General features: G+C 74.8%; 53 protein-coding genes and 1 riboswitch (1 of these 54 cut by a window edge). Of the genes, 26 read left to right on the forward strand and 27 right to left on the reverse strand.

Going from position 1 to position 55852, the window contains the following annotated elements; genetic code table 11:
• Positions 1-154: 154 nt before the first annotated feature.
• The 3 genes from pucL to uraD form a co-directional block, all read right to left on the reverse strand.
• The gene (gene pucL, locus ACPYN7_RS13985) at positions 155-1066 is read right to left on the reverse strand and encodes a factor-independent urate hydroxylase (protein ID WP_133411003.1); all 912 of its coding nucleotides are present in this window, start codon (positions 1064-1066) and stop codon (positions 155-157) included.
• A 73-nt stretch (positions 1067-1139) separates the two neighbouring features.
• Complete coding sequence (uraH, locus tag ACPYN7_RS13990; RefSeq protein WP_424348049.1) at positions 1140-1466, reverse strand: hydroxyisourate hydrolase; 327 nt, start codon at positions 1464-1466, stop codon at positions 1140-1142.
• Positions 1463-1960 (reverse strand): 2-oxo-4-hydroxy-4-carboxy-5-ureidoimidazoline decarboxylase, encoded by a 498-nt coding sequence (uraD, locus tag ACPYN7_RS13995; protein WP_424348050.1) that lies wholly within the window; start codon positions 1958-1960, stop codon positions 1463-1465. The genes uraH and uraD overlap by 4 nt, the downstream gene beginning before the upstream one ends.
• A gap of 203 nt (positions 1961-2163) precedes the next feature.
• Between uraD and ACPYN7_RS14000 the strand changes: the two genes are divergently transcribed.
• The 3 genes from ACPYN7_RS14000 to bcp all read left to right on the forward strand — a co-directional run bounded on the left by ACPYN7_RS14000 (position 2164) and on the right by bcp (position 3822).
• A complete protein-coding gene (locus ACPYN7_RS14000; protein ID WP_424348051.1) occupies positions 2164-2946 on the forward strand; it encodes an SDR family oxidoreductase in 783 nt (260 codons plus the stop codon).
• A 150-nt stretch (positions 2947-3096) separates the two neighbouring features.
• On the forward strand, positions 3097-3282 hold the full coding sequence (locus ACPYN7_RS14005; RefSeq protein ID WP_368797222.1) for a hypothetical protein: 186 nt from the start codon (positions 3097-3099) through the stop codon (positions 3280-3282).
• Between the two features lie 72 nt (positions 3283-3354).
• Positions 3355-3822, forward strand: coding sequence for a thioredoxin-dependent thiol peroxidase (gene bcp / locus ACPYN7_RS14010; RefSeq protein WP_298585530.1), 468 nt, complete (start codon positions 3355-3357; stop codon positions 3820-3822).
• A gap of 157 nt (positions 3823-3979) precedes the next feature.
• Here bcp and ACPYN7_RS14015 read toward each other — a convergent pair whose 3' ends face one another.
• Both ACPYN7_RS14015 and ACPYN7_RS14020 read right to left on the reverse strand, forming a co-directional pair.
• On the reverse strand, positions 3980-4810 hold the full coding sequence (locus ACPYN7_RS14015) for a RibD family protein (RefSeq protein WP_058873147.1): 831 nt from the start codon (positions 4808-4810) through the stop codon (positions 3980-3982).
• 4 nt (positions 4811-4814) lie between these two features.
• Positions 4815-5351, reverse strand: coding sequence for a hypothetical protein (locus tag ACPYN7_RS14020; protein WP_424348052.1), 537 nt, complete (start codon positions 5349-5351; stop codon positions 4815-4817).
• 246 nt (positions 5352-5597) lie between these two features.
• On the opposite strand from ACPYN7_RS14020, the gene ACPYN7_RS14025 reads away from it, so the two are divergent.
• Positions 5598-5861 carry a DUF3072 domain-containing protein gene (locus ACPYN7_RS14025; protein WP_424348053.1) on the forward strand — a complete coding sequence of 88 codons (264 nt, stop codon included), beginning with the start codon at positions 5598-5600 and terminating at the stop codon, positions 5859-5861.
• Positions 5862-5888: 27 nt separating this feature from the next.
• Entirely contained in the window at positions 5889-6920 is a 1032-nt protein-coding gene (locus tag ACPYN7_RS14030; RefSeq protein WP_058873150.1) for an NAD-dependent epimerase/dehydratase family protein, read from the forward strand.
• A 45-nt stretch (positions 6921-6965) separates the two neighbouring features.
• Here the strand turns inward: ACPYN7_RS14030 and ACPYN7_RS14035 are convergent, their stop codons facing one another.
• From ACPYN7_RS14035 to ACPYN7_RS14080, 10 genes are all read right to left on the reverse strand, one after another.
• Positions 6966-8285, reverse strand: coding sequence for an MFS transporter (locus tag ACPYN7_RS14035; protein ID WP_424348054.1), 1320 nt, complete (start codon positions 8283-8285; stop codon positions 6966-6968).
• 69 nt (positions 8286-8354) lie between these two features.
• Positions 8355-9290, reverse strand: coding sequence for a hypothetical protein (locus ACPYN7_RS14040; RefSeq protein ID WP_424348055.1), 936 nt, complete (start codon positions 9288-9290; stop codon positions 8355-8357).
• Positions 9287-9991 (reverse strand): LuxR C-terminal-related transcriptional regulator, encoded by a 705-nt coding sequence (locus ACPYN7_RS14045; RefSeq protein WP_424348056.1) that lies wholly within the window; start codon positions 9989-9991, stop codon positions 9287-9289. Before ACPYN7_RS14045 ends, ACPYN7_RS14040 begins: the two co-directional genes overlap by 4 nt.
• Positions 9991-11451: a histidine kinase gene (locus tag ACPYN7_RS14050; protein ID WP_424348057.1), complete on the reverse strand. Its 1461-nt coding sequence runs from the start codon at positions 11449-11451 to the stop codon at positions 9991-9993. Before ACPYN7_RS14050 ends, ACPYN7_RS14045 begins: the two co-directional genes overlap by 1 nt.
• Before the next feature lie 242 nt (positions 11452-11693).
• Positions 11694-12236: a hypothetical protein gene (locus tag ACPYN7_RS14055; RefSeq protein ID WP_424348058.1), complete on the reverse strand. Its 543-nt coding sequence runs from the start codon at positions 12234-12236 to the stop codon at positions 11694-11696.
• A gap of 202 nt (positions 12237-12438) precedes the next feature.
• Positions 12439-14022 (reverse strand): thiamine pyrophosphate-binding protein, encoded by a 1584-nt coding sequence (locus tag ACPYN7_RS14060; protein WP_424348059.1) that lies wholly within the window; start codon positions 14020-14022, stop codon positions 12439-12441.
• Positions 14023-14075: 53 nt separating this feature from the next.
• Positions 14076-15479, reverse strand: a complete 1404-nt coding sequence (locus ACPYN7_RS14065) for an aldehyde dehydrogenase family protein (RefSeq protein ID WP_424348060.1) — start codon at positions 15477-15479, stop codon at positions 14076-14078.
• Positions 15480-15617: 138 nt separating this feature from the next.
• Entirely contained in the window at positions 15618-16274 is a 657-nt protein-coding gene (locus tag ACPYN7_RS14070; protein ID WP_058873157.1) for a cyclase family protein, read from the reverse strand.
• Positions 16261-17775, reverse strand: coding sequence for a purine-cytosine permease family protein (locus tag ACPYN7_RS14075; RefSeq protein ID WP_424348061.1), 1515 nt, complete (start codon positions 17773-17775; stop codon positions 16261-16263). The genes ACPYN7_RS14070 and ACPYN7_RS14075 overlap by 14 nt, the downstream gene beginning before the upstream one ends.
• The gene (locus ACPYN7_RS14080; RefSeq protein WP_058873159.1) at positions 17772-19241 is read right to left on the reverse strand and encodes a sodium:solute symporter; all 1470 of its coding nucleotides are present in this window, start codon (positions 19239-19241) and stop codon (positions 17772-17774) included. The genes ACPYN7_RS14075 and ACPYN7_RS14080 overlap by 4 nt, the downstream gene beginning before the upstream one ends.
• A 179-nt stretch (positions 19242-19420) precedes the next feature.
• Here ACPYN7_RS14080 and ACPYN7_RS14085 point away from each other — a divergent pair, with 179 nt between their 5' ends.
• The 6 genes from ACPYN7_RS14085 (at position 19421) to ACPYN7_RS14110 (ending at position 25489) form a co-directional block, all read left to right on the forward strand.
• Positions 19421-19987, forward strand: a complete 567-nt coding sequence (locus ACPYN7_RS14085) for a helix-turn-helix domain-containing protein (RefSeq protein ID WP_058873160.1) — start codon at positions 19421-19423, stop codon at positions 19985-19987.
• 58 nt (positions 19988-20045) lie between these two features.
• The gene (speB, locus tag ACPYN7_RS14090; RefSeq protein WP_058873161.1) at positions 20046-21131 is read left to right on the forward strand and encodes an agmatinase; all 1086 of its coding nucleotides are present in this window, start codon (positions 20046-20048) and stop codon (positions 21129-21131) included.
• 14 nt (positions 21132-21145) lie between these two features.
• Positions 21146-22351, forward strand: coding sequence for a PLP-dependent aminotransferase family protein (locus ACPYN7_RS14095; RefSeq protein ID WP_424348062.1), 1206 nt, complete (start codon positions 21146-21148; stop codon positions 22349-22351).
• 149 nt (positions 22352-22500) lie between these two features.
• Entirely contained in the window at positions 22501-23268 is a 768-nt protein-coding gene (locus ACPYN7_RS14100; protein ID WP_424348063.1) for an alpha/beta fold hydrolase, read from the forward strand.
• Positions 23269-23362: 94 nt separating this feature from the next.
• Positions 23363-24241 (forward strand): 4,5-DOPA dioxygenase extradiol, encoded by an 879-nt coding sequence (gene ygiD / locus ACPYN7_RS14105; RefSeq protein ID WP_424348064.1) that lies wholly within the window; start codon positions 23363-23365, stop codon positions 24239-24241.
• 171 nt (positions 24242-24412) lie between these two features.
• Positions 24413-25489 (forward strand): hypothetical protein, encoded by a 1077-nt coding sequence (locus ACPYN7_RS14110; RefSeq protein ID WP_157571288.1) that lies wholly within the window; start codon positions 24413-24415, stop codon positions 25487-25489.
• 46 nt (positions 25490-25535) lie between these two features.
• Here the strand turns inward: ACPYN7_RS14110 and ACPYN7_RS14115 are convergent, their stop codons facing one another.
• The 3 genes from ACPYN7_RS14115 to ACPYN7_RS14125 form a co-directional block, all read right to left on the reverse strand.
• The gene (locus tag ACPYN7_RS14115) at positions 25536-26762 is read right to left on the reverse strand and encodes an FAD-dependent oxidoreductase (protein ID WP_424348065.1); all 1227 of its coding nucleotides are present in this window, start codon (positions 26760-26762) and stop codon (positions 25536-25538) included.
• A 9-nt stretch (positions 26763-26771) separates the two neighbouring features.
• Positions 26772-27944, reverse strand: a complete 1173-nt coding sequence (locus tag ACPYN7_RS14120) for a type III polyketide synthase (protein WP_058873166.1) — start codon at positions 27942-27944, stop codon at positions 26772-26774.
• A gap of 113 nt (positions 27945-28057) precedes the next feature.
• Positions 28058-28669, reverse strand: coding sequence for a malonic semialdehyde reductase (locus ACPYN7_RS14125; RefSeq protein WP_058873167.1), 612 nt, complete (start codon positions 28667-28669; stop codon positions 28058-28060).
• Positions 28670-28784: 115 nt separating this feature from the next.
• Between ACPYN7_RS14125 and ACPYN7_RS14130 the strand changes: the two genes are divergently transcribed.
• The 3 genes from ACPYN7_RS14130 to ACPYN7_RS14140 all read left to right on the forward strand — a co-directional run bounded on the left by ACPYN7_RS14130 (position 28785) and on the right by ACPYN7_RS14140 (position 33514).
• Complete coding sequence (locus ACPYN7_RS14130; RefSeq protein WP_331457101.1) at positions 28785-29222, forward strand: DoxX family protein; 438 nt, start codon at positions 28785-28787, stop codon at positions 29220-29222.
• Between the two features lie 219 nt (positions 29223-29441).
• Positions 29442-31100: a S8 family serine peptidase gene (locus ACPYN7_RS14135; RefSeq protein WP_424348066.1), complete on the forward strand. Its 1659-nt coding sequence runs from the start codon at positions 29442-29444 to the stop codon at positions 31098-31100.
• Between the two features lie 236 nt (positions 31101-31336).
• On the forward strand, positions 31337-33514 hold the full coding sequence (locus ACPYN7_RS14140; RefSeq protein ID WP_424348067.1) for a S8 family serine peptidase: 2178 nt from the start codon (positions 31337-31339) through the stop codon (positions 33512-33514).
• 32 nt (positions 33515-33546) lie between these two features.
• On the opposite strand, the gene ACPYN7_RS14145 is transcribed toward ACPYN7_RS14140, so the two are convergent.
• The 3 genes from ACPYN7_RS14145 to ACPYN7_RS14155 are packed head-to-tail and all read right to left on the reverse strand — an operon-like array spanning position 33547 to position 35546.
• Positions 33547-34095: a TspO/MBR family protein gene (locus ACPYN7_RS14145; protein WP_424348068.1), complete on the reverse strand. Its 549-nt coding sequence runs from the start codon at positions 34093-34095 to the stop codon at positions 33547-33549.
• A 3-nt stretch (positions 34096-34098) separates the two neighbouring features.
• A complete protein-coding gene (locus ACPYN7_RS14150) occupies positions 34099-34746 on the reverse strand; it encodes a hypothetical protein (protein ID WP_424348069.1) in 648 nt (215 codons plus the stop codon).
• The gene (locus ACPYN7_RS14155; RefSeq protein WP_424348070.1) at positions 34743-35546 is read right to left on the reverse strand and encodes a glycosyltransferase family A protein; all 804 of its coding nucleotides are present in this window, start codon (positions 35544-35546) and stop codon (positions 34743-34745) included. Before ACPYN7_RS14155 ends, ACPYN7_RS14150 begins: the two co-directional genes overlap by 4 nt.
• A 38-nt stretch (positions 35547-35584) precedes the next feature.
• Between ACPYN7_RS14155 and ACPYN7_RS14160 the strand changes: the two genes are divergently transcribed.
• From ACPYN7_RS14160 to ACPYN7_RS14180, 5 genes are read left to right on the forward strand one after another with little or no spacing between them, the layout of a single operon-like run.
• Positions 35585-36208: a MarR family winged helix-turn-helix transcriptional regulator gene (locus tag ACPYN7_RS14160; protein ID WP_424348071.1), complete on the forward strand. Its 624-nt coding sequence runs from the start codon at positions 35585-35587 to the stop codon at positions 36206-36208.
• A 47-nt stretch (positions 36209-36255) separates the two neighbouring features.
• Positions 36256-37374, forward strand: a complete 1119-nt coding sequence (locus ACPYN7_RS14165; protein ID WP_424348072.1) for a polyprenyl synthetase family protein — start codon at positions 36256-36258, stop codon at positions 37372-37374.
• On the forward strand, positions 37371-39857 hold the full coding sequence (gene crtI, locus ACPYN7_RS14170; protein ID WP_424348073.1) for a phytoene desaturase family protein: 2487 nt from the start codon (positions 37371-37373) through the stop codon (positions 39855-39857). The genes ACPYN7_RS14165 and crtI overlap by 4 nt, the downstream gene beginning before the upstream one ends.
• On the forward strand, positions 39854-40201 hold the full coding sequence (locus ACPYN7_RS14175) for a lycopene cyclase domain-containing protein (protein ID WP_424348074.1): 348 nt from the start codon (positions 39854-39856) through the stop codon (positions 40199-40201). The genes crtI and ACPYN7_RS14175 overlap by 4 nt, the downstream gene beginning before the upstream one ends.
• Entirely contained in the window at positions 40198-41379 is a 1182-nt protein-coding gene (locus ACPYN7_RS14180) for a prenyltransferase (RefSeq protein ID WP_424348075.1), read from the forward strand. Before ACPYN7_RS14175 ends, ACPYN7_RS14180 begins: the two co-directional genes overlap by 4 nt.
• Here ACPYN7_RS14180 and ACPYN7_RS14185 read toward each other — a convergent pair.
• Together ACPYN7_RS14185 and ACPYN7_RS14190 are read right to left on the reverse strand one after the other, a co-directional pair.
• The gene (locus tag ACPYN7_RS14185; protein WP_424348076.1) at positions 41369-42862 is read right to left on the reverse strand and encodes a phytoene desaturase family protein; all 1494 of its coding nucleotides are present in this window, start codon (positions 42860-42862) and stop codon (positions 41369-41371) included. The genes ACPYN7_RS14180 and ACPYN7_RS14185 overlap by 11 nt on opposite strands.
• The gene (locus ACPYN7_RS14190) at positions 42859-43725 is read right to left on the reverse strand and encodes a UbiA family prenyltransferase (RefSeq protein WP_424348077.1); all 867 of its coding nucleotides are present in this window, start codon (positions 43723-43725) and stop codon (positions 42859-42861) included. The genes ACPYN7_RS14185 and ACPYN7_RS14190 overlap by 4 nt, the downstream gene beginning before the upstream one ends.
• Before the next feature lie 172 nt (positions 43726-43897).
• On the opposite strand from ACPYN7_RS14190, the gene ACPYN7_RS14195 reads away from it, so the two are divergent.
• The 3 genes from ACPYN7_RS14195 (at position 43898) to ACPYN7_RS14205 (ending at position 46812) form a co-directional block, all read left to right on the forward strand.
• A complete protein-coding gene (locus ACPYN7_RS14195) occupies positions 43898-45091 on the forward strand; it encodes a glycosyltransferase (RefSeq protein ID WP_424348078.1) in 1194 nt (397 codons plus the stop codon).
• Between the two features lie 221 nt (positions 45092-45312).
• The gene (locus tag ACPYN7_RS14200; protein ID WP_424348079.1) at positions 45313-45474 is read left to right on the forward strand and encodes a hypothetical protein; all 162 of its coding nucleotides are present in this window, start codon (positions 45313-45315) and stop codon (positions 45472-45474) included.
• 84 nt (positions 45475-45558) lie between these two features.
• Positions 45559-46812, forward strand: coding sequence for an alpha-hydroxy acid oxidase (locus tag ACPYN7_RS14205; RefSeq protein WP_424348080.1), 1254 nt, complete (start codon positions 45559-45561; stop codon positions 46810-46812).
• Between the two features lie 90 nt (positions 46813-46902).
• Here the strand turns inward: ACPYN7_RS14205 and ACPYN7_RS14210 are convergent, their stop codons facing one another.
• Genes ACPYN7_RS14210 through ACPYN7_RS14220 form a run of 3 tightly spaced genes read right to left on the reverse strand, consistent with a single transcriptional unit; the run spans position 46903 to position 50629 of the window.
• Entirely contained in the window at positions 46903-48405 is a 1503-nt protein-coding gene (locus ACPYN7_RS14210) for a dihydrolipoamide acetyltransferase family protein (protein WP_424348081.1), read from the reverse strand.
• Positions 48406-48407: 2 nt separating this feature from the next.
• A complete protein-coding gene (locus ACPYN7_RS14215) occupies positions 48408-49457 on the reverse strand; it encodes an alpha-ketoacid dehydrogenase subunit beta (RefSeq protein WP_424348082.1) in 1050 nt (349 codons plus the stop codon).
• The gene (locus tag ACPYN7_RS14220; protein ID WP_368827725.1) at positions 49454-50629 is read right to left on the reverse strand and encodes a thiamine pyrophosphate-dependent dehydrogenase E1 component subunit alpha; all 1176 of its coding nucleotides are present in this window, start codon (positions 50627-50629) and stop codon (positions 49454-49456) included. Before ACPYN7_RS14220 ends, ACPYN7_RS14215 begins: the two co-directional genes overlap by 4 nt.
• Before the next feature lie 243 nt (positions 50630-50872).
• Here ACPYN7_RS14220 and ACPYN7_RS14225 point away from each other — a divergent pair, with 243 nt between their 5' ends.
• The 3 genes from ACPYN7_RS14225 (at position 50873) to ACPYN7_RS14235 (ending at position 54107) form a co-directional block, all read left to right on the forward strand.
• Positions 50873-51325, forward strand: coding sequence for an Lrp/AsnC family transcriptional regulator (locus ACPYN7_RS14225; RefSeq protein ID WP_058873184.1), 453 nt, complete (start codon positions 50873-50875; stop codon positions 51323-51325).
• A gap of 101 nt (positions 51326-51426) precedes the next feature.
• A riboswitch (SAM riboswitch) is annotated at positions 51427-51568 on the forward strand.
• A gap of 14 nt (positions 51569-51582) precedes the next feature.
• Positions 51583-52911 (forward strand): O-acetylhomoserine aminocarboxypropyltransferase/cysteine synthase family protein, encoded by a 1329-nt coding sequence (locus tag ACPYN7_RS14230; protein WP_424348083.1) that lies wholly within the window; start codon positions 51583-51585, stop codon positions 52909-52911.
• A gap of 8 nt (positions 52912-52919) precedes the next feature.
• Entirely contained in the window at positions 52920-54107 is a 1188-nt protein-coding gene (locus tag ACPYN7_RS14235) for a cystathionine gamma-synthase (protein WP_424348084.1), read from the forward strand.
• A gap of 36 nt (positions 54108-54143) precedes the next feature.
• On the opposite strand, the gene ACPYN7_RS14240 is transcribed toward ACPYN7_RS14235, so the two are convergent.
• The gene (locus ACPYN7_RS14240) at positions 54144-55361 is read right to left on the reverse strand and encodes a tellurite resistance/C4-dicarboxylate transporter family protein (RefSeq protein ID WP_424348085.1); all 1218 of its coding nucleotides are present in this window, start codon (positions 55359-55361) and stop codon (positions 54144-54146) included.
• 79 nt (positions 55362-55440) lie between these two features.
• Here ACPYN7_RS14240 and ACPYN7_RS14245 point away from each other — a divergent pair, with 79 nt between their 5' ends.
• Positions 55441-55852, forward strand: partial view of a sulfurtransferase gene (locus ACPYN7_RS14245; protein WP_424348086.1) — the 5' end (the start) only. The gene runs 476 nt beyond the window's last position; the window shows 412 of its 888 coding nt (coding positions 1-412); its start codon is at positions 55441-55443; the stop codon falls past the right edge of the window.

The raw sequence follows: 55852 nt of genomic DNA on the forward strand, positions 1-55852 counted from the left end.
GGGGCGGGGGGGGGGGGGGGGCGGGGGGGGCGGGGGGGGGGGGGGGGGGGGGCGGGGGGGGGGGGGGGGGGGGGGGCGCCCCGCGCGGCCCCCGCCCGCCCCCCCCCCCCCCCCCGGCCGGTGCCGCCGTGGGCGGCACCGGGGAGTGCGGTGCTCAGCAGAAGCCGGCGATGCCCATCCAGGCGGACTCGTTCTCCGCGGCCCCCTTGCGCTGGATCGTGGCCTCGATGAGCCCGTAGGGGCGGTCGGCCGCCCAGTGGGTCTCCTTGTCGTTCTCGAGGCCGCAGAAGCCGAGGTCGTAGACGAAGTGGTGCTTGTTCGGGCACGAGAACTTGATCTCGTCGATCTCCGGGTGGGCCTCGATGACGGCCTTGCCCATCAGGTAGAGGGTCTCCTGCAGGGCCTTGGAGTAGTGGTCGGTGAACTTGGCCAGGATGATCTTCTTGACGTTCTCGTAGACGGCGTCGTAGTCCACGTCGGTGGTGTTGTAGCGCCACCGGGTCGCCACGTCCGTGGACATGATCCGGTCCTCGGTCTCGGGCAGGACCGTGTACTTGTCCTTCGGGTAGCCCGTGAAGCCGGACTGCGTGGACTTCAGGACGGTGAGGTCCTTGAACCCGGAGATCACCGTCCGCTCCTCGCCGTCGGCGACGACCACCGCGGTGCGCACTTCGTCCTTGTGCTGCACGAAGCAGTGGTCGTGGTCGTTGATGCGGTTCCACGCGTACTCCTGGGCCGCCCAGCGACCACCGGTGATCCAGTCGAACTCGCCGGTGAAGTGGTCGGCGAGCTTGAGCAGGAACTGCTCGGGGGACTCGATCCCGTACTGCTGGGCGAAGGCGAACACGGTCTGCTTCTGCGTGTCCGTGGGCACGCAGTGGGCGTTGTCGCCGAGGGTGTGCACCTCCTCCAGGTCGCCGCGCAGCTGCGAGGTGACCACGAGGTCGCGGATCTCGTGGCGGTCGGTGTCGCGGTTGATGCGCACCACGTGGTTCTCGGCCTTGCCGTACTGGTTCTTGCCCAGGACGACGGTGTCCGTGGTCTTCTCGGTGATGACGTCGGTCATGACGTTTCTCCTTGCACTCGAGGTTTCTGCTGATCGGGGCGGTCGAAGACGGGCTGACCCGTCGACTCCTGGGTCAACTGCCCCGGTAGGTGGAAAAGGCGAACGGGCTCAGCAGGAGCGGCACGTGGTAGTGCCTCTCCGTGGCCTGCACCGTGAAGTTCACCGTCACGAAGGGATAGAACGTCGGCTGGTTCCGGCCGGCGAAGTACTGTCCCGTGGCGAAGGTGATCCGGTAGTCGCCGGATTCCAGGGTCTCTGGGCCCAGTTCGGGCACGCGTCCGTCGGCGTTGGTCTCGGCGGTCGCGATGGAGGTGCCGTCGGCGGACTCGAGGGTCACGGTGATCCCCTGGGCGGGGGTGCCGGTGACGGAGTCGAGGACGTGGGCGGTGACATAGCTCATGGGGTGACGAGTCCTTCGAGTCGGAGGAGGGCGATCTGGCGCAGCTGGTCGGCGACCACGGCCCGTTCCGTCCCGGGGTCGTTGTCCATGCGGGCGGAGAGCTGCTCGAGGATCTCCTCGGGGGTGCGCCCCGCGGCGCGGATGAGGAAGACCTGGCCGAACCGCTCCTCGTAGGCGAGGTTGCCCTCGCGCAGGCGCTGCTGGACGTCGGTGTCCGTGGGGTCGACCGCGGACTGCTCCGCTCGCGACAGCCCGGCCTCCGCGTGGTCGCCCTCGGCCCGCTCGCCGATGCGAGGGTGGTGGGACAGGGCTCTTTCGATCTCCTCGGGGCTGAACGGTTTCGCGGCCGTCCGGGCCGTGCTGAGCAGGGCATCATGGTGGGCATAGGGCCGGGCGTCGACCACGGCCTGCACCCAGCGCGGGATGTCGAGCGCCGGCCGGACGACCTCGGCCGCCTGGGTCCTGCTGAGGGAGTTGAACGCGGTGAGCTTCATGGAGTGTGCCTGTCACCTCTCTGTATTCCATAATGTGGAAGAAAATTTTCACTATGTATAGTGAACTGGCTCACAAACCGAAAGTCAATGGTTTCATCCTCAGTGTTACTGATTTTTTGCAGAGAGGTGCCGCGCCTGAAACGTCAGTTTCACTGCGGGGCAGGAGGATTGCGGCCATGCCGAGGGAACACGGAAGGAATGTCATGGATGGAGCAGGTGATCGGCACGGCGGTCCGGGGGTGGAGGAGAAGGTGCTCGTGGTGACGGGCGCCGGTTCGGGGATCGGCCGCGCGGTGGCGCGCGCCTTCCTGGCGGCCGGGTGGGTGGTGGTGCTGGCCGGCCGGCGGCGTGCAGCCCTGGAGGAGACCGCCGAGGGCGCAGCTGGTGCCCGGATAGTCCCGGTGGATGTTGCCGACGCCGAGGGCGTGGCCTCGGCCTTCCGGGAGATCGAGGGGCTGACCGGGCGGATCGACGTGCTGTTCAACAACGCGGGCACCTTTGGGCCCCGCGGCGGGGCGGACGAGATTGATCCCGACGAATGGCAGCGCACCCTGCAGGTCAACCTGACCGGGACGTTCCTGTGCTCGGCACAGGCCGTCCGGATCATGAAGCGGCAGCAGCCCCGGGGTGGGCGGATCATCAACAACGGCTCGATCTCCGCGCACGCGCCCCGGCCCCTGTCTGCGGCCTACACCGCGAGTAAGCACGCCGTCACCGGCCTCACCCGGTCCCTGGACCTGGACGGGCGCCCCTACGGCATCACCTGCGGGCAGATCGACATCGGCAACGCGGCTACGGAGCTGCTGGCGGGCCTGGGTACGGACGGTGGCGCCCTGCAGGCGGACGGCACGCTGCGACCGGAGCCGAGCTTCCCCGTCGAGGAGGTGGGGCGGGCGGTGCTGATGATGGCCGAGCTGCCCGCCTCCGCCACGGTGAACTCGCTCGTGCTGACCGCCTCGGGGATGCCGTTCGCCGGCCGCGGCTGACGGATCGGCGCCGCACTCCGCGCCGGGGGCCGCTGCGACGCTGCCTCCGAGGGGCATCCGTTCTCGCGACCCCTCTTGACGAGCGCCCGAGAAGGTATTAATTTCATATTGTGGAAACTTAATTCCATAGTATGAATCCTGGAGGAACCCGTGAACCACACCGCGCCGTCGCCCGCACCAGCGATCTTCTTCGACTACACCGCCATCGACTGCGACCCGGACCTCAGCCGCCCGCTGCACCGCCACCGGCGGACCGCACCGCTGTGGGCGCTCGCGGTGTCCTCGGCCTGCGTGGGCGCGATGGTGGGCCGCGTGGCCGCTCGACGCCTCCCGTAACCACGTCCTCCAGGAGCCGGAGCAGACCAGCGCGCCGGCTCGCTTCACCGATCCACCCCTTGAGGAGAACCCATGACCCAGCAGATCCGGACCGGCCGGCAGGCCCCCGACCTCGCACTGACCGACCACGAAGGGCAGCAGGTTCGGCTCTCCGAGCTGCGCGACCACAAGGTGATCGTCTACTTCTATCCCAAGGCCTTCACTCCAGGCTGCACCTCCGAGGCGTGCGACTTCCGGGACAACCTCGCCTCGCTCCAGCACCTGGGCTACACCGTGCTCGGGGTCTCCGGCGACGACCCCGAGACCCTGTCCCGATTCGCCGAGGAGTACCACCTTCCCTACCGGCTGCTCTCCGACCCCGACGGGCAGGCCGCCCGGGCATGGGGCGCCTGGGGGGAGAAGACGGTCAACGGGGAGACCCGGACCGGCCCGCTCCGCTCGACCTTCGTCATCGAGCAGGACGGCACCGTGAGCTCCGCGGAGTACAACGTCCAGGCCGAGGGCCACGTCAAGAGTCTGCGGGACCGCCTGGGCGCCTGAGCCGCACCCGCCCGGAAGGAGCTTTGCGACGACGAGCGCGCCGAGCTGGGTACTGCGCCGGGGAATCGACGTCATCGCCCTGTCCTTCGCCCGCGACGCCTCCGACGACGCCCAGGGCGTGGGTGGGGTCCGGGGGTGGGCCCCGGCGGATCGGAGCTCAGGCCCGGAAGGTCAGCTCGGTGCAGAGGTCGTCGCCGAGCACGAAGCGGCGCACCGGGGCGCGCAGGGCCCCGGACAGGTGGTCCGCGCCGCGGAACCGGATGCCCGGCACGCCGTCCCCGATCAGCAGGGGTGCGGTGGTGAGGTAGAGCCGGTCCAGCGTCCCGGCCGCGAGGAACCTCGAGACGGTGCGTCCGCCGCCCTCGACCAGCACCCGGTGCAGGCCTCGCCCAGCCAGGGCCTCGAGCACGGCCCGGGGTGCCAGCCCGTGCTCGTCCGCGGGCACGGGCAGCACCGCGACGTGCGGGCTCGGGGGCGCGGGCACGTCCGCGTGCTCCCCGACGACCCACACGGTGGGCGCGGCGCCGTCCGTGAGCACCGCCGCGGTCAGCGGGGCCCGCGCCGAGGGGTCCAGGACCACCCGGGTGGGGTGGGGGCCGGGCACGGCGCGGACGGTCAGCCGGCAGTCGTCGGCGACGACCGTGCCGACCCCCACGACCACGGCGTCCACGAGCGCGCGCAGCCGGTGCAGGTGCTCCCGGTCCTGGGGGCCGGTCACGAACTCGGCGTGCCCGGTGCGGGAGGCGATGAACCCGTCCAGGCTCTGTCCCAGCTGGGCGAGCACGAGGGGCCCGCGGTGCGCCACGAGCGGCCCGTAGCGCTCGACGAGCTCCGCCCCCGGGGGCGGCACGGGACGGGCCCGGCCGGCCAGCAGGGCCTCCCAGGCGGCATCGGAGGCGGTGTCGCCGCCCGCGGGCGGAGCGGGGGCGGCATCGTCCGCGGGCGGTGGAGAACCGCCGGGGGCACGGGGCGCGGTGCTGTCGGTCACGGCGTCAGCTCCGGGCGAGGAACCGGTCCCGTGCCGTCTCCTCGGCGATGGCCCGCAGACGGTCGTACTGGTCGGCGGCGTCGGCCTCGAGCTTCGTCAGCTCCCCGGCGTCCAGGCGCGGCTCGGCGGGGGCGAGCTCCAGGAGCGTGACCCACATGCTGCGCTTGGCGACCACGAGGGATTGCAGCATCTCGAGCTCCCCGTGCGCGGCGATGCCGGCCCGCTCCCGGATCCGGCTCAGCGGATTGAGCCGGGAGGCGATGCCGGTGACGGTCCCGAGCCCCTTGGCCACCCGGCGCCGGCCGGAGCCCAGGCGGTCGAGCATCGCCTCGAGGTGGCCGATGTCGTTCTTGATCTCGCCGACGAACGCGGCGAACCGCTCCTCGTACGGCGTGCCGGCCCACGTGGTGGCCGCCTCGTCGAAGAGCCGCACCCCCGACAGGGCGCCCATGTAGTGCCCGAGCATGTAGGCCTCGAGCTTGTCGGGCCGGACCTCGGCACCCGCGGCGCCGTCCGGGCCGGTGTGCGGCTGCTCGCTCATCTGCTTCTCCTCGTTCGTGGGGCGGCTCGTGGGACCGCGCGTGGGCGGGCGCTGCCGGGGCGCCCGCCCGGGGCCTGCCGGTGGTCGTCCCGCGGGGATGTCCTCGGCCTCCCAGCCTACTGACTTCGTCCTCCGCGCGGCAGGAGACAAGCGGCGGGAGACAGGCGGCGGGAGACAGGCGGCGGCGGACGTGCGGCAGGAGGGGCCCCGGACGCGAACCATAAGGGACATGACTATCATGGGCGCATGACTGAGAACGCGAACGGAGCCCCCGACCCCGACGAGCAGGAGACCCTCGGCGCCTCCAGCCCCGAGCCGGGCAGCGGGCTCGACCGCGACCCGGACGAGTGGGCCACCGGCGAGGAGCCGATGACCAGCGCGCAGCGCAGCTACCTCGACACCCTGGCCCGCGAGGCCGGGGAGGAGCTGCCGGCGGACCTGACCAAGGCCGAGGCGTCCAAGCACATCCACCGTCTGCAGGGCGAGAGCGGCCGGGTCCAGGACCAGTAGGTCCTGCACCGGCGGAGGGGGAGCACCGTGAAGATCGTCGTCCTGGGAGCCACGGGCAACGTGGGCACCGCAGTGCTCCGGCGGCTGCACGCCGCGCCGGAGGTCACGCAGATCGTCGGGGTCTCCCGCGAGGGGCCCGAGCGGGACGGTGAGCCCTACGACGGCGTGGAGTGGCACACCGTCGACGTCGCCGCGAAGGAGTCCACCGCGGCGCTGGCGGAGATCCTGGCCGGCGCGGACGCCGTGATCCACCTCGTGTGGCTCATCCGCCCGAACCGGGACCTCGCCCTGATGCACGCGACGAACGTGGACGGCCTCGTCCACGTGCTCGACGCCGTGGTGCTCGCCGGCGTGCCCCAGGTCGTCTACCCCTCCTCGCTCGGGGCCTACAGCCCCGGGCCCAAGGACCGGACCGTGGACGAGTCCTGGCCCGTCGGCGGGGTCGAGACCTCGCACTACAACGTGCAGAAGGCGGAGACGGAGGCGGTGCTCAACCGGTTCGAGGAGTCCCACCCCGACGTGGTGGTGACCAGGCTGCGGCCCGGCTTCCTGTTCCAGGCCGGCGCCGCCCCCGAGATCGGGGACTACTTCCTCGGTGCCCTCGTGCCCAAGCGGCTGATCGCCCGGCTGCGCCTGCCCGTGCTGCCGTTCCCCGAGCAGTTCCGCTTCCAGACGCTGCACACCGACGACGTCGCGGACGCGTTCTGGCGGGTCATCCAGCACCGGGCCGGCGGGGCGTTCAACATCGCGGCCGAGCCGGTGCTCGGCGCCGACGGCGTGGCGCAGGTGCTCGGCGCCAAGCGGATCCTGCCGGTTCCTCCGGCCCTGGTCAGGGCCCTCGTGGCGATCACCTACCGGCTGCGGCTGCAGCCCACCGACCCGGGCTGGATCGACCTCGCCGGGGCCGTGCCCATCATGGACACCACGCGGATCCGCGAGGTCACGGGCTGGTCGGAGACCGTCAGCTCGCTCGAGGCGCTCCGCCAGATCGTGGACCACCTCGACGGCCGCGAGGGTCTCGGCAACCGGGAGCACCGGCCCAGCTCACCCCTGGTGTAGCCGTTCCGGCGCCCCGGGCGGCCGCGTCCCCGGGGGTCCTCCGGGTCAGCGGCGCCGGAGCAGGGCCAGCACCGCGCTGACCAGGACCATGGCGCAGGCCGCGCCGACCGCGGCGGCGAACGCGCCGCGGTGGCCGGCGGTCTCGGCCAGGAGACCGGCCAGCGCCGCGCCCACGGCGGACCCGAGGACCACGCCGCTCGCGAGCATCGTCATGACCGTGCCCAGCCGCTCCGGGCGGGCGACGTCCCCGCCGATGGTGTAGATCGTGACCATGGCGGGCCCCAGGGGCAGTCCCGCGAGCAGCAGCACCACGAGCATCGTCCCGATGCCGCTCGGCAGGAGGAACAGCAGGCTCAGGGCGGCCATGGCGGCGGAGCTGACCACCCAGCGGGCGGCGGGCCGGAAGCGCTCCGGCCACCACGCGACGGACAGCGCGGCGGCCGCCGAACTGATGCCGAGCACGGCGTAGAGCAGCCCGGTGGCGCTCTGCACGCCGAGCTCGCCGCCGAAGGCGTTGAGGCCGTTCTGCACGGCGCCGAAGAACGCGCCCATGGCCACCATGCCCAGCACGGGGAGCAGCACGAGGAGCCGCTCACGGCCGGGAACGGGACGGGCAGCCGCCAGCCGGCGGTCCTCGCGGGAGAGGGCCGGGACCGCCAGGCGCGTGGGGTGCACGGCGAAGGACGTGACCATCGTGAGCGTCAGGACCGCCGCGAGGACGAAGGGGGACCAGGGGGCGACCAGGGAGGCGAGCAGGCCCACCAGGGCCGGGCCGAGCACGAAGGTCAGCTCGTCGGCGGTGGACTCGTAGGACAGCGCGGTGTCCAGCTCCCGCCGGTTCCCGCCGACCAGCCCGCGCCACCGCACCCGGGCCAGCGGACCCACCTGGGGGCACGTGGCGCCCACGAGCAGGGACGCGCCCACGAGCAGCGGCACGGGCGGTGCGGCCGGCCCCGCGGGGGCGTGGGCGGTGACCAGCAGCAGCCCGATGGCCACGGCGTGGGCGAGGGCGGAGACCAGCAGGACGATCCGCTGGCCCAGCCGGTCGGCGAGGTGGCCCATCAGGGGCCCGCCCAGTGCCGAGCCGATGCCCACGGCGCCGGAGGCCAGGCCCCCGACGACGTAGGAGCCGCTGACGGCGGTGGCGAGCGTGAGCGCCCCGACGGTGAGCATCGCCAGGGGCAGGCGGGCCACGAAGGCGACCGGCAGGAAGTCGCGTCCCGCGAGGTGCACGAGCCGCGCGTACCGGCCGCCGGACGAGGGCGTCGTCCGGCGGCCGGTGGAGTGCTGCGCGGCCGCGGGCCGCTCCGCGGCGGGGATCCGGGCGGCGCGCTCAGCGGGGGCAGAGGTGGTCGGGGGGTTCACAGGGCTCCTCGGAGGAAGTGCGCACCGTCCCCCCTCCCGGTGCGCCCGACCCGGACAACAGGGGCCAGTCTATCGCTCGCGCGCCCCGCTGCCGGGGGTGGAGGACCGGTCTCCGTAGGTGATCTCCGCCGCACCCACGGCCGAGGAGACGTACAGGCAGGGCCGGTCACCGGGTGCGGCGGCGCAGACCGTGGCCGCCGTCAGGTCCTGGGGCTCGCGCTCGTCCGCCCCGGGCACCACGGGGACCCACCAGTCGGACTCCGGGAGCGAGGCCTCGACGGCCCCCGCGCGGGTCGTGACGGACACGCGCCGCGGGGCCTCGCCCAGGAGCCGGACCTCGGTGGCCCCGACCTCGGTGTGCACGTCCAGGTCCTCGCGCACCCGGACCCCGTCGAGGTCGACGGCGCCGACCTCCGAGGCCGCCCACAGGGTGCGGGCGCTGCCGCTCATCTCGATCACGCCGGCCTCGGTGTCGAGCCGGACGTCGCCGAAGTCGCCCTCGACGTCGAGCGCGCCGGCGTCCCCGGAGAGCCGCAGGTCCACGGGCTCGTCCTCGGCCGGGACGGTGACCCGCACGTGCATCCCGCTGCCGGCGCCGGGCCAGGAGCCCGAGGGGAGGGAGTCGATGCTCAGCCGGCCGTCCTCCACCCGCGGCTCGGGGGCGTTCTCGAGGTGGAAGCCGGCGTACACGGACTCCACCCGCAGCTGCGGGACGTCGGCCGTCACGACCTCGATGACAGCCGACCGCCCGTCGACCACGACCGTGTCCACGGACTCGGTCACCGTGGTGTCCACCCGGTGCTCCTGGACGGACAGGGACGCGGCCGCGGTGGCGCCGCCGGCGCCCAGCAGGAGGAGGGCGCCGAGACCGCCGAGCACGGCGGTGGGCACGAGCCACGCGGTGCGCTCGTTCTCGCTGACGACGTCCTGGACGGCGACGTCGCCGGGGACGGCGCCGGGGGACGTGACGTCGCGGGAGGCGGGGTGCTCGGGGTGGGTGCTCATGGCCGGAACTCCTGGTTCGACTGGTGGGCTGGTGCGGAGTGGCCGGGCCCGGGGTCCGGGTAGCCGAGGTAGCGCAGGACCGCGCGGACGCGGCGGTTGCCGCCGTCCTCGTGGGCGAGGCCCAGCTTGGTGAACACGGAGCGGATGTGCTTCTCCACCGAGGACTCGGTGAGGAACAGGTTCGCGGCGACCGAGGCGTTCGAGAGCCCCTGGGCCATGAGCCCGAGCACCTCGTGCTCGCGCGGGGAGAGCAGGTCCAGGTCCTGCCGGTGCCGGGAACGCACGAGCAGCTGGGAGACGACCTCCGGGTCCAGGACGGTGCCTCCCGCACCCACGGTCTCCACGGACTCGAGGAACTGGTCGACGTCCGCGACCCGGTCCTTGAGCAGGTACCCCAGCCCGTCCCGGCGGGACGCGATGAGCTCCGAGGCGTAGCGCTCCTCGACGTACTGCGAGAGCACGAGCACCGCGATCCGCGGGTGCTGGGAGCGGACCAGGACGGCGGCGCGGATGCCCTCGTCCGTGAACGTCGGCGGGAGCCGCACGTCCACGAGGGCGAAGTCCGGCTCGTGCTGCTCGACGGCCTTCAGCAGGTCCTCGGCGGTGTCGACGTCGGCGACCACGTCGTGCCCCGCCTCGGTCAGCAGGCGGACGAGGCCCGCGCGCAGGAGGACGGCGTCCTCGGCGATGACGATGCGCATCAGGAACCCGCCCCCAGGGCGACCGGCAGCTCGACGGTCAGCTCGGTCGGCCCGCCCGCGGGCGAGTCGAGGAAGAAGTGCCCGCCCGCGGAGCGGATCCGGTCGGCGATCCCGGACAGGCCGCCGCCGGGGACCACCACGGCGCCGCCGCGGCCGTCGTCGGCGATCCGGGCGACCACGCGGGTGCCTCCCGCGGGGTCGTCCTCGAGGCCCACCCGCACCGACGCGGCGCCGGCCTGGGCGTGCTTGACCAGGTTGGCGATGCCCTCGGAGACCGCGAAGTACACGGCGGCCTCGGTCTCCGGCGCCAGCCGCGGCACCCGGACGTCCACGGCGACCGGGACGGGGGACTGGGCGGCCACGGCGGAGAGAGCGGCGTCGAGGCCCCGGTCCTCCAGGACCGCCGGGTGGAAGCCGCGGGCGAGGCGGCGCAGCTCGGCGATCGCGGCCTTCGTGGTGGCGTGCGCCTCCCCGATGAGGTCCTTGGCCCCGGCGGGGTCGTGGTCGATCCGCCGCTGGGCCATCGACAGGTTCATGGCCACGGACACGAGCTGGGGCTGCACGCCGTCGTGCAGGTCGCGCTCGATCCGGGAGCGCTCGGTGCGGGCGCCGCGGACCGCGGTCTCGCGGGCGGCCGCGGCCTCGGCGGCCCGGCGGCGCAGCTCCGCCGCCTCGTCCACCCGCAGCAGCAGCCGGGACAGGCCCCGGTGCGCGGCCACGGCGAGGAGCACGACGAGCAGCCCGAGGAGCGCCAGGGTGATCCCGGTCAGGACCACGGCCCAGTCCGGCCACGTCCCGACCACGTCGGAGGGCCACAGCGGGTTGTTCGGCGCCGCGTACAGCGGCGCGAAGGCCAGGGCCACGGCGGCGCCGGTGCCGGCCAGGGCGGCCACGGCCACCCAGCCCAGGGCCGTGGTGAGGAGCAGGTGCAGCAGGCCCGTCCAGAACGCGGCGTCGGAGACGTCCAGCCACCACTGGTGGACGATCCGCCAGCCGTCGGTGCGGGACGAGCGGCGCCGGCGCGGGGCGGGCAGGTGCAGCCCGAACGCGGCTTGCGTGCGGCGGCGCTCGACCCACTCGACCCCGCGGACGGCGTAGATCGCGGCCACGAGCAGGACCACGCCCACCAGGGCGGCGAGCGAGGCGAAGCCGGCGGAGACCAGGGACACGAGGGCGGTCAGCCACAGCGTGCCGAGCGCGGCGTCCACCACGAGGTCGGTGGTGCCGAAGAAGAGGGTCCTGGGGGACCACGGTCCCCACTCCCGGAAGCGGGGGCCGGGGCCCGCGGCGCGGGAGCCGGCGGCCGGGCCGTGGGCGGCGGCCGGGCCGTGGGCGGCGGCCGGGGCCCCGGGACCGGTGCCGGGGGCGTCGGCGGGGCGCCCGGGACCGGTGTCGGGACCGGTGCCGGGGTTGCCCCACGGCACGGGTGGAAGGGGTCGGGTCTCGTGCGGTGTGCTCATGCCCTCACGCTACGGTCGCGGGGGCTCCCGGCACTGCGACGTTCTCCACCTGTTCCTCCTGCGGTTTTCCGCACCCCGTCCCGCACCCCGTCCCGCGCCGCACCCCGTCCCGCACCCCGTCCCGCGCCGCGGCCCGGGCCGTCCGTCGTGCGCCCGTTCCGGGCGGGCCGGCAGAGCAGTGCCCCGCCGCGGTGCGCTGAGCACTCCGGCGGGGCACGGCCCTCGGCGCAGGGGACGCGGCCTCACCCCTCCTGCTGGGTCACGGTGACCTCGGTGGCCCGGACGTAGGACTCGCCCTCCATGTCGGTGAGCTCGTCGCCGAGGTCCACCCCGAGGTCCTCCTCGGCGGCGGCCACGTCCAGGGACGCCTGGAGCGTGCCGGTGAGCTCGACCACGGCACCGTCCTCGAGCTCCGGCAGGTCGGCGTCGTGCAGCACGAGCAGCGAGCCCAGCTCGACGTCGTCCGGGTCCGTGAGCTGCAGCGCGTTCGGCGAGACGACGTCCTCGACCTCACCGGTGAGGGTCACCTCCTGGCCCTCGTAGAGGGCCCGGTCGTCGCTGAACTCCCGGTTGTACGCGCCGTTGTAGGGGGCGACGACGTCCGCGGGCCCTGTCGTGCCCTCCTGCGGCGCCGGCGAGGACTCCAGGACCTCGCTCTCCTGCACGTCCTCGACGTCGGTGCCGGTCTCCTCCTCACCGCCACCGCATCCGGCCAGGGCAAGTCCGGCGGCGGCGAGCAGACTGGCCGCGGCCTTGCGGGTGCTGTGGGTCTCACGCGTGCTCATGATGTGCCTCCTGGTGTTGGCCATGGTCACCGGTCCGGCGCCTCGGCGGTGGGGCACCGGATCCGGCTGCGTGCTCCTTCACCGTAAGCAGGCTTTTCCTCGGCTCACAAGGGATGACGTCCGACTCTGCGGGGGCTCCACGGGTCTTCCGAGGACACTCTGCGCGAGCCGTGACCGCCGCGTGACGCGCCGGCCGGCCGGCTCAGATCCGCAGGTGGACGAGGCTCGGCCCCTTCACCGCGAGCGCCTCGACGACCTTCTCGGCGAGGTCCTCCGGGGTGGCCTCGAAGCCGACCGCGCCGAAGGCCTCAGCGAGGGCGGGCCAATCCGGCTGCCGCAGGTCCACGGCGAGCGGGTCGATGTCCCGGTCGGCCATGTTCTGCCGGATCTCGCCGTAGCCGCCGTTGTCCACGCACACGATCGGGAGGTCCACGCCGAGCTCCACGGCGGTCATCAGCTCCTGGATCGAGAACATCAGGGCGCCGTCGCCCACGAGGCACAGCACGGGACGGTGCGGGGCGGCGAGCTTCGCCCCGATCGAGGCCGGCAGGCCGTAGCCGAGGGTCGCGTAGGTCCCCATGTAGAGCAGGGAGTGCGGGAGCTGGGCGCGGAAGAACGTGGTGGAGCCCAGATAGGTGACCTGGGAGGAGTCGCCGCCGATGATCGTGTCCTCCGGCACCACGGCCATGATCGTCTCGTTGAGCGCCGCGAGCTCCGGCGCGGTGCGGCGGCCCTCGTCGTCGAGCCGGGCGAAGACCTCGGTGAGGTCGCGCGGGGGGCGCGGCGCGATCGGGCCGATCGCCTCGAGCAGCTGCGGGACCACGGCCGCGGAGTGGCCGGGCAGCTCGATGTCCGGGTCGAGGTTGCACAGCATCTGGTCGCGCATGATGTCCACGCGCACGATCGGCCCCCGGGGCGTGATGTCCCCGCCCCACAGCTCGGCCTCGCCGACCTTCGAGCCGATGACCAGCAGGGCGTCGGCGGAGCGCAGGAACTCGTGCGCGGTGGACAGGCGCAGGTCGGCGCCCAGTGCGAGGCGGTGCCGCTCGGGGATCGCTCCCTTGCCGTTGGTCGTGGTGATCACGGGCGCCTCGAGCAGCTCGGCGAGCTCGAGCAGCCGCCTGCCGGCGGCCAGCGAGCCGCCGCCGGCCAGGATCACGGGGCGCTCGGCGCCGCGGAGCGCCTCGGCGGCGCGGCGCACGTCGTCGGCCGGGGCCGGCTGCGGCGCGCCGAGCGGGCGGGGCGCCAGCTGCCGGTCGGTGCAGTGGAGCTCCGCCTCCAGCACGTCCAGGGGGATCTCGATGTGCACCGGGCGGGGGCGGGAGTGGGCGAAGTCCCGGAAGGCGTCGTGGACCATGGTCACGGCCTCGGAGCCGCTCGTCACCCGGCGGCTGCGGCCCACGATCGCGTCCACGGCCGCGGACGGGTTCTTCGTCTCGTGCAGCGAGCCGATGTCCCGGAAGTCCTGGCCCAGCGGCCGGCCGGGGGAGAGCAGGATCATGGGCCGGGACTCGGCGTAGGCCGTGGCCGCGCCGGACAGCGAGTTCAGCAGGCCCGGCCCGGACGTGGTGATGACGACCCCGGGCAGCCCCGAGACCTGGCTCCACCCGTCCGCGCCGTACGCGGCGCCCTGCTCGTGCCGCGGGGTGACCGCGCGGATGCCCAGCTCGCGCAGCGGGCGGTAGAACTCGAGGGAGTGGGTTCCGGGGATGCCGAAGACGGTGTCGACGCCGTAGCCCCGGAGGGTCTCCAGCACGGCACGGGCGGTGGTCCTGCGGGCGGTCATGAGCGGTCCTCCAAGGGGTGGTGGGAGCGGGACGGAAGGAGCAGGGGCGGAGGTCAGTCCTGGACGTAGAGCAGGCGCTTGTTGACGAACTCGTCCATGCCGAGCGGGCCGAGCTCGCGGCCGTAGCCGGAGCGCTTGACCCCGCCGAAGGGCATCCCGGCGCCCTCGGCCTCGGCGGCGTTGACGGCGGCCATCCCGCACTCCAGCTGCTCGGCGACCCGCCGGGCGCGCTCGGGGTCGGTGCTGAAGACGGCACCGCCGAGGCCGTAGGGGGTGTCGTTGGCCAGGGTCAGCGCCTCGTCGTCGTCGGCCGCCCGGTACACGACGGCCACGGGGCCGAAGAGCTCCTGGTGGTGGGCGGCCATGCCCGGGGTGATCCCGGTGAGCACGGCCGGCTCCAGGTAGGCGCCCGGGCCCTCGAGCAGCCGCCCGCCGGCGTGCAGGGTCGCCCCGGCGTCCACGGCCTCCTGGATCCGGGCCGCCAGCCCCTCGGCCGCGGCGCGGGAGGACAGGGGCGCGAAGGTGCCGGGTGCGTCGGCGGCCGGGTCGCCCGGGGTCAGCGCCCGGGCCTGGCGGGTCAGCTCGGCGACGAACTCGTCGTAGAGGTCCGCGGAGACGATCATCCGCTTGTTGGAGTTGCAGGCCTGGCCGGTGTTGCCCATCCGGGTCGCGAAGGCCGCCCGGGCGGCCTCGGCCGGGTCCTCGGCGTCCAGCACGACGTAGGGGTCGGAGCCGCCGAGCTCGAGGACGACCTTCTTCAGGTTCCGCCCGGCGACCTCGGCGACGGCCGCCCCGGCCCGCTCGGACCCCGTGAGGGACACCCCCTGGACCCGGGGGTCGGCGATGATGTCCGCGACCTGGTCGTGGCTCGCGAAGACATTGACGTATCCGCCGGCCGGCACCCCGGCGTCGGCCAGCAGCTGCTCCAGGGCCAGGGCGGCCCGGGGGCAGGACTCGGCGTGCTTGAGCAGGATCGTGTTGCCCAGCACCAGGTTGGGGGCCGCGAAGCGGGCCACCTGGTAGTAGGGGTAGTTCCACGGCATGATCCCCAGCAGCACCCCCACCGGGCGCTTCTGGATCACCGCCCGGCCTCCGCCGGAGGCCGTGATGGGCTGGTCGGCGGCGAGTTCCGGGCCCTGCTCGGCGAAGTAGCCGAAGATCTCGGCACAGAACTGCACCTCCTCGCGGGCCTCGGAGAGGGGTTTGCCCATCTCCTCGGTGATGATCGCGGCGAGCTCCTCGGTCCGCTCGGCGAACAGCTCGCCGGCCCGGGCGGCGACGGCCGCCCGCTCCTGGATCGGCCGGGACCGCCAGTCGTGGAAGGCGGCGTCGGCGGCGGCCAGCGCCTCCTGGACCTGGTCCTCGGTGGCCGTGGGGTACTCGGCCAGCACCTGGCCGGTGGCAGGGTTGACGGACCGGTAGGGGGACGGGGCGGTGACGGGGACATCAGCGGACATGGCGGGATCTCTCCTCGGGGAACGGGGTGTCGTCGGTGTCGTCGGGGTGGGGAGTGCCGGGAAGGGGGCCGCCGGAGCGGGACCCGCCGGGGTGCGGGCGGGGCCCGGCCGTCCGTGCCCGGGGCGGCGGTGCGGGGCTCACAGCTGCATCGCCACCGCCCGGACCGGGGAGCCGTCCAGGCCGCGCAGCCGCAGCGGCAGGGCGCTCAGCAGCGGATCCGGCCAGGTGACGGCGTGCAGGTTCGTCAGGTTCTCGATGATCGCCCCGCCCGCTCCCAGGACCGCCGCGTGCACCGGCAGCTCGAGCGGGCCGGTCGAGGAGGCGTCCGGGGTGCGGTCCGGGTTGAGGGTGTCGACGCCGAGCACGCGCACGCCCGCCGACAGCAGCCGCTCGGCGACGCCCACGTCCAGCACCGGGTGCCGCAGGTAGCGCGGCGTGCCGAAGTGCCGGGACCAGTCGGTGCGGAACAGCACGATCGTGCCGGCGGGGACGTCCTCCAGCTGCGCGCGGACGTCGTCCCAGCCGATCACGGCGTGCTCCCGGAGGTCCGGCACGTGCACCACGCGGGCCGGTCCGACCAGCCGGGAGAGATCGAGCTCGTCCACGGGCGAGCCGCCGTCCACGGTGTGCAGGGGCGCGTCCACGTGCGTCCCGCTGTGCGTGCCCAGGTGCAGCTCGGCCACCTGGAAGCCGTCCTGCGGGACGGACGCCGCGAGCCGGCCGTCCACCGGCGGATCCCCCGGGAAGACCTGCATGCCGGCCTCCACAGGGTGGCTCAGGTCAACGAGGAGCATCGGCGGCCTCCTCCGGCCGGCCGGCCTCGCCGGCCCTGCCGCACCCGTCCGGGGCGGCGGCCCCGTCCGGGGCGCCGGGCCCGTCCAGGGCGGAGGCCCGGCCGGGCCCGGCGCCGGGCGCGTGCGCCTCGTCCGCCGCGTCGGAGAGGTGGCGCTGCACCGGCCGGCCCGCCACGACCCTCCCGGCCGCCACGGCCCAGCCCAGGTAGAGCGCCGCGGACACGGCGAACGTGGGGATCGTGGCGCCCACCGGGCTCGGCAGCACGTAGGTGAGCACGAGGGACGTGGCCGCGCCGACGAGCCACACCGGCACGGCGGCGGGATTGACCCCGCCCCGGTACCAGTACCGGCCGCCGTGCCCCCGCAGGATGTCCGCGGCGTAGGCGCCGCGCTTGACCACGTAGTAGTCCACCAGCATGATCGCGAAGACCGGCAGGAACAGGGAGCCGATCAGCACCAGGAAGCCGGTGAACTGGTCCAGCAGGCCCAGCCAGGTGGACCCGAGGACCGACACGGCTCCCAGCACCAGCGCCGTGGGCAGGAACCGCACCCGGCGCGAGGGCGCGAGGTTCACCACCGAGGAGACCATGCCGTAGACGACCATGGTGTTGGTGGCCATCACCGACAGGAAGATCACCACCGCCAGGGGCGCGCCGAAGGCGGCGACGAGCACCGTCGGGTCGAAGCCGACCGCCTCCCCGCCGTCGAGCACCACGTAGCCGATCGCGGTCGCCCCGAGGCTCATGGCGGCGACCGTGGACAGGACGTAGCCCGTGCCGGAGCCGACCATGCCCGCGGCCTGCGTCCGGGCGAGGCGGTTGAACTCCGCGGAGAGCACCGTCCAGGAGACGGCCGTGGCGATGACCACGTCGAGGACCGTGATGGAGGACCAGCCCGCCCCGGCGTCCACGGGCAGGGCGGCGAAGCCGGCCGGCGGGTAGGAGGTGAACGCCACGGCGAAGACCCAGGCCATGATGCCCAGGATCACCGCCGCCAGCCACGGCTCGACCCGGGCGATGCCCTCGTGGCCGAAGACGGCCAGGGTCACGACCAGCGTCTGGCAGAGCACGGAGAACAGCACCGGGTTGGAGTAGCCGGTCGCCTGCGCCACCAGGAAGTTCACGGTGACGCCGGCGAGCATGGCCTGCACCCAGCTCCAGCCCATGAGGATGACCACGTTCGCGGCCACCGGGAGGAAGGAGCCGCGCAGCCCGAAGGAGCCCTTGGTCAGGGACATGGTGGGGAGGCCGGTGCGCGTGCCCATGTTCCCCACGAGCACCAGCACCGTCCCGCCGATCAGCGTGCCCAGCACGATCATGGCCAGGGCCGTGGGCCAGTAGACCCCGGGCACGAACAGCGTTCCCGTCAGCAGCGTGGTCACCACGAGGTTCGCCGCGAGCCAGATCATCCCGATCCGGCCGGCCCCCAGCGTGCCCCGCAGCGGGCCGTAGCCCTCGGAGTTCTCGTCCAGGTGGTCGGAGAGCCGGGACCAGGCGCTCACGAGCGGACCTCCGTGCGCTCGGCGCCGGCCGGACCGGAGCCCGCGAGGCGCTCGTTCCACTGCCGCAGCACCCCGGCGTGGGTGGGACGGGACAGCAGCGAGACGACCACGTAGACGAGCGCCGAGCTCGCCAGCCCCAGGTAGATGGGGGCGTTGGCGAGCACGCCGAACACCGCCATGGACGCCACGGTCACCACGGACCCGACGAGCATGGACAGGGCCGCGCCGAGGCTCGTGCCCCGCCGCCACACGAGCCCGCCGAGGATCGCGACGAGCAGACCGCCCACCAGGATGTCGTAGGCGATGGTCAGGGCGGTGACGGTGTCCGAGACGAAGATCGAGATCCCGGTGATCACCACGCCGAAGACGAGCACGTAGACCCGGTCACCGCGCAGCGCCTCGGCGGTGCCCTCCGGGGCGGGGGCCGCGTGCCGGGTGACCAGGGACCGCAGGGTCGGCACGACGTCCACCCGGGCGACCGTGGCCGCGGCGATGAGCGCGCCCGAGGCCGTGGACATCATGGCGGCGACACCGGCGGCGAGCACCACCCCGCCGAGCCCGGCCGGGACGTACTGCTGCGCCATCGTGGCGAACGCGTCGTCCGGGGAGGCGAGGTCCGGGGCGACCGCGGCGGCCGTCATCCCGATGACGGCCCCGGCCACGCCGTAGAGCCCCACGTAGGCGGCGGAGGCGAGCCCGCCCCAGCGGGCGACCCGGGGCGAGCGGGCGGTGAAGACGCGCTGCCAGATGTCCTGGCCGATCAGCATGCCGAAGCCGTAGACCACGAACTGGGTGACGATCGCCTGCGTGCCCATGCCGTCCCAGGTGAAGTACGTGGCGTCGAGCCGCTCCTCGAGCCCGGACCAGCCGCCCGCGGCGGAGAGGGAGAACGGCAGCAGGATCAGGAACAGCCCGATCGTCATGAACACGAACTGCATCATGTCGGTGAGCGTGATCGACCACATCCCGCCGAGCACGGAGTAGGCCACGACCACCACGCCGCCGAGCAGGATCGCCCAGGCCCGGTCGACCGGGAAGAGGACGGAGAAGATCGCGGCGTACGCGGACGTGGACGTCACGGACAGCATCACGGTGTAGGCGAGCATCACGAACGAGGACGCCTTGGCCCCGCCGCGCTCGCCGTAGCGCAGCTGCAGCATCTGGGAGACCGTGAAGACCCTGAGGGACTGGATGCGGCCGGCGAAGAACAGGCTGAGCGCGGCCAGGCCCGCGGCGATCGCCACGACCAGCCACATCCCGGAGATGCCGTAGGTGAAGCCGAGGCCCACCCCGCCCACGGTGGAGGCGCCGCCCAGGACCACGGCGGCCATGGTGCCCGTGTAGAAGCCGGGGCCCAGGCGGCGGCCGGCCACCCGGTAGTCCTCGGCGTCGTGCGCCCGGCGGCTGGCCCAGAGCCCGACCGCCACCATGGCGACCAGGTACAGCACGATGATCAGCACGTTCATGGATGTCACTGCTTCCTCGGGGCGCTGCCGCCCACGGGGTCGGTCGGGGGAGTTCCTCACCGCGGGTTGTCCAGCAAGAAACAAAAGTTGTCCCACATAGTATGATGCAGATCATGTTTTGGGAACGGGTCCGGGTCGTGACGGGCGGGTGAACCCGTCCGGGAGGAGGAGGCGTCGTCGTGAAAGCACTGCCCATCGAGAGCTCCGGGCACTCCGCCGCCGTGGGATCGCGGCTGCGCAACCACCGGCGGCGCAGCCACATGACCATCGACCAGCTCGCCTCCGCGGCGGGTCTCACCAAGGGCTTCGTGAGCCGGGTCGAGCGGGACATCACCTCCCCGTCCGTGGACTCCCTGGTGCGGATGTGCCAGGTGCTGCGGATCGACGTGGGGGCGCTCTTCGCCGGGCCCGCCGACGTGGAGGTGGTCCGGCTCGCGGACGCCCCGCACATCGACCTCGGCGGCGAGGGGATCGAGGAGCAGCTCGTCACGCCGGCGGCCCAGCGCTCGGTCCAGGTCATCCGGGCCCGCGTGGCCGCCGGCGGCCGGGGCGAGGACGCGATGTACAGCATGGACTGCGAGACCGAGGTGCTGCATCTGGTCAGCGGCCTGTTCCGCCTCCACGTCCCGGACCGCACCTACGACCTGGCGGCCGGGGACACCGTGACGTTCCCCGGCTCCGAGCCGCACACGTGGGAGAACCCCGGCACCGAGGAGGCCGTGCTGCTGTGGATCCTCGGCTCCTGAGCTCCCCGCCCGTCCCGTCCACCATCCCCGTCTCCACCCACCGAGAGGACACCACGCCATGAATCCCGAGCGCATCACCGGCTCCGCCCCGGACGGCACCCCCGTCGTCGGGCCCGTCAACGCCGCCCTGACCCCGCGCTGGGCCGGACTGGGCACGTTCGCCCGCCTGCCGCGCACGGACGAGGTCGCGCACACGGACATCGCCGTGGTGGGCGTGCCGTTCGACGCCGGCGTCTCCTACCGGCCCGGCGCCCGGTTCGGGGCCAACCACGTCCGGGAGTCCTCCCGCCTGCTGCGCCCCTACAACCCCGCGCAGAACGTCTCCCCGTTCGCCGGGACGCAGGTCGCCGACGCCGGGGACATCGTGGCCAACCCCTTCGACATCCCCGAGGCGATCGCCGCCATCGAGGCCCAGGCCGCGGAGCTCATGGGCGAGGACACCCGGCTCGTGGCGATCGGCGGCGACCACACCATCGCCCTGCCGCTGCTGCGCGCCGTCCACGCCCGCCACGGCAAGGTCGCGCTGCTGCACTTCGACGCCCACCTGGACACGTGGGACACCTACTTCGGCGCCGAGTACACCCACGGCACGCCCTTCCGCCGCGCGTTCGAGGAGGGCCTGCTCGACACGGACGCGGTGTGCCACGTCGGCACCCGCGGTCCGCTCTACGGCACCGAGGACCTCGACGACGACGCCCGCTTCGGCTTCGGCATCGTCTCCTCCGCCGACGTCATGCGGCTGGGGGTGGACGCCGTCGTGGCGCACCTGCGGGAGCGCGTCGGCGACCGCCCGCTCTACGTGTCCCTGGACATCGACGTTCTGGACCCGGCCCACGCCCCCGGCACGGGGACCCCGGAGGCCGGCGGCATGACCAGCCGGGAGGTGCTCGAGATCCTGCGCGGGCTGCGGGGCACGCACGTGGTCGGGGCCGACGTCGTCGAGGTCGCCCCGGCCTACGACCACGCGGAGATCACCGGGGTGGCCGCCGCGCACGTGGCCTACGAGCTCATCAGCCTCCTCGCGCTGGGCCCCGGCGCGGCCCCGGACGGGCCCGCCTACGGTCTGTCCGGGCACGTCTACGGGGACGCCGCGCCGGGGCCGGCGCAGGGCCCGGCGCAGGAGACCTCGGGGGAGCAGCGGTGACCGGGGGCGCGGCCGTGACCCCCTGGCCCGGCCACACCTCGCTGTTCGCCCACCGCGCCGACGAGTTCCGGCCCTCCCCGGTCCGCGCCGTGTTCGAGATCGCGATGCGCCCCGGGATGATCTCCCTGGCCGGCGGGAACCCGGACATGAGCGTGCTCCCGCACGACGCCGTGGCCGCGATGGCGGCGCGGATCCTCACCGAGCGCGGGCCCGAGGTGCTGCAGTACGGCTCCGGGGCCGGGATCGAGCGCCTGCCCGGACTGGTCGTCGAGCTCATGCGCCTGCAGGGCGCGGAGACCACGCCCGACTCGATCCAGATCACCACCGGGTCCCAGGCGGGTCTCGACCTCGTGACCAAGCTGTTCTGCGACCCGGGGGACGTGGTCGTGGCCGAGGGCCCCACCTACGTGGGGGCCCTCGGCGTGTTCGGCAGCTACGAGGTCGAGGTCGCGCACGTGGACGTCGACGACGACGGGCTGGACCCCGAGGCGGTCGCCGAGCGGATCGACGGGCTGCGGGCCGCCGGCCGGCGGGTGAAGTTCGTCTACACCGTGCCGAACTTCTCCAACCCCACGGGCGTGACGACCACCGAGGACCGGCGCCGCCGGCTCGTGGAGGTCTGCGCCGAGCGCGGCGTGCTCGTCCTCGAGGACGACCCGTACGCGCTGCTCGGCTTCGACCGCGCCCACCGGCTCCCGTCCCTGTACTCGCTGGACCCCGGCACCGTGATCCACCTGGGCAGCTTCTCCAAGATCTTCTCGCCGGGGCTGCGGGTGGGCTGGATCGCCGCCGCGCCGGCGGTGCGGGCGCGGCTGCAGATCGCGGCCGAGGCCGTGACCATCCACCCGTCCGTGCTCAGCCAGGAGCTCGCCGCGGAGTACGTGGCCGGCGAGCACTGGCGGCCCGCCCTGGACCGGGCGGTGGAGCTCTACCGGTCCCGCTGCGCCGCCATGATGGCGGCCCTCGAGCGGTTCATGCCGGCGGGGGTGCGCTGGACGCGCCCGGCCGGCGGGTTCTTCACGTGGCTGGACCTCGACCCGGCCCTCGACCACGGGGACCTCCTGGGCCGGGCCATCGGGCACGGCGTGGTGCTCGTGCCCGGCGGGGCCTGCTACGCGGACGGGCGCGCCTCCACGAGCCTGCGCCTGGCCTACTCCGCGGCCTCGGAGGAGGACATCACCGAGGGGGTCCGGCGGCTGGGCGAGATGCTGCGCGGCTGAGCGGGAGCGCGGCCGAGCGGCCGAGGCGGCCGCTCGGCCACGCGCGTGGGGGAGGTCCTCGCGATCCTGCCCCGCGCGGTCCTGCCCCACGCGGTCCTGCCCCGTGCCCGTGCTGCTGCGGTGTCCCCGGCAGGGGCGATACTGGCCGCATGAGCGAGGAGCCGACCGGCCGGATCGGGGGCCTGTGGTCCAGCGCCCGCGGGAACGGGCCGCACTTCGTCCTGCTGCACCCCGGGGGCACGGACTCCCGCGCCCTGGGCCCACTGGTGGCGGAGCTGATCGGCCGGTACCGGGTGATCACCCCCGACCAGCGCGGGCACGGACGCACCCCCGACCGGGAGGGCCCGCTCTCCTACGCGGCGATGGCCGAGGACACCATCGCCTTCCTCGGCGCCGCGGCCGAGACGCCGGTGCACCTGCTGGGGTTCAGCGACGGCGCCGTCGTCGCCCTGACCGTGGCGCTGCGACGGCCCGACCTGGTCCGGGACCTCGTGGTCGCGGGCGGGGTGTACCACCACGACGGCTGGGAGCCCGGCGTCCTGGCGGAGGAGGCGGAGGCGCCGGAGTTCATGGCCGACGCCTACGCGGAGGTCTCCCCGGACGGCCGCGAGCACTACGGCGAGGTGGTGGCAAAGCTGCGGCGGATGCACGCGGCGGAACCGGCCTGCACGGACGCGGACCTGGCGGACCTCGGCCTTCCCGTCCTCGTGCTCGTCGGCGACGACGACGAGGTGCGGCTCGAGCACGCCGTGGCCCTGTACCGCGCCCTGCCGCACGGGGAGCTGGCCGTGGTCCCGCACGCCTCCCACGGCGTGCTCGTCGAGAAGCCGCAGCTGTGCGCGCGGCTGATCACCGACTTCCACGCCGCCGACAAGCCGGCCGGCTTCGCCCCGAGGCGGCGCCGCACGGGACGCTGACCGGGCAGGCTTGGCGGGAGCGCCGGCGCCGGGCAGGATGGCCGCAACAGACCACTGTGGCCGCGCCCCTCGGGGCCGGCGCCGAGGAGGCGGGATGAGCACGCGGAACCCTGGTGCGGACGTCGTGATGCCGGCGGCGTTCTTCGGGCACGGCAACCCCATGAACGCCCTGGAGGTCAACCGGTACACCTCCGCCTGGCGGGCGTTCGGGGCCTCGGTGCCGCGTCCCCGGGCCATCCTGGTGGTCAGCGCGCACTGGTACATCAACGCCACCGCGGTCACCGCGATGCCGGCGCCGCGCACGATCCACGACTTCTACGGCTTCCCGCAGGAGCTCTTCGACGTGCAGTACCCCGCCCCCGGGCTGCCGGGCCTGGTCGAGGAGATCAGCGACACCGTCCACCCCACCTGGATCGGGGCCGACGTCGACAGCTGGGGCATCGACCACGGCACCTGGTCCGTGCTCACCCACGCCTTCCCGGACGCCACGATCCCGGTGCTGCAGATGAGCATCAACGCCGACAAGCCCCTGGACTACCACCTGGACCTCGGCGCCCGCCTCGCCCCGCTGCGGGAGGCGGGCGTGCTGATCATCGCCAGCGGCAACATCGTGCACAACCTGGGCGGGATGGACTGGACGCGCACCGACGAGGGCTACGACTGGGCGCGGCGCTTCAACGAGGACGCCAAGGAGCGGATCCTCACCGACCCCACCGAGCTGGCGGCCCTGGACGCCCACCGCGACTGGGAGCTGGCCGTGCCCACCCCCGACCACTTCATCCCCTCCCTGTACCTGGCCGGGCTCGCCGGGGCCGCCGGGGCCACGGACACGGACGTGCTCGTCGACGGCTACTCCTACGGCTCCCTGTCGATGACCGCCTACACCCTGGGCATGGATCACCTGCCGGCGGCCGGTGCGGGCGGGTCCTCCCGGCCGCCGGCCGGCCTGCCCCCGGACGGCTCCAACATCTGAACTCCGCGACCCGCCGCGCCCGCGACCGGCTCCAGGACGGCATCGGCCGTGGCCGTCCGCCGGCCCGGTCGTCACCCTCCTGCTGACTATGCTCGTGGGACGACGTCGAGGTGTTCCCCGGAGCGGTTCCCGCGGCCGCGGCAGCACGTGCGCCCCGGGGTAGGAGGCAGAGTGCAGACGCTGACCGTAGGAGTGCTGGCCGACCCCGGCCTGCCGGAGAAGGTGGCCCACCGGGTGGCCGAGGACCTGCCGGGCGCGCTGTCCCAGCGCACCGGCCCGGAGGTGTCCTGGGAGGTGGAGGTCAGCCGTGAGACCCTGCCCCTGACGCCCGAGGGCGACATCCCGATCCTGGACAAGGCCGACGCGCTGCGCGAGGCGCACGGCTGGGACTGTGTGGTGTACCTGACGGACCTGCCGCGCGACCACGACGGGGACCCCATGCTGTGCGAGGTCAGCGCGGGGGCCGCCGCCGCACTGGTCTCGCTGCCGAGCCTGGGCGCGGACCACTTCTCCCGCAAGGCCTGCCGGCTGATGGCCGCCCTGGTCGGCGAGATCCGCAACGATGCCCGGCGCCGCCCGTCCCCGTCCGCGGTGCACGAGGCCCTGGGCCGGACGGCGGTGCGCCGCGTGTCCCCGGCGGACGGCGGGGACACCTCGTACCTCGTGCTGCCCGGGTGGGTGAACCGGCTGCGGCTGCTGATCGGCATGGTGCTGAGCAACCGTCCCGGACGGCTGCTGCCGGCCCTGGCCAGCTGCGTGGCCGCCGCCGCGGCCACCGGCGCCTTCGGCATCTTCTACGCCTCCATCTGGAACATGTCAGACGCCCTGTCCCCGGTCCGGCTGGCCATGGTCAGTCTGGTGGTCACCGCGGCGCTGAGCGGGTGGCTGATCTTCCACAACAACCTCTGGAACCGCACCCGGGACGCCGAGGCGCCCTGGCGGGCGGGCTCGGACAACGCCTCCACGGTCATCACCGTGTGGCTGAGCGTGGCCATGATGTACGTGCTCCTGTGGGCGATGCTCTTCGTCGTGGGCCTGGCGGTGATCGAGGCCGGCTACCTCGAGTCCCAGCTGGGGCATCCGGTGAATGTGCTGGACTACGGGCACCTGGCGTGGCTGGCCGCGTCCCTGGGCACCCTGGCCGGGGCCCTCGGCTCGAACTTCGACAGCGACGAGGCCATCCGCGAGGCCACCTACAGCCGGCGGGAGCACCAGCGCCGCCAGCTCGCCGACACCTACGAGGACTGAGGGCGATGTCGCCGGCGGCCGGCCGGTTCCGTCCGGGGAGCCGGGCTCAGGCCAGCAGGGCCTCCGCGGCCCGGCGCCCGGAGCGCAGGGCGCCCTGGGTCGAGCCGTCGGTGCGGTGGTCACCGCACACGTAGAGGCCGTCGCCGAGGGCCACGGGCCGGTCGGCCACGAGCCCGGGCGGCTGCTCGGGCAGCGCCCGGCGCACCTCGTGCACGGTCAGCAGGTCCCAGGCGGCGGTGTCGGCGGACCAGATCGCGGCCAGCTGCCGGCGGACGTCGGCCTCGGCCGGGAGCGCGGCGCCCCGCGGGAGCAGGGCGCTCGCCTGGATCAGCGCACGGCCGTCCGGGGTGTAGCTGGGGGCGGCGTTGCTGACCACGGCCGTGTCGATCAGCGGGCCGTCGGTCTCGCCCGGCAGGACGAGGCACCCGAGCTCCGAGGGCGCGGACTCCGCCGCGAACCACCAGGTCGCCTCGCCCTTCATGGGGGTCTCCGGCAGGTCCAGGAGCCCGGCGGCGGCAGGGGCCTCGGCGGCCACGACCACCGAGGGCGCCCGCCGGACGGCGTCGCCGGCGCCCACGGCCCACCCGTCGCCGGTGCGCCGCACCGAGTCCACACGGGTCCCGAGGACGGCGGGGGCCCGGAGCCCGTCGTGGATCCAGTCCGGCAGCGCACCCATGCCCGCGGCCGGCAGTCCCGGCGTGCCGAGCAGGAACCAGCCGACGAGCTCGCGCACGAAGGCGGCCGAGGTGCGGCCCTCGTCCTCGAGGATCACGCCGGCCAGGAACGGCTCGAGCACCAGGTCCCGCAGCGGGCCCCGCACCCCGGCGGCGTCGAGCGAGTCGTGCCAGGCGAGGTCCCGCTCCTGCCGCCGCCGGGTGCGGGGGTCCAGACCCGTGGCGAGCCAGGCCGCCAGGGCGGGCAGCCGGCGCAGCTCCACGAGCGGGCTGCGCAGCGTGTCCGCCAGCCGGGACGGGACGCGCCGCGGATCGGCGAGGACGTCGATCCCGTCGCCGCGGCGGACACCGGCCGCGGCGTCGAACTTCTGGATCCTCAGCGCCGCGACGTCCACGCTGCGCCGCAGCTCGGTGTAGGCGGGGTTGAGCACCTGGAACCCGCGGTCGCAGCGGAAGCCGTCGACCACGTCGGTGCGGACCCGGCCCCCGACCCCGTCCGAGGCCTCCAGGACCGCCACGTCCAGTCCGTGCTGCTCGAGCAGCCGGGCGCACTGCAGGCCTGCGAGTCCGGCGCCGACGACGACGACGTCGTGGTCCACGGGAACCTCCTAGCGGATCGGGACGGCCGCGGCGGGGTCGAGCTCCGCGGCCGGTGCGGCGACCCGGGCGGGGATGGTGAACAGCGCCGACTCTACGGTCAGGCCCGGCCCGAACGCCAGGGCGCAGACGGTGCGGACCTCGTCCGCGGGGGCCTCGTCGATCACCTGGCGCAGGACGTGCAGGACGGTCACGCTGCTCATGTTGCCCCGCGTGGCGAGCACGTCCCGGGACTCCCGCAGCGCCTCGGGCGGCAGCCCCAGGGTGTGCTCGAGCTTGTCGAGGATGCCCCGGCCGCCCGGGTGGAGGGCCCAGTCGGTGATGCTGTCCCGGTCCACGGCGCCCTCGGGACCGTCGAGCAGGGCCTCCAGGGCGGCGTGGATGTTGTCCTCGAGGACCTGGGGCACGGCGGCGCCGAGGATCATCTCGAACCCGGCGTCGCCGATGGTCCAGGCCATGGCCTCCTCGCCGTCCGGGATCACGAGGGTGCGGAAGCGGTCGAGCTCGAGCAGCGGCGTGACGCCCTCGGGGACCCTCGCGCTGACCACGGCCGCCGCCGCGCCGTCGGCGAAGAGGGCGGCGCCCCGGATGGCGTCCGGGTCCCGGGCCGGGCGCAGGTGCAGCGTGCACAGCTCCACGGCGACCAGCAGGACGACGGCGTCCGGGCCCGCCGTGGCGATGGACGCGGCCTGGCGCAGTCCGATCAGCCCGCCGTGGCAGCCCATGAAGCCGATGTGCGCGCGGCGGGCGGACGGGTCGAGGCCGAGGTCCCGGACCAGGTGGTAGTCGGGGCCGGGGGCGAAGAAGCCGGTGCAGGAGACGGTCACCACGTCGGTGATCGACGCGGGGTCGAGGCCGGGGCACCGTGCGAGGGCGTCCCGCGCGGCCTCCGCGAAGAGGGCCGGGGCGCGCTCCACGTAGGTGGCGTTGCGGACGCCGGTCAGGGGCCCCAGGAACCGGCCGTCCGGGGTGATGTACGGCGAGCCGCCGCGGGCTCCGTCCTCGACCAGCTCCGGGAGCACCGTGTGCCGGCGCTCGACCCCGGAGGCGCCGAACACCGTGCGCAGCAGCCGGGCGTTGAGCCGGTCGGTGCCGGGCTGGGCCTGGTAGAGGTCCTGGGCGTCGGTCTGCTCGAGCACGTGCGGCGGGAGGGCCGTGCCGAGGGACAGGAGTGCGGGCGTCATCCTCTCCAGTATCCGTCCTCGGGCCGACAGGTGCCACGGAGGACGCGCGGAGGGCGGTGGCGGCGCGGAGGGCCGGACGGGCCCGCGCACGGGCGGGCCCGTCCGGAAGGGCCTCAGACGGTGCTGGTCGCGGTGTCGAAGTCCAGGCGCGGCAGCCGGTCGTGGCGCGGGGCGGCGGGGGCGCCGATGTTCACGACCAGCAGGGAGCGGCGGGTGGTCCCGGCGTGGAACTCGGCGTCCACGCCGGCGGGGTCGAACCCGCCCATGGGGCCCGCGGCGAGGCCCACGGCCCGCACGGCCAGCACGAAGTACCCGGCCTGCAGGTGGGCGTTGTCCCGGCCCATCCGCTCGCGCAGCTCCTCGTTGCCGGCGAACATCTCCTGCTTGCCGGCGGCCGGCGGGAAGACGACGGGCAGGTGCTCGTGCCAGTCCACGTCGTAGCCGAGCACCGCGACGACGGGGGCGGCGGCGGTCTTCGCCCGGTTGCCCTCGGCCATGTGGGGGAGCAGCCGCTCCCGGGCGTCCGCGGAGCGGATCCACGTGACGCGCAGCGGCTGGATGTTCATGGCGGTGGGGCCCATCCTGGCGAGCTCGAAGATCGCGCGGAGCTGCTCGTCGGACACGGGCTCGTCGAGGAACTCGGAGGCCGTGCGGGCCTCGCGGAAGAGCAGGTCCGCGGCGAGGGCGTCGAGGGTGAGCTGGTCCTGCAGGGCGTCGAGAGCCATGGGATGTCCTTTCGGGTGCACGCACTTACTGGTGTACACGTCAACAAAGCGGGAGGCCGGTCTATGCCGGGAAGGACTGTGCGGTCCGTCACGCCGCGGTGGGTACGCTGGCCCCATGATCCCTCGTCCCCGGCAGCGCCCGTTCCCCGCAGCCCCCGGCCGGCGCGGGCCCCGCGGCGGCCGCGGCGGTGCCGCGGCGTCCCCGGCGCTGCGGATGGGGGCGGCCCTGTGCACGACGGGCACGCTGCATCTCGCCCGGCCCGCCCTCTTCGACGGGCTGATCCCCCGTTCGCTGCCCGGGGCGCCGCGCACCTGGACGCTGGGCTCCGGGGCGGCCGAGCTCGGCGTCGGGGCGCTGCTGCTCCACCCCCGCACCCGCCGCGCCGGGGGCTGGGCCGCGGCGGCCCTCCTCGTGGGCGTGTGGCCGGGCAACGTCACCATGGCCTGGCGCGCCCGCCGCGGCTCCCCGGCGCGGCGGGCCGTGACGCTCGCGCGGCTCCCGCTGCAGGTCCCGATGATCGCCGCGGCGCTGCGCATCGCCCGGACCGGCTGAACGCCCACCGCCCGGCGGAACGCCGACCGCCCGGCGGCGCGCCCACCGGTGCCCGCGCCGCGAGGGTCGCATTGGGTCACACACGCACACGCTTCCTACGCTGGACGGAGCACAGGAGTGGGGGCTCCGTTTCCGCAGGGGGATCGCTCTCGCTCCAGTCCATCGGGGGGTGGGCTGTGCGCGCCGTGCCGCCTCCCGTCCCGACGGCCGGAGGAATCCTTGACGACCACCCGCACCACCGCCGCGCTCGCGCTCGCGGCCGCACTCGCCCTCGTCCCGCTGGGCTCCGCCGCGGCGACGACCGGGACCGCACTGCCCGGGGCCCCGGCCTCGCAGCCGGTTCCCGAGGCCGCCGGGACCGCTCCCGGAGCGGCTCCCGCCCCGGGGCCGGCCCGGGCGACGGACCGCCTCGTCGTGAAGTTCCACGAGGAGGCCGTCCCCGAGGACTCGCGCGACGTCGTGTACGCGCAGGCGGCCAGCCGCTCCGGGGACGCCGGGCTCGTGGAGACCGCGGCCACCGCGGACGGCGCACAGGTGGTGCGCACCGGCGCGATGCTGGCCGGCGACGAGCTCGAGGCGCTCACCACCGCCCTGGAGCAGGACCCCGCCGTCGAGTACGCGGAGCCGGACCTGCTGGCGACCACCGCCGCGGTGCCGAACGACCCGTCCTACGCGACGCTGCAGTGGAGCCTGTGGGACGACCCGGCCGGGCTGGGCATGCCTCTCGCGTGGGACCGGGCCACCGGCGCCGGGCAGACCATCGCGATCGTGGACACCGGCATCACCTCCCACCCCGACCTGGACGCGAACGTCCTGCCCGGCTACGACTTCGTCTCCACGGCCCAGAACGGCCGGGACGGCGACGGGTGGGACGCGGACCCGACCGACATGGGCGACCACCCGGACTCCGTGCTGTGCCCCAACAGCCCCATGCCGGTGAGCGCCACCTGGCACGGCACCCACACGGCCGGCGTCGCCGCGGCCGACGCGAACAACGGCGTGGGCATCTCGGGCGTGGCCCCGGACGCGAAGATCCTCCCCGTGCGCGCCGTGGGCGCCTGCAGCCAGGGGTACATCACCGACGTCGCCGCGGGCATCCGGTGGGCCAGTGGCGCCCCGGTGGCGGGCGCCGCCGCCAACCCGAACCCCGCGACCGTCATCAACCTCAGCCTCGGCGTGCCGGGGGAGTGCCCGGCGGTGCTGCAGTCCGCGATCAGCGAGGCCCTGGGCCGGGGGATCCCCGTGGTCGCGGCCGCGGGCAACCAGGGTGTGGACGCCGCGCAGTCCGCGCCGGCCAACTGCGCCGGCGTGATCTCGGTCGCCGCGACCGACGTCGCGGGCGCCCTGGCCCCCTACTCCAACTTCGGCTCGGTCACGCTCGCGGCCCCGGGCGGCGATCCCTACGCGCAGATCCTCTCCACCGGCAACGCCGGGACCCAGGGCCTCGGGGCGCCCACGTACACGGAGCGCAACGGCACCTCCATGGCGGCGCCCGCCGTCTCCGGCGCCGTGGCGCAGCTCCGCCAGCTCTCGCCCCGGCTGGGCGTGGCGGGCCTGCGGGACGCACTGACCTCCACGGCCCGGCAGGCCCCCGGCGGGTGCGCGCCGGGGTGCGGCGCGGGAATCGTGGACCCGGTCTCCGCGCTGATCGCGGTGCAGGGCGGCAAGCCCTTCACCACCCGGGGCGGCATCGGCACGCTGCACCGCAAGATCGGCACGACCACCGGTGAGGCCCGCTCCCGCGAGCTGTGCGCCCTGGGCGGCACCCCGTGCTTCCAGGAGTTCGCCCGGGGATGGATCGTCTGGAACGCCGGCCAGGGTGCTCGCTGGCAGCCGGACCTGCCGAACCGGTGGTGGGAGATCACCTCCACCCGCTGACGCCCCGGCCCTGCGGCGCCGTCCACCCCTGGGGGTGGACGGCGCCGTCGTCGTCCGCGGCCCGGTTCTCCGGGCCACCTCCGCAAGTACAGTGAAACGCATGGAACTTCCCATTCGGTAACAGAAGCAACCGCTCCGTACGCTGAGCGCAGCGGCGCCGACCCCACCCCCCCCTTCGCGGCCGGTGCGCTGCGGGTCCTCGCCGCGCGCCGCACCCCCCACCGGCTGGAGCATCCATGACGTCCTTCCCCGGCCGCGCCCTGGCGGCCGCCCTGGTCCTGACCCTGGTCGGTGCCGCCGTCCCCGCAGCCGCCCGGCCCCCCGTGGACACCACCGTGCCGGTCCCGTCCCGGCACGCGCCCGGGACGGAAGACCTCGGGGCGGAAGTCCCCGGGACGGAGGAGTCCGGCGCGGACGAGCCCCGGCGCACCGGCGCGACCGACCGGGTGGTCGTGAAGTTCCGGGACGGCGCGGAGGCCGCCCCGCGGACCCGGGAGCGCGTCTACGCGGAGGCCGCGGAGCAGGCCCTGCCGCGGGGCGCGGCGGCGGGCGGGTCCGGGGGGACGGCGCCCCGGCTGGACGAGGTCAGCGAGACCGTGGACTCGGCCCGGGTCGTGGCGGCGGACGGGCTCCTCGACGCGCGGCAGCTCGAGACCCTGACCGCCGCCCTCGAGGAGGACCCGGCCGTCGAGTACGCCGAGCCGGACCACCTCGCGGGCATCGCCGCGGTGCCCGACGACCCCTACTACGCGACGTCCCAGTGGAACCTCCGGCCCGCGGCGGCGGGCCTCGACCTGCCCGCCGCGTGGGACCGGGCCACCGGTGCGGGCCAGACCATCGCGGTCGTGGACACCGGGATCACGCCCCACCCGGACCTGGACGCCAACGTCCTGCCGGGCCACGACTTCGTCTCCCTGCACGCCGGCGGTGTGCAGCCGGGCCACTCCCGCGACGGCGACGGATGGGATCCGGACCCCCAGGACGAGGGCGACTACGCGGGCCTGGACGAGTGCTGGTCCGGCTCCGCGGCCAGGACCTCCTCCTGGCACGGCACGCACACGGCCGGCATCGCGGCGGCACGGGGGAACAACGCCACCGGCGTGGCCGGTGTCGCCTACGACGCGAAGCTGCTGCCGGTGCGCGCCCTCGGGGCCTGCGGGGACGGGTACATCTCGGACATCGCCGTGGCGATCGCCTGGGCCGCGGGCCACGACGTCGAGGGCGTCCCGGCGAACCCCCACCCGGCGACCGTGGTGAACCTCAGCCTCGGCTTCCGCTCCAGCACGTGCCCGGCCGTCCTGCAGGAGGGGATCGACCGGGCCCTCGCCCGCGGGACGAGCGTGGTCGTGGCGGCGGGCAACAACGACCGCGACGCCCGGGAGGAGTCCCCGGCCAACTGCCGGGGCGTGATCACCGTGGCCGCCACCACCGCTCAGGGCGCGCGTGCCGGGTACTCCAACTGGGGCAGGGTCACGCTGGCCGCCCCGGGCGGGGACCCCTCCCGGCAGATCCTCTCCACCGCCAACGCCGGGAGCGCCCGGCCCGGCAGCGGCTCCTACTCCTACAAGTACGGCACGTCGATGGCCAGTCCCACGGTCGCCGGGGTCGTGGCCCTGGTCCGCGAGACGGATCCGTCCCTCTCCCCGGCCCAGGTCAAGGACGTCCTGGCCGCCACGGCCCGGCCGCTGCCCGGGCCCTGCCCGGGCGGCTGCGGCGCCGGGCTCGTGCACCCCAGAGCCGCCGTGGCCCGGGCCACGCTCCAGGAGGGCTACACCGTGCAGGGCGCCATCGGGTGGCTGCACGCCCGGATCGGCTCGTCCACCGGGGCGCCGCGCTCGCACGAACGGTGCGGCCTCGCGCAGGAGGGCTGCTACCAGGAGTTCGAGCACGGAGCGATCTACTGGAGCCCCGACTCCGGCGCCCGGTGGGTGCACGGCGGCGTGCGGAGCGCCTGGCACCGGGCCGGTGGCGTCAACGGCGTCCTCGGCTATCCGCGGTCCGGGGAGCGGAGCAACGGCGCCGGGGGCGTGCAGCAGCTCTTCCAGGGGGGCACGGTCGTCTGGAGCGCCGGGACCGGCGGGGCCGCCGTGCGGGGGGCCATCGGCGGGCGCTGGGCGGCCCTGGGCGCGGAGACGGGTCTGCTGGGGTACCCGCTGGGCCGCGAGCGCGGCGGCCTGGTCGGCGGCGGGGCGCGGCAGGACTTCGAGCGGGGACGGGTGCTGTGGTCACCCGCCACCGGCGCGCAGCCCGTGCGCGGGGCGATCGGCCGGGCGCACGCCGACCTCCGGGGCGAGCAGGGCCGCCTGGGCTACCCGGTGACCCCGGAGCACCGCTCCGGGGACTCGGTCGTCCAGCACTTCCAGGGCGGAACGATCCGCTACCGCCACGGCGGGATCACGATCTCCTCCCGCTGACCGGGCCCGGCCGGCGCCGGGGACGGCCCGGCTCAGGCGTTGAGCCGGTGGATGCGGGCGCTCAGGACGGTCGCGAAGCCGCACCAGCCGGCGTAGGGGAGCAGCGCGGCGCCGTGGAGCGGGCGTGCCTGCGCCGCACGGCGTGCGAGGTCGGCGGTGCTGACGGTCAGCGCCGCGGCCGTCGCCGTGGCCAGGGCCGTGTCGTGCTTCGTGAAGAAGACCCAGCTCCAGCCCGCGTTCAGGGCGAGGTTCAGCGCGAGCGCCCGGCGGTAGCCGCGCTCGAGCCGCGCCGCCTCGGACGGGGGACGCACCGGCCGCCGGATCGTGCGCACCCGCGAGCCGCGGCGGTGCAGGCCCGAGCCGGCCTGCCGCTGCAGCTCGGTGAGCACGGCGGCGGAGGTGATCGCCAGGTCCGCGTAGAGCGCGGTCCACACGACCGGGAAGACGGCGGCCGGCGGCTGCAGCGCGGGCTTGCGCAGGTGCCGGTACCAGGGGCTGTCCACCCCGGCGGAGGCCGCGGTGCCGGCCGCGGCGGCGGCCCCCGTCTGCACGGTGGTCTTGAGCAGGTTCGTCCAGAACATGGGTCAGTCCTTCTTCTCGGTGGTGTCTTGGTCCTCGGTGCTGCCCGGCCTCCGCACGGTGCCGGATCGCTGCGTGCCGCCCGGTCGCGCTGTGCTGCCCGGTCGCTCCGTGGCGCGCGGCTTCCCTCCGGCGCCCGCCCGCTGCCGCGCCCAGGTGCCGAGGATGCCGGCGACGAGCGACCCGGCGTGGCCGGCGGCCAGATCGCCCATGGTGTCCAGATAGCCCACGTTCACCTGGGGGTCCACCAGGTAGAAGCCGGCGAACTCGAGGTACTCCCACACGAGGGCCAGTGCCGCGCCCAGGGAGCTGACCACGACCACGTGGGACACCGGGCCCGGGGACGAGAGCCGGGACCAGCGCTCGAGGGCGCGGAACGCGAGCTCGGCCAGCACGGCGGTGGCCGCGAAGTGGACGACCAGGTCCCAGTGCTCGAGCTTCTCGTAGAGCAGGAACACGGAGCTCCAGGCCGCGAGCAGCAGCGTCAGGTCCGTGGTGATCTCCAGGGCCGCCGGCAGCCGGGCCCGCCACGTGATGGTGACGGCCAGGCACACGAGCATCATGACGGAGGCGCCCACGAGGTCGAAGAACAGAACGGTGAGCAGCACGGAGAGGGGGCCGAGCCACCGCACCACGAGGGCGAGCCGGCTCATCCGCGGCCCCCGTCCGGCCGGTGCCCCAGGCGCGCCTGCCACCGCTCCCACGGGCGCTCGTCGGCCCAGTTCAGCCGGATCGTCCGGAAGCCGCGCGCCAGCCGGCGGGCGGCGGGGCGACCGCCCCGCAGCGCCCGGGGGGACATGCCCACGGACAGGCCGGGCCGGAAGAGGATCCGGTGCCCGGGGTCCAGCCGGAAGCTGAGGTCCAGGTCGTCGTGCAGCTCCGGGTCCTGCCGGTGGACGCGGTCCCGCACCTCGAGCCACCAGGACCGGCGCATCGCCATGTTCGTGCCGAACAGGGGCGGGTGGGCCAGCGCGGCGGCCGTGCTGAGCACGTACAGGCCCATGTAGAGCACGGACAGCAGCCGGTCGACGCCGGGCGGGAGGCCGTGGAAGCGGCCGGGGCCGGCCACGGCGACCACGCCCGGGCGGGATCCGAGGGCCGCGAGCAGCCCGGCGATCCACTCCGGGCCGGGGAGGCTGTCCGCGTCGCAGCGCACCACCACGTCGCCCCGGGCGGCGTCGTAGCCGGCGGCGGCGGCGGGCGGGATGCCCGGCACGGGCTCGAACACCACGCGGGCCCCGGCGGCGCGGGCGACCTCGGCGGTGCCGTCGCTCGAGGCGTTGTCCACCACCACGATCTCGTCCGGCGGCCGGGTCTGCGCCGTGAGCAGCCGCAGGCACCGCGCGAGGTGCACGGCGTCGTCCCGGGCGGGCACGACCACGGACACCGCCGGGCTCCCGGGCGCCTCCGGCGGCGGGAGGTCCGGGCCGGCGTGATCTCTGCTGTCGGTCATGGCCCCATTCTCCCGTGCCCGCGCCCTAGACTCGGGACATGCAGTCCGACGAGGGCACGAACAGCAGGTCCGGCGCCGAGGCGCCGGACCGGTTCCCGGGCGGCAACCCGCACCAGGGACGGCGGGGGTTCGACGTGCTCTTCCTGCTGCAGCACTTCAGCACCGAGGCCGAGCGCTACGCGGACCAGGTCCGCCGCCGTTTCGGCCTGGCGCACAAGGACGTCCACGCCCTCAACGAGGTCATGCAGGCCAACCGTGCGGGCCGGCCGATCCGCGCCGGCGACATCGCCCAGCGGCTCGTGCTGAGCGGCTCGGCGACCACGTCGGTGATCAAGCGCCTGGTCTCCGCAGGCCACCTGGTGCGCGCGGTCGACCCCCGGGACCGGCGGGAGGTCAGCCTGCTGGCCACCGACCAGGCCTACCGCTCCGGCCGGCAGATGTTCTCGGCCATGGGCGAGGAGGTCCTGGCGGTGCTCGACGACTGCACCGACGAGGAGATCGAGGTGCTGCGGCGGCGCCTGCCCCAGCTCACCGACGCGGTCCGGCGGGCCGGCCGCCGGGCGGGGGAGGGCCCGGCGACGGGGGAGGGCTCGGCGACGGGGGTCGCCGAGGAGCAGGGGGCCGCGCCGGCGGGCCCCGGAGCGGTCCCGCGCCCGGCGTGACGCGGACCATTGATTCGATTTTCGAAGGACTGTGGTGGAATGGGGGAATGGTGACGGTCTTCTCGCGCGAATCGGCCTTTCCGAGCGCCCGGCAGGGCACCGGGACACGGACCGGGCACGGCGGCGGCGGGGAACCCGCCCCGGTTCCCGTCCTGGAGGAGTTCCTGGCCGAGGCCACCGGTCGCGCGGAGGCCGTGGACCCCGGCTTCGCCCGGCTGTGGGGCGAGGTCGCCCGGCTCAGCTCCGGGGGCAAGCGGATCCGCCCGCACCTGGTCCGTCTCACGGCCGGCGCCTATCCCGCGCCCGAGCCGGAGCCCGTGGTCGAGGCCGTCGGTGCGGCGTTCGAGCTGCTGCACACCGCCCTCATCGTCCACGACGACGTCATCGACCAGGACGAGCAGCGCCGGCACCAGCCCACGATCAACGCCGCCGCCGCCACCCGCGCGTTCGCGTCGGGCTCGGGGCAGGACCAGGCGCGCCAGTACGGCGCGAGCGTGGGCGTCATCGCGGGGGACCTCGCCCTCGCCGGCGCGTACCGGCTCGTGGCCCGCTCCGGGCTCTCGCCCGAACGGCTACCCCGCCTCCTCGACCTGCTCGACGCCGCCCTGTTCTCCTCGGCCGCGGGCGAGCTGCTCGACGTGGACCACGCGCTGCCCGGCGCCCGCCCGGGCCGCGAGCAGGTCCTCGCGGCGACGTGCCTGAAGACGGCGGTCTACTCCTTCGAGACCCCCCTGCAGGCCGGGGGAGTGCTGGGCGGGGCCCCCGCCGGGGACGTGGAGGTGCTCGGCCGCCTGGGCCGGACCGTGGGCACCGCCTATCAGCTCGTGGACGACCTGCTCGGGGTCTTCGGGGATCCGGAGGCCACGGGCAAGTCCGTGCTCAGCGACCTGCGGGAGGGCAAGCGGACCATGCTCGTCGCCGCCGCCCTGTGCACCCCCGCCGGCGAGGAGCTCGACGCGATCCTGGGCCGCCACGAGATCAGCGGGGAGCAGGCCCTCCGGGCCCGGGAGCTGCTCGAGCGGTGCGGGGCCCGGCAGGAGGTCGAGGCCATGGTCACCGAGTGCGCGGACGAGGCCCGGGCCCTGCTCGACGCCGCGGGGCTGCCCGCGTCCCTCGAGCAGGACCTGCGGCGCATCGTCGCCGGGGCCACGGAGCGCATCCGGTGACCGCCGCCCAGCACACCGGGTCACCGGCCGAGGCCGCCGCCCGCTACGACGACACCGCCCAGCAGGCGGCCGCGACCGTCATCCGCCGCTACTCCACGTCCTTCGGGCTCGCCTGCCGCCTGCTGGGCCCGGAGATCCGCCCGGACGTCTACGCCGTCTACGCGCTGGTGCGGATCGCCGACGAGATCGTCGACGGCGCCAGCGCCGGCGCCGGCGTCCCGCCCCGCGGGTCGCGGGAGCTCCTGGACGCCCTCGAGGAGGAGACGTACGGCGCGATCGAGCGGGGCTTCAGCAGCAACCTCGTGGTGCACGCCTTCGCCCGCGCGGCCCGCCGGGCCGGGATCGGCCCCGAGCTCGTGCGCCCGTTCTTCGCGTCGATGCGCGCCGACCTCAGCGCGGACCGGCACAGCGCCGACTCCCTCGACGAGTACGTGTACGGCTCGGCCGAGGTCGTGGGGCTGATGTGCCTGCAGGTGTTCCTGGCCGGTCGCCCCGTGCCCGAGCCGCGCCGGGCGCAGCTCGTGGCGGGGGCCCGGCGGCTGGGGGCGGCGTTCCAGAAGGTCAACTTCCTGCGCGACCTGGCGGAGGACTACGGGGAGCTCGGCCGCGTGTACTTCCCCGGCGTGGAGCCCGGTGAGTTCTCCGAGGCCGAGAAGAACCGCCTCCTCGACGACATCGACGCCGACCTCGCGGCCGCCCGCGCGGTCATCGACGACCTCCCCAGGTCGTCCCGCGCCGCCGTCCTCGCCGCCCACGAACTGTTCCGGGAGCTGTCCGTGCGGATCCGCGCCACCCCTGCCCGGGAGCTGCTGAGCTCCCGCATCCGCGTGCCGAACCCGCGCAAGGCCGGGCTCGCCGCGGCCGCCGTGGTCCGGGCGCGCGCCCGGCGTCGCGCCCCCGCGCCCCGGGGACGCCGTGCCGTGGTGGTGGGTGCGGGCATCGCCGGACTGGCCGCCGCGGGCCTGCTCGCGAAGGACGGCTGGGACGTGACCGTCCTGGAGCGCGGGAGCACGACCGGCGGGCGCGCCGGGCTGCTCGAGCGGGACGGCTTCCGCTTCGACACCGGACCCTCCTGGTACCTCATGCCGGAGGTCTTCGACCACTTCTTCCGGCTCATGGGCTCCAGCGCTGCCGAGGAGCTCGAGCTCGTCCGGCTGGACCCCGCCTACCGGGTCTGGGGCGAGCGCTACGAGCGGCCGATCGACATCCGCTCGGACCTCGAGGACACCGTGGCGCTGTTCGAGTCGGTGGAGCCCGGGGCGGGCGGGCGGATCCGCGCGTACCTGGCCTCGGCGAAGCGGACCTACGACCTCGCCGTCGACCACTTCCTCTACACCTCCTACGCCTCGTTCACGCCGCTGCTCACCGGGCCGGTGGTGCGGGGCCTGCCGGAGCTCGCCCGCCACCTCACCGGGTCCCTGCACGACCTCGCCGCCCGCACCGTGCAGGACACGCGGCTGCGGCAGGTGCTGGGGTATCCGGCCGTCTTCCTGGCCAGCGCGCCCCGGATGACGCCGTCCCTGTACCACCTCATGAGCCACATGGACCTCACGGACTCCGTCCAGTACCCGCAGGGCGGGTTCCGCCGGGTCGTCGAGGCCGTGGAGGGGCTCGCCCTCGCCCACGGCGCGCGGATCCGGACGGGGGCGGACGTGCTGCGGATCAGCACCTCCCCGGCCGCCGACGGCCCGGTCCGGGCCACCGGCGTCGTGTGGCGGGACGCGGACGGGGCCGAGCACGAGCTCGCCGCGGACGTGGTCGTCTCGGCCGCGGACCTGCACCACACCGAGACCGCGCTGCTCCCAAGGGAGCTGCAGAGCTACCCGCAGCGGTACTGGGACCGGCGCCAGACCGGCCCCGGCGCGGTGCTCGTGATGCTCGGGGTGCGCGGGGAGCTGCCCGAGCTGCCGCACCACAGCCTGTTCTTCAGCGAGGACTGGGACGCGAACTTCCGGGCGATCTTCGAGGAGCCCACCAGCGTGCCGGACCCCGCGTCCGTGTACGTCTGCAAGCCCTCGGCGACCGACCCCGCCGTGGCGCCCGAGGGGCACGAGAACCTCTTCGTGCTGATCCCGGTCCCCGCCGACCCCGCGCTGGGAGCGGGCGGGCCGGACGGCACCGGCTCCGCGCGGGTCGAGGCCGTCGCGGACCGGGTGATCGACCAGATCGCGGCGTGGGCCGGCGTGCCGGAGCTGCGGGAGCGCGTCGTGGTGCGCCACACCGTGGGCCCGGAGGACTTCCGGCGGGACTTCAACTCCTGGCGCGGCAACGTGCTGGGCCCCGCCCACGTGCTCAAGCAGTCCGCGTTCTTCCGGGGCGCCAACCGCAGCCGGAAGGTCGCGGGCCTGCACTACTGCGGGGCCTCGACCATCCCCGGCATCGGCCTGCCGATGTGCTTGATCAGCGCGGAGATCCTGCTCAAGGACCTGCGCGGGGACACCTCCACCGGCCCCCTGGCAGAACCCCTGGTGCCGCGCGGATGAGCTTCGTGTACCTCGGCTTCCTGCTGCTCAGCCTGGCCGGGATGGTGCTCCTCGACGTGCGCGAGCGGCTGTTCTTCGCCCAGGACCCCCGCCGGGCGGCGCTCGTGCTGCTGACGGGGCTGGTGTTCTTCCTCGCCTGGGACGTCGCCGGGATCAGCCTCGGGATCTTCCTGCACAGCCGGAGCGCGTGGGCGACCGGCTGGATGGTCGCCCCGCAGATCCCCGTCGAGGAGGTCGTGTTCCTCGTGTTCCTCTGCTACCTGACCATGAACCTGGTCCGGCTCACGGAGAAGGCGCTGGCACGCCGCTCCGCCCGGGCCCGCGGAGAGGCGGAGGCCCCGTGACCTACGCCCTCGTCATTCCCGTCTTCCTCGCGCTCGCCCTGACCCCGGCCACCCTGCTGGTCCGCAGGCCCTCCCCGGCGCCTCCCCGGCGCCGGGCCCTGGCCGTGCTCGGGATCTCCTTCGCGGTGCTCGCGGTGCTCACGGTGGTCTTCGACAACCTCATGATCGCCGCCGGGTTCTTCGACTACGGGGCCGGGCACATCACGGAGCTGCGGATCGGTCTGGTGCCGGTCGAGGACTTCGCGTACCCGCTCGCCGCGCTGCTGCTGCTGCCGTCGCTGTGGTGGGGGCTGGCCGAGCGGGGGCGGCTCGCCGCCACCGTGCGCACCCTCGTGGCCACCTCCCGGCCGGTCTCCTGGGTCAACACCGCCTACCCCTTCGCGGCGGCCTACGTCATGACCACCGGCCGGGCGGACGTGCCCCTCGTGGTGGGGACGCTGTTCTTCCTCTTCCCGTACAACCTGCTGATGTACGGGATCAACGACGTCTTCGACTACGAGTCCGACCTCCGCAACCCCCGCAAGGGCGGTGTCGAGGGCGCGCTCGTGGACCGGTCCGAGCACCGGATGATCCTCGTGGGCTCGGTGCTGGTGGCCCTGCCCTTCCTGGCGTACCTGTTCCTGGCGGGCGGCGCCGCCGCGGCGGGGATGCTGGTGGTCAGCCTGTTCGCGGTGGTCGCCTACAGCGTCAAGGGGCTGCGCTTCAAGGAGGTCCCGTTCCTGGACTCGGCGACCTCCGCCACGCACTTCGTGTCCCCGGCGGTCTACGGCCTCGTGCTCGCCGGGGCGGACCGGTCACCGGGTCTCGTGGCCCTGTGCGCCGCGTTCTTCCTCTGGTCGATGGCCTCGCAGGCGTTCGGGGCGGTCCAGGACGTCCGGGCGGACCGGGAGGGCGGGCTGCGCTCGATCGCGACGGTCCTGGGCGCCCGCCGCACGGTGTGGGCCGCCGGGGCGTTCTACCTCGCGGCCGGGGTGCTCCTGCTGCTCACCCCCTGGCCCGGGCCGGTGGCGTCCTTCCTGGTGCTGCCCTACCTCGCCAACCTCGTGCCGTTCCTGTCCATCACGGACGCCGGCTGCGAACGCGCCAACCGGGGCTGGCGCCGGTTCCTGTCGCTCAACTACGTCACCGGCTTCCTCGTGACGATGCTGCTGCTCTGGGCGTGGGAGCTCAGCCGGTGACCGGTTCCCGCCGCCCGGGCCGGGGGCCGCGGACGGGACCGGGATCCCGCTGCAGGCGCCGCAGCAGCTTGTCGGTCGAGACCATGGCCCCGCCCAGCACCGCCGGCAGCCCGCCGCCCGGGTGGACGGAGGCCCCCACCCGGCACAGCCACGGCCGCAGGGGACTCATGTAGGACGGGGCGTGCAGCGGGCCGCTGCGCCAGGCCGGGTGCACCGCCCCGTACAGCGCGCCGCCCGCCGAGCCGTGCGCGGCGAAGTGGGCGGGGTCGAGGACCTCCGTGCTCCGGAAGCGGTCCGGAAGCCGTCCGGGCAGCCCGAGCACCCGGGCGGTGCGCTCGAGCTCCCGCACGACGAACGGGTCCTCGAGGGTGTACGACTTCCCGTTGGCCGGTGCGGTGAGCAGCACGGCGAGCGTGGGGGCACTGTTGGGGTAGACCCCGTGCGCCGGGTAGTAGTTCGCGAACGCCATGGTCTGCTCGGGCTCGGTCCCGGCCTCCAGGTCGGCGTAGAGATCGGCCGGGCGGTCGGGCAGGACGACGCCGTGCCGGGGCGTCCCCTCGGGCAGCCCGGCGCCGAGCACCGCGTAGATCCCGATCGCCGAGCAGCTGAGCCGGCGCGGCACCCGGGGCGCGCGCCCGGCGAGCAGCCCGTCCAGCCGGTGGGCGTCCAGCCCGCCGACCACGGCGTCGGCCGGGTACGTGCCCTGCTCCGTGCGGACCCGGCGGCGGGCGACGGAGGTCACCGGTTCACCGGTGCGGATCTCCACCCCGGACGCCACTGCCAGCCGCCGCAGGGCCTCGACGAGCTCGTGCACGCCGCCCCGGGGGATCCAGACCCCGTCGCGTGCCATCACGGCGGGCATGCTCGCGTACAGGGCCGGGGTGCGCGCCGGGCCGACCCCGGCGTTGAGGGTGTGGATGGCGATGACCTCGCGCAGGCCCTCGGGCATCCAGGTGAGGCTGTCGAGGTAGCTGCGGGTCGTGAGCCGCCGCCCGTAGAGGCTCCCGAGCCGGCCCAGCGCGGGACGGGCCGCCCGGTCCATCACCTCCGTGGTCAGCAGCCGGGTGATGTCCGGGCCGAGCGGCCCGTGCTCGGCCTCGAAGCGGACCCAGGCCGCGTGCCAGGGGTGCCCGGGCGGGACGGGCAGCTCGCACCGGTCGCCGCGGTAGTAGTACGTGCCGACCTCGGGCAGGCGCTCCAGCTCGAGCCCGGCCGTCTCCGCGGCCCTCGGCCCGCGGTCCCCCGCCGGCGCGGCGGCGTCCCGCAGCCGGTCCAGGCGGCGGAGGAGCTCCTCCCACACGCCCGGGAACGTGAACAGGGACGGCCCCGTGTCCATGCGCTGGCCCGCGGCCTCGATGCGGCGGCTCTTGCCCCCGAGCCGGTCGGCGGCCTCGAGCAGGGTGACCTGGTGACCGGCGTGGCCGAGCAGGGCGGCCGAGGTCAGGCCGCCGAGACCGCCGCCGACGACGACGACGCGGCTCACGGGTACAGCCCCAGGTACAGCGCCACCGTCAGCTGCACCCCGGCCACGGAGCCGGCGACGTAGGGGAAGGCGATGGAGTGCCGGTACAGCCGGTGCCCGGTCCCGGGCCGCGGGTCCCGCAGGAGGGACAGCACGAGCCACCCGGCGATGAGGGCGTTGACCGCGGCCACCGGGAGGCTGACCAGCGCGAAGCACAGCGTGGACACGGCCCACCAGCCGCCGCTCCACAGGCCCGCCCCGCGCGGGCCGAGCCGGACGGCCGTGGTCGTGATGGCCACCGCGCGGTCCTCCTCGATGTCCTGGACGGCGTCGAAGGCGTGCTTGGCCACGCTCCAGGCCATCAGGCCCAGTGCGGCGGACCACACGGGGGCCTGCCCGAGGGCAAGGGGGAGGAAGACCAGGGGCAGGGCGTAGGCGGCGTTGCTCAGCGAGTCCAGGAAGGGCCGGGCCTTGAAGCGCACGGGCGGGGCCGAGTAGAGCACGAAGACCAGGACGTACAGCGCGATCCAGGCCAGCGCGGCCGGGGACAGGGCGACGGCGAACCAGACGAGGAACGGCGCGTTGGTGACGAGCACCGCGGTCCAGATCGTGCGCACCTCGGAGGAGTCGATCAGCGCCCCCTCGAGCGAGCCCTTGCGCGGGTTGAGGGCGTCGGTGTCCTGGTCGAAGACGTCGTTGACGCCGTAGATCAGCAGGTTGAACGGGAGGGTGAGCCACAGCAGGAGCGGCAGCGCCTCCCACTGCCACAGCGACCCGGCGAGCCACATCCCCACCACGCCGGGGCCCAGGGTGTTGACCCAGAGCACCGGCCGGGCGATGTGCACGATCCGCTGCACGGCGGGGACGGATCCTGCCTGGGTCACGGCGGCGGCTCTCCTCGGACGACAGATGACCGGGGAGCCCCGGTGCCTCCAGACTACGTGGGTTCCGGGGCCGGTGGGGCAGGGGCCGGACCGGCCCGGCCCGCGGGAGCAGGCGCGGCGGACGGCCGGCTCGTGCTCCGTCCGGTGCGCGGGGCAGACTGGAGCGGTGCGCATGATGCTGCTGACCTCCGGAACCCGCGGCGACGTGGAGCCGTTCGCGGCCCTGGCGCGCTACGCCGCGGCACAGGGCCACCGCGTCCGGCTGGGGGTCCCGGCGAACAGCGGGGTCGACCTCACCGGGATCGACACCGTGAGCCTGGACGTGGACTTCCACCGGCTGATGGCCGTCCCCGGGCCCTCACCGCGGGCGGCGGTGCGCCACGTCCGCGCGGAGGTCCGACCCGGGATGCGGAGGATGTTCTCCGCGGCCGTGCGGGAGACCCTCGCGTTCGACCCCGGCCTGGTCCTGCACCACCCGCTGGTCCTCACGGCGCCGGCCGTCGCGGACGCCCTCGGCGTCCCCCGGGTGCTGGCCGAGTTCGTGCCCGTGGCGACCCCCACCCGCGAGTTCTCCGCCCCCGGCGGGCCCACGGTCTCGAAGGACCTCGGGCGGTTCAACCGGACCACCTACGCGGTCCCCCGCAGCGGCGCACGGCTGTTCCGCCGGGACGTCGAGCGCGCCTGCCGGCAGCTGCCCGGCGGCCGGGCGCCCGCGCCCGCCGCGGCGTCCCGCGCCACCCTCATGGGGATCAGCCCGCAGCTGCTGCCGCGACCCGCCGACTGGCCGGCCACGGTGCACCTGACCGGCGCCTGGCACGCCGGTGCGGGCGCCGCCGCCCCGGACCCCGCGGTGGCCGGATTCGTCCGGGGCGGGCCGTGCCTGGTGGCGACCTTCGGCTCCATGGCGGCCGGCGACCCGGCCGCGCGGGGACGGGCGGTCGTGGACAGCGGGCGGGCCCACGGCCTGCGGACCCTCCTGGTCACGGGCTGGGGCGGACTGGCCCTGCCGGAGGACCGCCGCGGCGACGACGTGCTCGTGGTGCCGGGCGCGCCCCTGGACGCCGTGCTCCCGGACGCCGCGGTGGCGGTCCACCACGGTGGCGCCGGGACCGTTCACACGGTGGCCCGCGCGGGGATCCCCTCCGTGGTGGTGCCCTTCCTCGTCGACCAGCCCTTCTGGGGCCGGCAGCTGCACCGGCTCGGGGTCGCCGCGGCTCCGATCCCGCACCGGAGGCTGAGCGCGGAGACCCTGGTCCCTGCGGTGGGCGACGCCCTCGCCCGCCGCGAGCGGGCGCAGCGCGTGGGCCGCGCGGTGCGGGCGGAGCAGGGGCTGCGGACCGCCCTCGACGTCCTCACCGGGCTCTGAGCCGGGCCGCGGGCGGCGCGCACGCTCCGGGCAGGGGACCGGGGCCCCGCGACCGGCCCCGCGACCGGCCCCGCGACCGGCCCGGCGACCGCGCACGGACCCGTCAGCGCGGCTGACGGATCAGCGTCGGAAAACATCGCTGTTCCGCACGGGTGCGGCCCCCGATACTGGAAGGACCGGGCGACGCCCCGCCCGGCAGCACCCTCCAGGAGGACCGCACCATGACCGTCGATCTGCTCCCGCCCCGCTCCACCCCGACCTCCTCGCTCCCGGCCGTGGGCACGAAGGCCGCGACGCCGTCCCGGGACCGCCGCGACGGGCAGCACGGGTGGACCGACGTCGAGCAGAACTGCCCGTACTGCGCGGGCCCCGAGACCGACTGAGCGGCGCACCGCCCCGAGGCGCGGGGCCCGGGGCCCCTCCGTCGTAGTGTGGTCGGGAGCACCCCGACCGTCAGGAGGTCCGCCATGGAACGGCGTCTGCCCCAGTGGTCCGAGCTGCGCCCGCTCCTGCAGTTCGAGGCCCCCGCCCTCGACCGCCGCGCGGCCCGGCTGGCCGGGGCCGCGGACCTCTGGGACCTGCGCCGGATCGCCCGCCGCCGCACCCCGCGCCCGGCGTTCGACTACACGGACGGCGCCGCCCAGCGCGAACTGACCCGGCGGCGCTCGCGGGAGGCGTTCGACGCGGTCGAGCTGCTGCCCCGGATCCTGCACGGCATCGCCGCCCCGGACCTGTCCGCGCCGATCGCCGGGACCCGGTCCGCGCTGCCGTTCGGGATCGCGCCGACCGGCTTCACCCGGTTCATGCACTCGGAGGGGGAGATCGGGGGAGTCCGCGCGGCCGAGCAGGCCGGCATCCCCTTCACCCTGTCCACCATGGGCACCCGGTCGCTCGAGGAGGTCTCCGCGGCCGCCCCGGACGCGACCCGCTGGTTCCAGCTGTACCTGTGGAAGGACCGGGCCCGCTCCCGGGACCTGCTGGCGCGCGCCGCGGCCCACGGCTACGGGACCCTGCTCGTCACCGTGGACACCCCGGTGGCGGGCCAGCGGCTGCGGGACGTGCGCAACGGCATGGTCATCCCGCCGAGGCTCACGCTGCGGACGGTGGCCGACGCCGCCCGCCGGCCCGAGTGGTGGTTCAACTTCCTGACCACGGACTCCCTGAAGTTCGCGTCCCTCTCGAGCACGAGCGCCGACCTGCCCACCATCACGAACTCGATGTTCGACCCGACCCTGTCCTACGCGGACCTCGAGTGGATCCGCTCCGAGTGGCCGGGAAAGCTGTTCGTGAAGGGCGTGCTGACCCGCGACGACGCCCGGCAGTCCCTGGCCGCCGGGGCCGACGGGCTGGTCGTCTCCAACCACGGCGGCCGCCAGCTCGACCGCGCCCCCGCCTCGCTGCACGCGCTGCCCGAGGTGCGGGACGAGGTGGGCGAGGACGTCGAGCTGATCCTGGACTCCGGGATCATGAGCGGCGCCGACGTGCTCGCCGCCCTGTGCTCCGGCGCGGACTTCGTGCTCATCGGCCGGGCCTACCTCTACGGGCTGATGGCCGGCGGGCAGCAGGGCGTGGAGCGGGCCGTCGAGCTGCTGGCGGAGGAGATCCGGATCAGCATGCAGCTGATGGGCGCCGCGACGGTCGCCGACCTGGGCCCGCACCTGCTCGGCACCCGCCACCACCCCGACCTCGCCCGCCGGGACGCGCCCGCCGACCAGCGCTGAGCACGCCCCCTCGCGGGCGGGGAGGCCGCCGGCCGGAGCACCCCGGACGGCGGGCTCCCGCCGCCCGGGGTGCTCCGGAGCCCCCGGGGATCAGAGGTCCGCGAGCACCGAGAGCGGGTTCTCCACGGCGTCAGCCACCATGCGCAGGAAGCCGCCGGCGGCCCCGCCGTCGCACACCCGGTGGTCGAACGCGAGGGAGAGCTGGGTGACCTTGCGGACGGCCAGCTGCCCGTCGACCACCCACGGGCGGTCGATGATCCGGCCGATCCCCAGGATCGCGACCTCCGGGTGGTTGATGATCGCCGCGGCCCCGTCCGTGCCGAACACCCCGTAGTTGTTGAGCGTGAACGTGGAGCCGGACAGCTCGGCGGGGCCGGCCTTCCCGGAGCGCGCGAGCTCGGTGAGCCGCCGGAGCTCGGCGTCCAGGCCGCGGGCGCTGAGGGCGTGCGCGCCGCGGATGTTCGGCACCACGAGCCCGCGGTCGGTCTGCGCCGCGAAGCCCAGGTTCACGCCGTCGAAGCGCACGATCTGCTGGCTGCCGTCCTCGAGGGTCTCGATCCGGGTCGCGAGCTCGGGGTGCCGGGCCAGTCCGGCGAGCACGAAGCGCGCGATCAGGGCCATGAGCCCCGGGGCCCGCTCGGGGTCCTGCGCCTTGAGCTCGGCGCGCAGTTCCACGAGCTTCGTGGCGTCCACGTCCACCCAGACGGTGGCCTCGGGGATCTCGCTGCGGGAACGGGTCATGGCCTGCCCGATGGCCTTGCGGATCCCGGTGACCGGCAGCCGCTCGGCGACCCCCAGCCCCGTGCGGGCGTCCACGGCGGAGGGCTCCTGGGCGGAGCGCTCCGGGGCGGGCGCCGGCGAGGACGGGGCGGCCGTCCCCTGCGGGGCCGGCCCCGCGGCGGCGTCCGCCGCGGCCACGACGTCGCGGCGCAGGACGAGCCCGCCGGGCCCGGAGCCGCGCACGGTGGAGATGTCGATCCCGCGGTCCTTGGCGAGCTTGCGCACGATCGGCGAGACGACCGTGGGCGCCAGGCGCGGGGCCGAGGCCATCGCGTCGTGGGCGGCGTCCGCGGCAGCGGCCTGCGCCGCTCCCTGCGCCGCCGCCGCGGCGGCCGGCACGGCGGTGGCCGCGGCAGCCGACCCGTCCGCGGACCCGGCGCGCTTCGGCCGGCGCCGGCGCCCGGCCGCGCCGCCGGGCGGCGTGCCGTAGCCGATGAGCACGCTGCCCGATCCGGCGTCGTCGTCGGAGGCCCCGGCGGCCGCCGCGGGGTCCGCCCCGGCGCGCTCCTCCTCCCGGTAGGTCTGCCCGCCCTTGGGGCCGCCGCCCTGCGGGGCGGGGGTCCCGTCCCGGTCCCCGGTGTCCACGGAGATCAGCGGGGCCCCCACGTCGAGGGTCTGCCCGGAGTCGCCGTGCAGCTGGTGCACGGTCCCCGCGAAGGGGCACGGCACCTCCACGGCGGACTTGGCGGTCTCCACCTCGGCGATCGGCTGGTCCACGGCGACGGTGTCGCCCACCCGGACGAGCCAGCTCACGAGCTCGGCCTCGGTCAGTCCCTCGCCGAGATCCGGCAGGGTGAACGTCTTCACGGTCATGGTCAGTCCTCCCACTGCAGGTCGTCCACGGCGTCGAGGATGCGGTCGACGCTCGGCAGGTAGTGCTCCTCGAGCTTGGGCGCCGGGTACGGGATGTCGAACCCGGTCACGCGGCGCACGGGCGCGGCCAGGGAGTGGAAGCAGCGCTCCTGGACGCGGGCCACGATCTCGGCCGCCACGGACGCGAAGCCCGGGGCCTCGGCCACGACCACCACGCGCCCGGTCCTGCGCACCGACGCGGCGACCGTCTCGTCGTCGAACGGGACGATGCTGCGCAGGTCCACGACCTCGAGGGAGCGGCCCTCGGCGGCGGCGGTCGCCGCGGCCGCCAGGGCGGTCGGCACGGACGGCCCGTAGGCCAGGAGCGTGGCGTCCTCGCCGGCGCGGGCGACCACGGCGCGGCCCTCCCGGCGCTCGGGGGGCCGGTTCTCGTAGCGGTCCCTCAGCTCGGCCAGGTCCACGGGCGCCTTGGACCAGTAGAGCTTCTTGGGCTCGAAGAACACGACGGGGTCGTCGGAGTCGATCGCCTCGCGCAGCATGAGGTAGGCGTCCTCGACCGTGGCGGGGGTGAAGACCTTCAGGCCCGGGGTGTGGGCGTAGTAGGCCTCGGAGGAGTCGCAGTGGTGCTCCACGCCGCCGATGCCCCCGGCGTAGGGGATGCGGATGACGATGGGCAGGCGCACGGCGCCGCGGGTGCGGTTGTGCATCTTCGCGATGTGCGAGGCGACCTGCTCGAAGGCGGGGTAGGCGAAGGCGTCGAACTGCATCTCGATCACGGGACGCATGCGGTTCATCGCCATGCCCACGGCCATGCCGGCGATCCCGGACTCGGCCAGCGGGGTGTCGAAGCAGCGGGTGCGGCCGAAGCGCTGCGTCAGCCCGTCGGTGATGCGGAAGACGCCGCCGAGGGTGCCGACGTCCTCGCCGAAGACGACGACGCCGTCGTCGGCGGCCAGGGCGTCCGCCAGGGCGGTGTTGAGGGCCTGGGCGAAGGTGGCCGGCTTGACCGCCGGGGCCTCGCCGGACGGCGCGGGGGCTTCGAGGGTGCTCACTGTCCGGTCTCCTCTCGGGCGAGCTCGGCGGCCAGGAACTGCTCCTGCTCGGCGAGCTGCGGGGTCTGCTCGGTGTAGACGTGGCGGAACAGCTCGAGCGGGTCGATCTCCACGTCGGCGTTCATGCCGTCGCGCAGCGTCGTGGCGACGTCCTCGGCGGCCGCGGCGATGCGCTGCTCGGCCGCGTCGTCGAGCACGCCCTCGGCGCCGAGCCAGGCCCGCATCCGGGTGACCGGGTCCTTGGCGATCCACTCCTGCACCTCGGCGTCGTCGCGGTAGCGCGTGGCGTCGTCGGCGTTGGTGTGCGCCTGCATGCGGTAGGTGTGCGCCTCGACGAGGAGCGGCTCGGACTCGGAGCGCGCCAGGTCCACGGCGCGGCGCAGCGTGGCGAGCAGCGCCACGAGGTCGTTGCCGTCCACGCGCTCGCCGGCCATGCCGTAGCCGACCGCCTTGTGCGCGAGGCTGGGGGCCGCGGACTGCTGGGACAGGGGCACGGAGATCGCGTAGCCGTTGTTCTGCACGAAGAACACGACCGGCAGCTTGAACACGGCCGCGAAGTTCAGGGCCTCGTGGAAGTCGCCCTCGCTGGTGGCGCCGTCCCCGCACATCGCCAGGACCACGGTGTCCTCGCCGCGCAGCTTCGCGGCGTGGGCCACGCCCACCGCGTGCAGCAGCTGGGTGGTCAGCGGCGTGGACTGGATGCCCACGCAGTGCTCGTACGGGTCGTAGCCGCCGTGCCACTCGCCGCGGAAGATCGCCATGACCTGCAGGGGGTCCACGCCCTTGGTCATGACCGCCACGGTGTCCCGGTAGGTGGGGAACAGCCAGTCGCCCTCCTCGAGGCACAGGGCGGCCGCCACCTGGCAGGCCTCCTGGCCGTGGCTGGACGGGTAGACGGCCATGCGGCCCTGCCGGACCAGCGCGGAGTTCTGGTCGTTGACCCGCCGGCCCACCACCAGCTTCTCGTAGGCGTCCAGCAGGACGTCCCGGTCGGGCAGCGGGTACTCGTGGCCGGGGCCGGTGCCCTGCTCCTCGGGGGCGAGCAGCCGCCCGCTCGGATCGACCATGCGGATCTCGCCGCGGGCCGGGAGCATGTACTGCTCCGGCGTGATGCCGAAGGTCTGGGAGGCCCGGAGGATCGGGTCCTCGGGGGTCTCGACGGTCTGGCTCATGGTGTCCCCTCGGTCGGTCCCCGGTCCGCGCACGGGGCCGGGGAGGCAGGAAGGCTGGTGCAACTCTGTCTCCCCAGTATGCGAACCGGACCTGCTTCGTATCCAGAGAGGCCGGAAAGTGCAGAAGACTGAGACGAACGGCGCAGACAGTGTGGACGAAATGTTCTAGTGTGGCGTGGAGCACACGCATTCGTCCGGTGCCGTGCCGGACCCTGTGACCCACCCACCCCGAAGGAGCCCGCCGTGCCCTCGACCCCCGTCTCCCTGGACGAGACCGACCGGAAGATCCTCGCGGAGCTGTCCCGGGACGCGAGGCAGTCGGTCACCGCGATCGCCGCGGCCGTGCACGTCTCCCGCGCCCACGCCTACGCCCGGATCAACCGGCTCCGGGACGAGGGCGTGATCCTGAGCTTCAGCACCGTGATCGACCCGGTGCGGGCGGGGCTGCAGGCCTCCGCCTACGTGACGCTCAAGCTCCAGCAGAACACCTGGCGGGAGCTGTGCGCCCAGCTGCGGGCGATCCCCGCCGTGCACCACATCGCCCTGGTGGGCGGGAACTTCGACGTCATGCTCCTCGTGCGCGCCGTGGACACCGTGCACCTGCGGCAGGTGATCTTCGAGCACATCCAGCAGCTGCCCGGGGTGGTGGACACCCAGACGTTCCTGATCTTCGAGGACATCGACACCCGGGCCTGAGCCGCGGGCCCGGCGCGCACCGCCGGCGTCATGTTCCGTCACGGTCGTCATCTTCGGTCGTGGAGGGACAGCCACTACCTCTGCGCATAGTGTTGTTCCAGCTTCACGAGACGTGACCGCGAAGCTCCGACTGGGTCACGCACCAACCCCATGCTCATTGGGTGGTTCGGATGAAGAAGCGGCCTGCATCCTCCGCGCCCCCACCGGGGGACCGCGGCCGTCCGGTGCGGGTAAGAGCAAGGCACAGGAGCAGCGCCATGTCCATCCCCGTGACCGACCACGACCTCGCGACCCGGCAGATCCACGCGGGCACCCACGGCGAGGTCGCCCAGCGCACCCTGACGGTGCCGATCTACCAGACCGCGGCGTTCGAGTTCCCCGACTACGAGGCGGCCCGGCAGATGTTCGCCCAGACCCGGCCGGGCTTCACCTACACGCGCACCGGCAATCCCACGGTGGCGGTGCTCGAGCAGCGGATCAGCGACCTCGAGGGCGGCGCGGGCGCGGTGGCCACCGGCTCCGGGCAGTCCGCGGTGGCCGTCGCGCTGCTCGCGCTGCTCGGGCAGGGCGACGGCAAGCACCTCGTGGCCTCGGAGAAGCTCTACGGCGGCACCGTGGACCTGCTCACCGACACCTTCGCGGACTGCGGCATCGAGGTCTCCTTCGTGGACCCCACCGCCCCGGGGGCGTGGGCCGCGGCCGTGCGCCCCGGCACCCGGGCGTTCCTGCTGGAGTCCATCGGCAACCCGCTGGCCACCCTCCCGGACCTGCCCGGCATCGCCGACGTCGCCCGGGCCGCCGGGGTGCCCGTCGTCGTCGACAACACCCTCGCGTCCCCGGCCCTGTACCGGCCGCTCGAGAAGGGCGCCGACATCGTGGTGCACTCGGCCACCAAGTTCCTGGGCGGGCACGGCAACGCGCTGGCCGGGGCGGTCGTGGACGGCGGGACCTTCGACTGGTCCGCGCGGCCGGAGAGGTGGCCGCAGTTCACGCAGGCCCGCGCCCGCTGGGGCGGGCTGAGCCTGGTCGAGAAGTGCGCCGGGGCCAGCCCCTACCTGCACCTGGTCCGGGCCAAGTACGTGCACGACCTCGGCACCACGCTCTCCCCGTTCAACGCCGGGCAGATCCTGCAGGGCACCGAGACCCTCGACCTGCGCGTGGCCCGCCACACGGCCTCGGCCCTGGCGGTGGCCGAGTTCCTGGCCGGGCACCCCGCCGTCGCCCGCGTCCACCACCCCGGCGTGCCCGGGGACCCCGGCGCCGGGATCGCGGCCCGGGACTTCCCGCGCGGGACCGGCTCCGTGTTCTCCTTCGACCTGGCCGCCCCGGACGCCGCCGTGGGCCCCTTCATCGACGCGCTGCGGCTGTTCAAGCTGGTCGCCAACGTGGGGGACACCCGCAGCCTCGTGGCCCACCCCGCGGCCATGACGCACTGCCGCCTGACCCCCGAGCAGCGCCGGGCCGGCGGGATCGCCGGGACCACGATCCGGCTGTCGATCGGCCTCGAGTCCCCGCAGGACCTCGTCGCCGACCTCGGCCAGGCCCTCGACACCGTCGTCACCACCGTCCAGACCACCCGGAAGTGAGCCCCGCCATGACGCCCGCCACCGACACCCGCACCCGCCGACGGGGCTTCACGACCACCGCCGTCCACGCCGGGCAGGAGCCGGACCCCCTGACCGGCGCGGTCATCCCGCCGATCTACCAGACCTCCACGTTCGCCCAGGACGGGATCAACGTGCTGCGCGCCGGCCACGAGTACAGCCGCGGCTCCAACCCCACCCGCAGCGGCTTCGAGGAGCAGCTCGCGGCCCTGGAGCGGGGGGAGCGCGGCTTCGCGTTCGCCTCGGGGATCGCCGCCGAGGACGCCCTGCTGCGCGCGGTGCTGCGCCCCGGCGACCACATCGTGCTCGGCGCCGACGGCTACGGCGGCACCAACCGGCTGATCACCAGGGTCCTCGCCCCGTGGGACATCGCCTCCACGCCCGTGGACAGCACCGACCTCGACGCCGTCCGCGCGGCCGTGCGGCCCGGCAGCACCCGGGTGCTGTGGCTCGAGACGCCGTCCAACCCGCTGCTCGGCATCGCCGACGTCGCGGCCTGGGCGCGGCTGGCCGAGGAGGCCGGGGCGCTGCTCGTCGTCGACAACACCTTCGCGTCCCCGTACCTGCAGACCCCCCTCGAGCTCGGCGCGCACGCCGTGGTGCACTCCACCACCAAGTACATCGGCGGGCACTCCGACGTGCTCGGCGGCGCCGTGGTCGTCGGGGCGGCCGAGTGGCGCGGGGTCCCCCTCGCGGAGACGGTCGGCTTCCAGCAGTTCGCCGCCGGCGCCGTGGCCGGTCCCCAGGACAGCTACCTGGCCGCCCGCGGGCTCAAGACCCTGAGCCTGCGGATGGAGCGCCACCAGCGCAACGCGCAGCGGATCGCCGAGTGGCTGCTGGAGCGCCCGGAGGTCGCGCAGGTGCTCTACCCCGGGCTGCCCGAGCACCCCGGGCACGCGCTCGCCGCCGCGCAGATGCGCGGGTTCGGCGGCATGGTCTCCTTCCGGCTGACCGGCGGGGAGGCCGCGGCCCGGGCGGTGGCGGAGGGCACCCGGCTGTACTCACTGTCCGTGAGCCTGGGCGGGGTGGAGTCCCTGGTCTGCTATCCCTCCGAGATGACGCACGCCTCCGTCCGGGGCACCGCGCTGGCCGTGCCCGTGGACCTCGTGCGGCTCTCGGTGGGCATCGAGGACGTCGAGGACCAGCTCGACGACCTCGAGCGGGCCCTCACCGCCTGACCGGGGTGCTCCGCCCGGTCATCGGACGGGCCCCGCTCAGCGGGCGGTGTCCGGCCCGCCGGCCGGATCGGGACTGCCGGCGGTGTCCGCGCCGCCGGCCGGGCCGGAACGGCCTGCGGTGTCCGCGCCGCCGACCGGGCCGGAACGGCCTGTGGTGTCCGGGTCGTCCGCCGGGTCCGGCCCCGGCCAGACCGGGGCGGGGACCTGCCGGCCGAGGAGCAGCCGCCGGACCAGGTGCACGAGCATCGCGGTGAACACGACGGCCCAGGCGCCCAGGGCCACCCACAGCCAGGCGGCCCCGACCAGCCCCACGATCGGCAGGCCGTCCGCCCGGCCCAGGTAGATGCTGGCCACGGCGTACATGCCCAGCGGGAAGACCACGCTCCACAGCGAGGACTCGTAGCGCAGCGGGACCCGGTGCACGCGGTGGCGCCACCACCCCGCGGCCACCAGGGCCGGGATCAACCACGTGGCGAACGCCCAGAACACCACGCCCAGGCCGGCCACGAGCCCGCGGACCACCGCGACCATGGGGGTGTCGGACATCTCCACGATCCGGGAGGCCGCGAGCACGGTGATGGCGCACGCCCCCATCGCCACCCAGTAGGGCGGGGTCAGGTCGACCGGCCGCAGCGGGTACAGCATCATGCGCAGGGTCACCAGCACGCCCGCGGACGCGTAGAGGAACAGCCCCACGGACCAGCAGACGACCGCGACGACGGACAGCGCGTGCCGGGCGGTGCCGTCGGCCACCACGGGGTCCAGGGCCGCGGCGGCCACGGCCACGGACTGGCTGGCCACCACCCAGATGAACCACGTGCCGTTGGCCGTGCTGACCACCGGCCGCGTGCGCCGGGAGAGCACGGCCGTCCAGGGCACCACGTAGCCCAGGACCAGCCAGACGGCGCCGGCCAGGCCCAGGAGCACGGCCGTGGCGCCGTGCCAGCCCGTCGTCGCCAGCCGTGCCGCCAGCACGTTGGTGCCCGCCACGAAGGTGAAGAAGCCGAAGGCGCGCCGGGGGTCGAGGAACTCGACGAGCAGCTCCCGCCGGAAGGCGGCGAACCGCCAGACGGTCAGCAGGCACAGCACGGCCCAGCCGCCCGCGCACACGGCGAGCAGCACCGCGGAGAGCACGGGGAAGCCCTGCAGCTGCAGGCCCACCGAGAGGATGCCGCTGGCCATGACGAGGGCGAAGTACCCCGGCGCCAGGCCGCGGACGCCGTCGCGGACGCGCTGTCGAAGAGTCCCGGACACCCGGCCAGGCTACCGGGCGCCGGCGGGCGCCCGGGGGCCCGCCTCGTGCGGTGGTCGCCGCGGCGCTAGCCTGGGGCCCATGAGCACCCCGCACGACGACGCCCCGCTCGAACTGCCCGGTCCCGTGGTGAGCACGGAGTGGCTGGCCGGGCACCTCGACGACCCCCGGCTCGTGCTGGTGGACGCGAGCTCCACGCTCAACCGGACCGGTGAGGCCCTGCCCGGGGCCCTGCTCCTGGACCTGGACGGGCCCTTCTCGGACCCGGCCTCGGACCTGCCGCACACGGCGCCGCCGGCGGAGCAGCTCACGGCGGCGGCGCGGGCCCTCGGCATCTCGCGCACCAGCACGGTCGTGGCCTACGACGGCCAGGGGATCTTCGCGTCCGCCCGGGTCTGGTGGCTGCTCCGGGGCGCGGGCTTCGACCGGGTCGCCGTCCTCGACGGCGGCCTCCCGGCCTGGGTCGCCGAGGGGCGGCCCACCGGGGCGCACG

The sequence above is a fragment of the Kocuria sp. CH-021 genome, from assembly GCF_049716185.1.
GTDB classification, from domain to species: Bacteria; Actinomycetota; Actinomycetes; order Actinomycetales; family Micrococcaceae; genus Kocuria; species Kocuria cellulosilytica.

Excerpts from the sequence above, each read along its gene's own strand:
- ACPYN7_RS14210 (WP_424348081.1), bottom strand. The coding sequence starts at position 48,405 with ATGACCGTGAAGACGTTCACCCTGCCGGATCTCGGCGAGGGACTGACC.
- bcp (WP_298585530.1), top strand. The coding sequence starts at position 3,355 with ATGACCCAGCAGATCCGGACCGGCCGGCAGGCCCCCGACCTCGCACTG.
- ACPYN7_RS14020 (WP_424348052.1), bottom strand. The coding sequence starts at position 5,351 with ATGAGCGAGCAGCCGCACACCGGCCCGGACGGCGCCGCGGGTGCCGAG.
- ACPYN7_RS14050 (WP_424348057.1), bottom strand. The coding sequence starts at position 11,451 with ATGAGCACACCGCACGAGACCCGACCCCTTCCACCCGTGCCGTGGGGC.
- ACPYN7_RS14160 (WP_424348071.1), top strand. The coding sequence starts at position 35,585 with ATGCAGTCCGACGAGGGCACGAACAGCAGGTCCGGCGCCGAGGCGCCG.
- pucL (WP_133411003.1), bottom strand. The coding sequence starts at position 1,066 with ATGACCGACGTCATCACCGAGAAGACCACGGACACCGTCGTCCTGGGC.
- ACPYN7_RS14125 (WP_058873167.1), bottom strand. The coding sequence starts at position 28,669 with ATGGCTCTCGACGCCCTGCAGGACCAGCTCACCCTCGACGCCCTCGCC.
- ACPYN7_RS14000 (WP_424348051.1), top strand. The coding sequence starts at position 2,164 with ATGGATGGAGCAGGTGATCGGCACGGCGGTCCGGGGGTGGAGGAGAAG.
- ACPYN7_RS14230 (WP_424348083.1), top strand. The coding sequence starts at position 51,583 with ATGTCCATCCCCGTGACCGACCACGACCTCGCGACCCGGCAGATCCAC.
- ACPYN7_RS14205 (WP_424348080.1), top strand. The coding sequence starts at position 45,559 with ATGGAACGGCGTCTGCCCCAGTGGTCCGAGCTGCGCCCGCTCCTGCAG.
- uraD (WP_424348050.1), bottom strand. The coding sequence starts at position 1,960 with ATGAAGCTCACCGCGTTCAACTCCCTCAGCAGGACCCAGGCGGCCGAG.
- ACPYN7_RS14145 (WP_424348068.1), bottom strand. The coding sequence starts at position 34,095 with ATGTTCTGGACGAACCTGCTCAAGACCACCGTGCAGACGGGGGCCGCC.
- ACPYN7_RS14175 (WP_424348074.1), top strand. The coding sequence starts at position 39,854 with ATGAGCTTCGTGTACCTCGGCTTCCTGCTGCTCAGCCTGGCCGGGATG.
- ACPYN7_RS14120 (WP_058873166.1), bottom strand. The coding sequence starts at position 27,944 with ATGACGCCCGCACTCCTGTCCCTCGGCACGGCCCTCCCGCCGCACGTG.
- ACPYN7_RS14150 (WP_424348069.1), bottom strand. The coding sequence starts at position 34,746 with ATGAGCCGGCTCGCCCTCGTGGTGCGGTGGCTCGGCCCCCTCTCCGTG.
- ACPYN7_RS14195 (WP_424348078.1), top strand. The coding sequence starts at position 43,898 with ATGATGCTGCTGACCTCCGGAACCCGCGGCGACGTGGAGCCGTTCGCG.
- ACPYN7_RS14060 (WP_424348059.1), bottom strand. The coding sequence starts at position 14,022 with ATGACCGCCCGCAGGACCACCGCCCGTGCCGTGCTGGAGACCCTCCGG.
- ACPYN7_RS14220 (WP_368827725.1), bottom strand. The coding sequence starts at position 50,629 with ATGAGCCAGACCGTCGAGACCCCCGAGGACCCGATCCTCCGGGCCTCC.
- ACPYN7_RS14100 (WP_424348063.1), top strand. The coding sequence starts at position 22,501 with ATGAGCGAGGAGCCGACCGGCCGGATCGGGGGCCTGTGGTCCAGCGCC.
- ACPYN7_RS14140 (WP_424348067.1), top strand. The coding sequence starts at position 31,337 with ATGACGTCCTTCCCCGGCCGCGCCCTGGCGGCCGCCCTGGTCCTGACC.
- ACPYN7_RS14040 (WP_424348055.1), bottom strand. The coding sequence starts at position 9,290 with ATGAGCACCCACCCCGAGCACCCCGCCTCCCGCGACGTCACGTCCCCC.
- ACPYN7_RS14045 (WP_424348056.1), bottom strand. The coding sequence starts at position 9,991 with ATGCGCATCGTCATCGCCGAGGACGCCGTCCTCCTGCGCGCGGGCCTC.
- ACPYN7_RS14200 (WP_424348079.1), top strand. The coding sequence starts at position 45,313 with ATGACCGTCGATCTGCTCCCGCCCCGCTCCACCCCGACCTCCTCGCTC.
- ACPYN7_RS14080 (WP_058873159.1), bottom strand. The coding sequence starts at position 19,241 with ATGAACGTGCTGATCATCGTGCTGTACCTGGTCGCCATGGTGGCGGTC.
- ygiD (WP_424348064.1), top strand. The coding sequence starts at position 23,363 with ATGAGCACGCGGAACCCTGGTGCGGACGTCGTGATGCCGGCGGCGTTC.
- ACPYN7_RS14155 (WP_424348070.1), bottom strand. The coding sequence starts at position 35,546 with ATGACCGACAGCAGAGATCACGCCGGCCCGGACCTCCCGCCGCCGGAG.
- ACPYN7_RS14055 (WP_424348058.1), bottom strand. The coding sequence starts at position 12,236 with ATGAGCACGCGTGAGACCCACAGCACCCGCAAGGCCGCGGCCAGTCTG.
- ACPYN7_RS14025 (WP_424348053.1), top strand. The coding sequence starts at position 5,598 with ATGACTGAGAACGCGAACGGAGCCCCCGACCCCGACGAGCAGGAGACC.
- uraH (WP_424348049.1), bottom strand. The coding sequence starts at position 1,466 with ATGAGCTATGTCACCGCCCACGTCCTCGACTCCGTCACCGGCACCCCC.
- speB (WP_058873161.1), top strand. The coding sequence starts at position 20,046 with ATGAATCCCGAGCGCATCACCGGCTCCGCCCCGGACGGCACCCCCGTC.
- ACPYN7_RS14235 (WP_424348084.1), top strand. The coding sequence starts at position 52,920 with ATGACGCCCGCCACCGACACCCGCACCCGCCGACGGGGCTTCACGACC.
- ACPYN7_RS14165 (WP_424348072.1), top strand. The coding sequence starts at position 36,256 with ATGGTGACGGTCTTCTCGCGCGAATCGGCCTTTCCGAGCGCCCGGCAG.
- ACPYN7_RS14130 (WP_331457101.1), top strand. The coding sequence starts at position 28,785 with ATGATCCCTCGTCCCCGGCAGCGCCCGTTCCCCGCAGCCCCCGGCCGG.
- ACPYN7_RS14065 (WP_424348060.1), bottom strand. The coding sequence starts at position 15,479 with ATGTCCGCTGATGTCCCCGTCACCGCCCCGTCCCCCTACCGGTCCGTC.
- ACPYN7_RS14070 (WP_058873157.1), bottom strand. The coding sequence starts at position 16,274 with ATGCTCCTCGTTGACCTGAGCCACCCTGTGGAGGCCGGCATGCAGGTC.